Raw genomic sequence first — 56,438 nt, forward strand, 5'->3', positions numbered from 1 at the left:
TGCAACTGCTGCACCGCCGTGCGCGCGAACGCCACGTTGCGCTGAGTTCGCATATCGAGAATGGCTTGCCGATGCTGCGTGGCGACGCCGTGCAGCTTCAGCAGGTGCTCGTCAATCTGATTCTCAACGCGTTCGACGCCATGCAGGGCATGGCGCCCGCCGAGCGCGCGGTGTTCGTCAGTGTCGGCGCGGCGCCGGGCGGGCGTGGCGTTCGTATTGCGATACGCGACTGCGGCGACGGTGTCAGCGACGAGCAGATGGCCACGCTGTTCAAGCCCTTTTCGACCTCGAAACCGAACGGTCTGGGGCTGGGCCTGTCGATCAGCCGCATTATCGTCATGGGGCACGGCGGCCACATGTGGGCCGAGCGCAATCGTGAACGCGGCATGACCTTTCAATTCGAGCTACCTGCGGAGGGCGCGACCACGAATAGCGGCGCGCACGAGCCTCTATGAACACACCCCAATCTCTCGTGTTCGTCGTCGACGACGACGAGCCGATCCGCAAGGCCTTCAGTCGTCTGCTCGGTTCGGCGGGCTACGTCGTGCAGACCTTCGGCTGCGCCGGCGATTTCCTTGCATGCGCCGATCTGACGAGCCAGCCCGCGTGCCTGTTGCTCGACCTCGGCTTGCCCGATCTGAGCGGCATCGCGCTGCAGCGCCGGCTGCCGTGCAGGGTGCCGACCATCTTCGTCTCGGGCCATGTCGGCGCGCGCGCCGCCATCGCCGCGATGAAGGCCGGCGCCACGGATTTTCTGCTGAAGCCCGTGGACGAGGCGCCGTTGCTCGAGGCGGTCGAGCGCGCGCTCGCGCTTGCGCGGCAATTGTTCGAACAGCGCGCGCAGAACGCGGAAATCCAGCGCCGTGTCGCGCAGTTGACGCCGCGCGAGCGCGAAGTCATGGCGCTGGTGGTCGCGGGGCGGCCGAACAAACTCGTCGCCGATGAACTGGGTGCGGCGGAGAAGACCATCAAGATCCATCGCGCGCGCGTCATGGAAAAGATGCGGGCCGGCTCGCTCGCGGATCTGGTCCGGCTTGCCGAGCGCGCCGACCTCGACAGTCCGGCGGCGGAGCGTGGCGACGCACTCGCGGGCTCTGCGGAAGGGCGTCGGTTCGCCTGAACGCACGGATCGCGTACAGGTGGCGCACAAGCAGCGCATGGGCGCGCGATGCGGCCAGTCAACCACCGCGTTGCCCGCGAGCGGTGTCACGTCACGCGGCATTCGTGCATCGCGCATTCAATCTTCGCGCTTCGGCGGCATGACCTGCACGACGATGGTCCGGTTGTTCCAGAGGATGTTGTGAATGCGCGGCTGAAGCTTGCGCAGGGCTTCGGCGCTGAGTTTGTTGAAAGTCAGGATCACGGCGGGACGCTCTCCGGTGCCGGGCACGCGCTGGATCTCGTCGAACGGCGGACAGCCGTATCGGCCGAGAAACGCGTTGATCTCGTCCGACGAAATGTCCGCGTCGACATTTCCAATCCATAGTTCGCTCATCTTCGGTCTCCGGATTCGCCGCGCGCGGCGCGTCTAGAACGCGTCCGGCACGCGCTTGCAGGGGTGTTCGGGATCGACGTAGCCCGACGCCTTCTGCCTGCGCGGCAACACCACCTTCTCTCGCGGCACCTTGCGATAGGGAATCGTGGCGAGCAGATGCGTGATGATGTTGAGCCGCGCCCGCCGCTTGTCGTCGGAGCGAGCCACATACCAGGGTGAAAAGTCGAGATCGGTCTTCGCGAACATCTCGTCGCGCGCCCGCGAATAGTCGTACCAGCGGCTATACGAATCGAGGTCCATCTGCGACAGCTTCCAGGTCTTGCGCGCATCGTGAATGCGGCCTTCGAGGCGGCGCGTCTGTTCGTCGGAACTGACTTCGAGCCAGTACTTGATGAGTATGATGCCCGACGCAATGATGGCTTTCTCGACCAGCGGCACCGCTGCGAGGAATTCTTCGGCCTGCTTTTGCGAGCAGAAGCCCATGACGCGCTCGACACCCGCGCGGTTGTACCAGCTTCGATCGAAGATCACGACCTCGCCCGCCGCGGGCAGGTGAGGGAGATAGCGTTGCACATACATCTGGCTCTTTTCGCGCTCGGTGGGTGCGGGCAGCGCCACGATGCGGAACACGCGCGGACTCACGCGCTCGGTGATCGCCTTGATGGTGCCGCCTTTGCCCGCGCCATCGCGACCTTCGAAAACGATGCAGACTTTCGCGCCGCTCGCCACGACCCATTGCTGCAAGTGCGCCAATTCGACATGGAGCGGGAACAGCTCCTTCAAATAGGCCTTGTTGCTCATCTTTTCCGTTGCGCTCGCGTCCGGCTTTGCCGCGGATGTTGCCTCGCGCTTCGCCTCGGCCTGCCGTTGCGCTTTCGCTTCCGCCTTGGCAGTGCGCCGTTTTGCATGTCTCGACGATCCAGACATCGTGCGCTCCCAGAAAACCCTTCCTGTTCGACGGCGAGGCGTCGCGGCGACGGCTCGCGACGGTCATGGCTGAGAGCATGAACCGTGGTTCCGGGGCGGCACCATAGGACCTTGGTCCTATGGCCTGCCGCCGCGCGCTCGCGCGATGCCGTGCTGCCCGTTGCACGCTTGCGCGGGCTAGGACCAAAGTCCGATTGTTCGCGCCAGGGCGCGTCGCCATACTGAATCTGGTCGAATAGGCGACGCGTCCACGGCTTCGTTGGGCAGTGCCATTTTCCGGCGGCGGCCCATTGCCTGATCCGTCGTGCAGGCCATCACGGCGCGTCCTTTCCGATTCCAGCTCGAAAGCGGAACTTACGAGATCAACCTGAGGCAATCATGGCGCACGCTTGCAGGCATCAGAAGCCGCCGCTGCCATGGCGAACGGCGCCAGGCGGGGACGTGGCGAAAGGCGTCGGGTCGATGGTTGTCGTCGGTGCCGCGCTCGCGTTCGTCGTAGCCGGCGCCGGTTGCAGCAAGAAGCCGGCGGTGGCGGCCGCCGCGCCCGTTGAAGTCACGGTGACAACGGTGGCGCCCCACGATACGCCGGTCGATTTCGAATTTACCGCGCAGACCCAGAGTTCGCGCGAAGTGCAGATACGCTCGCGCGTCGACGGCTTTCTCGACCGCCGCATGTATGTGGAAGGATCGCTGGTCAAGGTGGGGCAGACCCTGTTCCAGATGGATCCCAAGCCGTTCGAAGCCGCGTTGCGCACGGCGCAGGGGCAACTGGCGCAGCAGCAGGCGCGACTGGAAGTGGCGAAGGCGAATCTGGCGCGCGTGAGACCGCTGGCGCAGGAAAATGCGTTGAGCAAGAAGGATCTCGACGACGCGATCGGCAACGAAAAGCAGTCGCGCGCCGCGGTGATTGCCGCGCAGGGCGAGGTCGATACCGCCGAACTGAATCTCAGCTACACGACGATCAAGTCGCCGCTGAACGGGCTATCGAGCTTCGCGCGGCAGCAAGACGGCAGCTATGTGACGTCCACGCAAAACGGCTTGCTGACTTACGTCTATCAACTGGACCCCATGTGGGTCAACTTCAGCATTTCGGAGAATCAGCAACTGCGCTACCGCGATCAGATCGCAGCGGGAACATTGCGCTTTCCGGCGAACCGTGCGTTTGCGGTGTCGCTGCAACTCGCGGACGGCTCGGTGTACAAGGGGCGCGGCGCGATCGATTTCGCCAATCCCGCGTTCAACACCGAAACGGGCTCCTTCCTCGTGCGCGCGGTCTTTGCCAATCCCGACGGCACGCTGCGCCCCGGCCAGTTCGTGCGCGCGCGGGTCTCGGGCGCGATTCGGCCCAACGCCATTCTCGTGCCGCAACGCGCGGTGCTTCAGGGCGCGAAGAGTCACTTCGTCTGGGTCGTGAATAAAGACGACAAGGCAAGCCAGCGCGTGGTCGAGGTCGGCGAATGGCACGGCAACGACTGGTTCGTGCTCGATGGCCTGAAAGACGGCGAGCGCGTCGTGGTCGACGGTGCAATCCGCGTGGTGGCGGACACGCCGCTGAAGATCGTGGCGAATCCCGCCGCGGCCACGGGGTCGGCGCCGGCTTCGGCTTCGGCTTCGGCGACCGCCTCGGCCAACTGAAAACTGAAGGGCGTTGACGATGAGCATCTCGCACTTCTGCATCGACCGGCCGATTTTCGCGTCGGTCATTTCGATCGTCATCACGCTCGGCGGCACGCTGACCATGCTGGCGCTGCCGGTCGCGCAATACCCGGACATCACGCCGCCGCAGATCACGATCACCGCGTCGTATCCCGGCGCGAGCGCGGACGTGGTCGCCAACAACGTCGCCGCACCGATCGAGCAGCAGGTGAACGGCGCGGACAACATGATCTACATGAACTCGTCGAGTTCGTCGACGGGGAATCTGACTGTCAACGCGTTCTTCGAGATCGGCACCAATCCGCAGCTCGCGCAGGTCGACGTGCAGAACCGCGTCAATCTCGCCTTGCCGCAGTTGCCGCAATCGGTGCAGGCGCAGGGCGTGCAGGTGCAGAAGAAGTCGTCGGCGTTCATGATGGTGATTGCGATCTATTCGCCCGACGAGCGCTACGACAGCACCTATATCGCGAACTACGCGAACATCTATGTGCTGGACGCGCTCAAGCGCATTCCCGGCGCGAACCAGTCGAGTATCTTCGGCACACCGGATTACGCGATGCGGGTCTGGCTCAAGCCTGACCGCATGGCGCAGCTCGGTATCACGGTGGCGGACGTGCAGCGGGCGGTGCAGAACCAGAACCAGCAGTTTGCGGTGGGACGTATCGGGCAGTCGCCGACGGGCGCGAAAGTCGAGCAGTCGTTCGCGGTGACCACGCCGGGCAGGCTGGCCCAGCCAGGCGATTTCGACAACATCATCCTGCGCGCGAGCAGCGAAGGCGCGGCAATTGTGCGGCTGCAGGACGTGGGCCGCGCGGAACTCGGGCAGAAGGATTATTCGATCCGCAGCCGCTACCAGGGCAAGCCGGCCACCATTATCGCGGTCTACCAGCAGCCGGGCGCGAACGCGCTCGACGTGTCGAAGCAGGTGCGTGCCGCGCTCGCCGAACTCAAGCAGTCGTTCCCCGAAGGGCTCGACTACAAGATCGCGATGGACACGACCGAGTTCACGCGCGCTTCGATCTCGGACGTCGTGCACACGTTCTTCGAGGCGCTCGTGCTGGTCGTGATCGTCGTGTACGTGTTCCTGCAAAGTCTGCGCGCGACGCTGATTCCGATTCTGGCCGTGCCGGTGTCGATCGTCGGCACGGCGATGGGCATGGCGCTGCTCGGCTTCTCGATCAACATGCTGACGCTGTTCGGCATGGTGCTGGCGATCGGTATCGTGGTCGACGACGCGATTGTCGTGATCGAGAACGTCGAGCGCAACATGACGGTGCACAAGCTCGGGCCGAAGGAAGCCGCCAAGCGCGCGATGGACGAAGTGGCCGGGCCGGTGATCGCGATCGTGCTCGTGCTCTGCGCGGTGTTCGTGCCGGTGGCGTTCGTGAGCGGCATTACCGGGCAGTTGTACAAGCAGTTCGCCATCACGATTGCGATCTCGGTGGTGATTTCGGGCATCGTGGCGCTGACCTTGTCCCCGGCGCTCGCGGCGATTCTGCTGAGTAGCTCGCACCATGAAAAGAAGGGTTTTTTCCGCTGGTTCGAGAACGCTTTCGGGCGCATGACGCGGGGCTATGTCGGGTTCGTGCATATCGCGATCCGGCGCTGGGTGCTCGCGCTGCTGCTGTTCGCGGGGATGATCGCGCTCGCGGTCGTGATGATGAAGACCATTCCCTCCGCTTTCTTGCCGCCCGAGGATCAGGGCTATCTGCTCGGTGCGGTGACCATGCCCGACGCCGCGAGCCTCGACCGCACGGGCGCGGTTTCGGATCAGGTGGCCGGGTATTTCATGAAGCAGGACGCGGTGAGCGGCATTGCCACCGTCGATGGCTACAGCCTGCTCGACGTGCAGAACAAGAACAACGCGAGCACGTTCTTTGTCGGGCTCAAGGGTTTCGACGAGCGCTATTCGTCGGGTCACGCGAGTACGCAGAATGCGCGCGCGGTGCTGGTCGACGCGTACAAGGCGCTGTCGTCGATCAAGGAGGGGATTGTCATTCCGGTCAATCCGCCTTCGATTCCGGGCCTGGGTACCACGGGCGGCACCGAGGTGTGGATCCAGAGCAAGGGCGACGCGACCATCACGCAACTCGCGGAAGTGGTGCGCGAGTTCGTCGCGAAGGCGCGGCAGCGGCCCGAGCTTGCGCGCGTGACGACCACCTTCAATCCGAATTCGCAGCAACTGCTCGTCGACGTGGACCGCGAGCGCGCCGAAACACTTGGGGTGCCGGTGGAAGACGTCTATAGCGCGATGCAGACCATGTTCGGTTCGCTCTACGTTTCGCAGTTCAACCGATCGAGCCGTCTGTGGCAGGTGATCTTGCAGGCCGATCCGACGACGCGCCTGCGCCCGGACGATCTCGACCGCATTTACGTGCGCAGCAAGACCGACACGATGGTGCCGCTGCGCGCCGTGGCGAATTACCGCTACGTGACCGGGCCGGACCTGCTCACGCGCTTCAACAATTTTCCGGCGGTGCTCGTCACGGCCAACGCGGCGCCGGGCTACAGCTCCGGGCAGGTGATCGGCGCTCTGGAAGAAATCGCGGCGGCGATGCCCAACGGCTTCGGCGTGGCGTGGAGCGGCGAAGCCTACGAGGCGCGCAAGTCGGGCGGCACCTCGGGCTCGGTGTTCGTGTTCGGGCTCATCATGGTGTTCCTGATTCTCGCCGCGCAATACGAGAAGTGGTCGCTGCCGATCGGCGTGCTGATGGCCGTGCCGTTCGCGCTGTTCGGCGCCTTGCTCGCGATCCTGCTGCGCGGCCTTGAGAACGACATCTACTTTCAGATCGGGCTCACGATGCTGGTCGCGCTCGCGGCGAAGAACGCGATCCTGATCTTCGAGTTCGCGGTAATGAACCGCGAGGGCGGCGCCTCGGTGCTCGACGCGACGATCGTCGCCTCCGAGGAGCGCTTGAGGCCGATCGTCATGACCTCGCTCGCGTTCATTCTCGGCTGCGTGCCGCTCGCGATCGCCACGGGGGCGTCGGCCAACAGCCGCCATTCGATCGGGACCGGCGTGATCGGCGGCATGCTGGGCGCGACCGTGATTGCCGTGTTCTTTATCCCGATGTTCTATTACCTGCTCGAAACGATGTCGTCGCGCCAAAGCAAGGGCACGGCGGCGCCGGGCTCGGGCGATGCGTCGGGCGGCGCTTCGGGCAATGCCTCGGGTAATTCCTCGGGCAACCCGGCGGGCAATGCCTCGGGCGGCGCGGCGGGCGCGCCGGAAGGCACGCCGTCCGCGCCGCGTGGAGACGATTGACATGCGCGCGTCCGCTCATGGGCCCGTTCATGCGCCCAAACATGCGCCCAAACATGCGCCCATCGTCGCGCGCCGGCTCGTGCCGCTGCTGGCGCTCGCGCTGAACGCCTGCCTGCTCGGCCCGGACTACGTGCGGCCCAACGTCGAGGTACCCGCGACATACCGGTTTGCGAGCGGCGAAATGCTCGAAGTCGCCGATACGGTCTGGTGGGAGCAGTTTCAGGAACCCGTGCTCGATCAACTGATCGCCACGGCGCTCGAACGCAATCGCGACGTGAAGATCGCGGCGGCGCGCATCGACGAATTCGCCGCGCAGGTGCAGATCACGCGCTCGGCGTTCTTCCCGCAGGTGGGCGCGGGCTTCACGGCTTCGCGTCAGCGCGTCTCGCAGATTGGCGGCTTGCCGTTGCAGCCGGGCATCGATCCGGTCTACAACGCGTTTTCGCCGACGCTCAGCGCGACGCTGAATCTCGATGTCTTTGGGCGCACGCGCCGGCTGACCGAGGCTGCGCGCGCCGATCTCGCCGCGACCGAGGAAGGGCGGCGCGAGACCATTCTCACGCTGGTGGCGGCGGTGGCGGGGTCCTATATCAATCTGCGCAGCCTCGACCGGCAACTGGAGATCGCGCAGGCGACGGCCGCGAGCCGCGCCGATTCCGTGCGGGTATTCACGCTGCGTTTCTCGCACGGCGTCGTCTCGCAGATGGAACTGGCACAGAGCCAGTCGGAATACGAGGCCGCGCAGGCGACCATTCCGGTGATCGAGATGCAGATCGGCCAGCAGGAGGACGCGCTGTCGGTGCTGCTCGCGCAGAACCCCGGTCCGATTCCGCGCGGACGCGAACTGCGCGCCATCGCGCTGCCCGCCGTGCCCGCGGGCGTGCCGTCCGATCTGCTGTCGCGGCGGCCCGATCTGCTCGCGGCGGAGCAGAACCTCATCGCCGAAAATGCGCGCATCGGCGCGGCGCGTGCGCTGTATTTTCCGGACCTTTCGGTGTCGGGGATGATCGGCTCGGCGAGCGCCGTGTTTTCGAGCCTGCTGACCGGGCCGGCCTATATCTGGTCGGTGGGCGGCGCGATCGCGCAGCCGCTGTTCACCGGCGGCAATATCGCCGGGCAGGTGCATCTGGCCGAAGCGCGCGAGCAGGAGGCGCTGTACACGTATCTCGATACGGTGCAGAAAGCGTTGCAGCAGGTCGAGGACGCACTGATCGCCTTGCAGAAAAGTCAGGGCGAACTGGTCGCACAGGGACGTCAGGTCGATGCGCTGGCGGTCTACGCGCGGCTCGCGCGCAAGCGTTATGACGCGGGTTACACCAGTTATATCGAGGTGCTCGATGCGGAGCGCAGTCTCTTCAACGCGCAACTGACGCACACGCAAACCGAGTCGGCGGTGCTGACGTATTACGTCAGTCTCTACAAGGCGATGGGCGGCGGCTGGGTGACGCACGCCGAGCGCATGACGATGCCCGCGCCCGCAAGTGGCGCGTCGGCGACCGAAGCCGCGCGGACGCAGGCGGGCGCCCCGGCGCTTGCCGGTGCCGCGAGCCGCTAATTGCGGATTGCCGATTGCTGATCGCTATTCACACACGCGTGCGTGCCGGTTGCGCTCATATCGGCGCTTATCCGCTCGATGCTGCCCATGCCGCTCGCTCGCGCGATGGGCGGCTTCCTGCACGGCACGCACGGAGGCCGTCAGGAACAGGCCCGTCAGCACCGGATCGGGGCAGGCCGGGCACGACGTCGCCGATGCAGCGAGGCAGCCGGAGGTCGAGGTGGGCACGACGCCGTCATCGCGGTGAACGCATGGAAGTTGAGGGTTTCCACGCCGGGCAACATCGCCAGCGTGAATGGGTGCGCATGACGCGTCACCCGCCGTGGTCAGCGCAGCGTCACGGCTGCTGATCCGGCGCCTGTGGCGGGCGCGTTTGCGAGGCGCAAGGCGTCGGAGTCTGCGCGGGAGTCTGCACGGTTATCGGCGAGAGGTCCGGCGCTTGGTCCTCCCCGGCGTCCTGCGTCCGGAACTGCGGCTGATCCCTCACCCAGCGCCAGAAAAGCTGGTAGCCGACCGCGAGCATCACCGGCCCGATGAACAGCCCGATGACGCCGCCCGACACCATGCCGCCGAGCGCGCCGATCAGCACGACGGGCATCGGCACCGCAACGCCGCGCCCGAGCAACAGGGGCTTGAGCACGTTGTCGACGAGACCGGCGACGAACACGTAGCCGGAAAACACGATGGCCGCCGTGCTGACGCCTTCGGTGACGAAGACGAAGATGATCACGGGCACGGTAATCAGCGTGGCCGGCAACTGCATGATGCCGATCATCAGCACGGCGAGCGCGAGCAGCCCCGCGCCGGGAATGCCCTTGACGATGAAGCCGACGCCGATCAGCAGCATCTGGATGAACGCGATCCCGACGACGCCCTGCGCCACCGCGCGAATCGTGGCGGTGCAGAGATCGGTGATCTGCACGCCGTTGTCCGGGCCGGAGATGCGCGAGGCGATTTGCACGGCGCTCTCGTGGCCTTTTTCGCCATAGGCCATGAGGATGCCGGACACGATCAGCGCCGCGAAGAACACCAGCATGCCCATGCCCAGGCCGGTCACGGTGCCGAGCAGCGCGCGGCCGGCGTCCCGGAACTGCGGTGCGTACTTCTGCGCGAGGCCCGCGATGTCCGTGGACGCCTGGAGCCAGATGTCGTAGACCCGCTTGCCGACGAACGGCCAGTTCAGCACCGACTCGTCCGGCGGCGGCACGTGGACGCGGCCGCTCTTGAACACGGCCATCGCGTTGTCGATCGATTCGGCGACGGCCACGCCCAGCAGATAGGTCGGCACGATCACGATGACAAACGCGCCGAAGACGATCAGCGTGGCGATCAGGCCGTCGCGGCCCGGCATCGAACGGCGCAGCCGGATCTGCAGCGGATAGAGCGTGATCGCAAGAATCAGCGCCCACACCATCAGATTGAGAAACGGGACGAAGATGCGGAAGCAAACGATGGCCAGCACAGCGATGAGCGAGGCGCGAATCAGCACGTCGAGCAGCGCTCTGGACAGAACCCGCTGGGTGGACGGTGTTAGAAGCATCGGTTCTTCTCCTGCCGGGTCGCCACGGAATCGGTGCCGACGCAAGACGGCCGCGCCCGTTTCCCCGGTGGCGCGTCCTCACTTTCGGATCGTGCCGCGCGCGGGACAGCGGGGCAATTGGACTTTGGTCCCATAGCATTCCCGGCAATTCTGTCGGAGCACGGCGGCCGATCAGAAGCTCGTCGTAAAACCGAACGAGGCTGCCGGAAGCCTGGCGAAAGCCTGGCGGCCGGTGCGAGGCAATCGGACCAAGGTCCTATTTCGCCGGCGCCTGGTTGCGCGTAATCTGGATCGACGAACTCTGACTCAAGCTTCGGACAAAACCGCGATGCATGCCGTACTGAGTGGATTCGCCGCGCTGGTCGCCGACATCGCCGCGTTGACGGCGGCGCCGTTCGCGCCCAGGCGGTCGCCGCGCGAGGCGCTGCGCTTCAGAATGCACGGTCATATCGCCAGGATGCCCGGCCGGGCGCGCCGGCGACGCGTTCGAGGAGACCATTGATAACGATCGATACGATCGATCAGACGCGCCTCGCGCTTACAGACGGGTCAATTTCACGGCTGGCGCGGAGTCGTCTTTGGACTGCGTCATCCTCGGCTGCCCATCGATCGACGACTGCGAAGCCGTGGCCGCACTCGCGGCAGGTCGCATATCGGCGGCTGGCGCGGTTTCCTGCTGGGCAGGTCGGTTTATCGCGCCGCCGACGAGTACGCCCGTCGAGGCGAGAAAGACCGCAAGCAAAAGGGCGAATGCCATAAGACGTACCTCATCGAGTGGATGGCGGTGCTGGCGGCTCGCATCGACGGATGCCGTCGCGCGTCAATCGATGCCCTGCTGGTGTATTCGAACGATTTCATCGGCATGCTCGGCGTGCAGAGGGGAGCTTGACGCAACACGACGCTCGACATGCACGCCGCAAACGCGCAGGAGGGCAACGGGAGCGATCGTGATGCGCGCCGTCGTGCTCGCCGTCGTACTCGCCGTCGTACTTTGACTCCCTTCAGCCTATACGCGCAGGCCGACCGCGTGTATCGGACTTTGGTCCGATAACCGGCGCGAGATCGCGCGTAAGTCGGCTTGACGCAGGCGACGCGGTCCCCGGCTTGGGTGCTGTGTATCGTGCGAAAAACCGGCAAAACGCCAATCGTGTCGCGCGACGGCGATGACGCGAGATCGAAAAAAGCCAACCTCGAAAGCGCCTGCGCCGCTCGCGAAGGCGCGTAACGAAATGCCCGCCTTATCGGACGAAAGTCCCATAGCGCACGCCCTGTTTCGCGCATAGCCTGATGGTTCAACCCTCGTTCCCGCGCGGCAACGCCATGCCGGAGGTTGCTCGCTCCCCCCATGCAAGCGAGGCGATATGAAAAAGTACGAGAGTGCGGATAAGCTTCAGCGTCGCGAGACGATCCGCAAGATGGCATTTCTGCTGTCGGACAGCGGCGCGCTCGACGACTGGGAGGCGGTCAGACGCGCACTTGCCGCGCGCTTCGACGCGCTGGATGTCGATCGTGTGCTCGCCAGTCCCTTTCTCCGCCTGATTCTGGATCAGCGTTGTCGTGCGTGCAGCAATCGGGGCACAGATCACGAAAGTGCGTTCCCGGCGGATCAGGACGACGAAGCCGCCCCTGGCGCCGCTCCAATGGATGACTTCGCGTCCGCCGGCATGAGCACGCCGGTGCGCCATCAGCCGCCGGATGATGCGTGTGCCGCGGCGCGCTGGACGGCTCAGCCGTGCCTCGCGGGCGACATTGCCGCGCTGCTGGCGGACGGCCGCAAGCTAACGGCCGCGCAACTGGCGCGGGAAATCGGCGCCGCCTTGCGCGACATTCAGAAAGCCCTTCAGTCGATGCTGGCCTGCGAAGAGGTACACGTTGCGCAACGCACGCCACGCGGTGCCGGCGGCCGCAGCGCGCGGATCTTTGCGATCGGCGGCGATACGGTCGCCGGCTCGACATCGAGCTGGGCCAAGGCTGACCCGGTCGTGCTTCGCGCCATGGATGCCCTGGTTCGTCACGGAGAGCCGTGAAGCCGGATGCGCACGATCATCTGCGTTTGAGCGCGAATCAATACCTGATATCGTGCGTTGTCGGGCGTCGTCGTGAAGAGGTGCCGCGCCCGTATGCCGATTGTCGTGCCGCTGATCTGAAAGAAGAAAAATGAAAGCGTCATTCGCGCACGACCGGCCGGCATGCACCGATCGAGCCACTTGAGCCGCGCTGATCTGCGTGGAGATACGCTATGAAAAGTTTGCCGAGATGCTGTTCGACGCTTGCTGCGTCGGCCATATTGCTCGCGGGCTGCGCAGCCGGCGGCGTGCAGCAGGGCGGGCCGCATCTGACGCCCACGGAGTGTCGCGACCTGGCCGCGCTCGGAAGCAGTGCGCCGCCGACGAAGGCACAACGCCAAAGCGAGCTTTCGGCGTTGAGGAAAGCGGGCTACGACCCCTCACCCTGGAATGACGACCCTTATTATCCGGACGACTTGCAGGAGGCACAACGTCTCGTCGCCCATTGGCGCGAAACGGACTGCCAGAATTTGCCGGCACAGTGAGAACCGCACCAACGGCACGCGTTGCCGCCCGGGCGCAAGGATGCCACGCGAGGTGGCTCGGCGTGACGGGGGAGACCATGAAAACTCAGGATTTCGAGGACGTGATTCGCGAAATCGCCGCGTTGACGGCAACGTCGGAGGAAGTCGTTGCGCAGATGTACACCGAAGCGTTAGAGCGTTTTCGCAAGGATGCACGGGTTTTCGACTATATACCGCTGCTCGCTGAGAAGCGCGTGCGCGAAGCTTTGAGGATCGCATCGAAGATCGCGGATCAATAGAGACCTTCGGGGCGATCTTCGTAGCGATCAGGCAAAAACCGGCGCGGCGATTTCGCTCAATAGAAAACGAGTCCGGATTTCCCGGTGCTCACGCGTGTGCCAGCCTTGCCCTCGGTAATCGCCACGATATCGGCCAGCGCGCCGATCACGGCGTCTTTGCCGGTGTTGCGCGCGAACTCCGCGGCCGCCATGATCTTCGGGCCCATCGAACCGGCCGCGAAGCCCAGTTTCTCCAGTTCGTCGGGATGCGCGCTCGCGATCGCCTTTTGTGACGGCGTGTTCCAGTCGACGTACGCGGCGTTCACATCGGTGGCGATGATCAGCATGTCCGCCTGCAACTCCTGCGCGAGCAGTGCGGAGCACAAATCCTTGTCGATCACGGCCTCCACGCCGCCCAGCTTGTGGCCTTCGCCGTAGAGCGTTGGAATGCCGCCGCCGCCCGCGCAAATCACGATCGTGCCGCGCTCCAGCAGCCATTTCACCGGACGGATTTCGAAGATGTGCTTCGGTCGCGGACTCGCCACGACGCGGCGGAACTTGTCGCCGTCGGGGGCGATGGCCCAGCCGCGCTCGACGGCGAGTTTCTCCGCTTCCTCCTTCGTGTAGACCGGGCCGATCGGCTTGCTCGGATGCTGAAACGCCGGGTCGTTCGCGTCCACTTCGACCTGGGTGAGCAGGGTCGCAAACGGCACCTCGTACGGCAGCAGGTTGCCGAGTTCCTGCTCGATCATGTAGCCGATCATGCCCTCGGTCTGCGCGCCGAGCACGTCGAGCGGGTAGCCGGGCACGTCCTTGCAGGCCTCGCCTTGCAGCGCGAGCAGGCCGACCTGCGGCCCGTTGCCGTGGGCAATCACCAGTTCGTTGCCCGGCGCGATCTGCGCGATCTGGGTGGCCGCGAGGCGCACGTTCTCGCGCTGGTTCTCCGCTGTCATCGGCTCGCCGCGACGCAGCAGCGCGTTGCCGCCAAGTGCAATCACGATTCGCATGTCTGACTCCCAAAGTTACCTGTCTCGGTGAAACCGGGCGCGCGTGCGCCGTCGAGCGGTGAGGCTCAAATGTCGGCGAGCGTCGACACGAGAATCGCCTTGATCGTATGCATGCGGTTTTCCGCTTGCTCGAACGCCAGATTCAGCGGCGATTCGAACACTTCCTCGGTGACCTCCACGCCCCCGCTGAGCGCGGGATACTTGTCGGCGATCTGTTTGCCGATCACCGTTTCGCTGTTGTGGAAGGCAGGCAGGCAATGCATGAAGCGCGTGTGCGGCGTGCCGCTCGCCTTCATGAGCGCCATGTTCACCTGATACGGCAGCAGCGCCTTGATGCGTTCTCCCCACGCTTCCATGGGCTCGCCCATCGAGACCCACACGTCGGTGTGCACGAAATCCACCGCTTTGACGGCGGTTTTCGGGTCCTCGGTCAGCAGGATGCGCGCGCCGCTTTCCTCGGCGAACTTCTTGCAGTCAGCCACGAGATCGTCATGCGGCCAGAGCGACTTCGGCGCCGCGATGCGAACGTCCATGCCGAGCTTCGCGCCGATGAGCAGCAGGGAGTTGCCCATGTTATTGCGGGCGTCGCCGAGATACGCGTAGCTGATCTGCGTGAGCGGCTTGTCCGAATGCTCGCGCATCGTGAGCACGTCGGCGAGCATTTGCGTGGGGTGGTATTCGTCGGTGAGGCCGTTGAACACCGGCACGCCCGCAAACTTCGCCAGTTCCTCGACGATCTCCTGGCTGAAACCGCGATACTCGATGGCGTCGTACATGCGGCCCAGCACGCGCGCGGTGTCTTTCATGCTTTCCTTGTGGCCGATCTGCGACGAAGTCGGATCGATATAAGTGACGTTTGCGCCCTGGTCGTAGGCCGCCACTTCGAACGCGCAGCGCGTACGCGTCGAAGTCTTTTCGAAGATCAGCGCGATGTTGACGCCCTTGAGGTGCTGTTGCTCGGTGCCCGTGTATTTGGCGCGTTTGAGGTCGCGCGAGAGGTCGAGCAGATAACGCAGCTCACGGGTGCTGTGGTGCATCAGACTAAGCAGACTGCGGTTGCGCAGGTTGAAAGCCATGTCATTTCTCCGTTTCGAATGCAGCGCAAATGCGGGTCATCAGGTCAAAGACAGTGGGTCGATATCGACCTGTGGGCCATCGGTTAATACTCCACGGCGTCGCGCATGATCGGGCAAGTCATGCAGTGGCCGCCGCCGCGCCCGCGGCCCAGTTCGCTCGCCGTGATCGTGATGACCTCCACGCCGGCTTTGCGCAGCAGCGTATTGGTATAGGTGTTGCGGTCGTAGCCGATTACCACGCCGGGTTCGACGCACACGACGTTGTTGCCGTCGTCCCATTGCTCGCGCTCGGCCGCGAACGCGTTGCCGCCGGTTTCGACGACGCGCAGCTTCTTCAAGCCCAGCGCTTCGGCCACGACGTCCACAAAGGGCTTTTCTTCGCGGCGCAGATCGAGTTTCGTGGGGCTCTTGTCGTCGGGGCGGATCGAGAACGGCACGATCTCGTTGACCACTTCCGGAAAGATCGTCACGAGATCGCGGTCGCAGAAACTGAACACGGTGTCGAGATGCATGGCCGCGCGCAACTTGGGCAGCCCTGCTACGACGAGGCGCTTCGCGCCGCCCTTGACAAACAGGTTCTGCGCGAGCGCGCCGATCGCCTGGCGACTCGAACGCTCACCCATCCCGACCAGCACGACGCCATTGCCGACAGGCATCACATCGCCGCCTTCGAGCGTGGCCGCGCCGTGGTCTTCGTCGGGATCGCCGTACCAGACCTGAAAGTCCTTGTTGGCGAATTCCGGGTGATAGCGGTAGATGGCCGTGGTCAGCAGCGTTTCCTGACGGCGCGCCGCCCAGTACATCGGGTTGAGCGAGACGCCGTTATAGATCCAGCAGGTCGTGTCGCGTGTGAAGATCGTATTGGGCAGCGGCGCAAACACGAAACTCGAATAGCCGAGGTAGTTGCGGAACTCCTTGAGGATCTTGCTTTGATCGGTGTCCGGCAGATCTTCGGCCACCACGCCGCCAATCAGGAATTCCGCGATCCGGCGCGGCTCCAGACTTTCGATCCAGCTACGCACCTCGCCGGCGAGCGAGACGCCCACCATCTCGGGACGAATCTTGCGATCGAGAATGTACTTGAGCGCTTCCGGGTGCTGCACCGTTTCGGTTAGCAGGTTATGCATCTCGAGGACATCCACGCCGCGTTCGCGCATCTTCGTCACGAAGTCGAAGTGGTCGCGCTTTGCCTGACTGACCCAGATGACGTCGTCGAATAGCAGCTCATCGCAATTGCTGGGTGTGAGACGTTGATGCGCGAGGCCAGGGGAGCACACCATGACCTTGCGCAGCTTGCCCGCCTCGGAGTTGACGCCAAAGGCGACGTTATCCGTACTCATTTGAGACTCCTCGAATCAGGATCACAGGGAGAGAAAGCCCTTGTACAGGCCGAAAGCCGCGATCAGCGCGCCGAGCAGTACCGCGGCGAAGACGAATTTTTCGACGGTCGTGAAGACGGGCAAGCCGACTTCACGCTTCGCCCGCGCGAAGAGAATCACGCCGGGCGCATAGAGCAGCGCGGAGAGCAGCACGTATTTGAGGCCGCCCGCGTAGATGAGCCAGACCGCGTAGACCACGGCAATGAGCGCGACGACGAGGTCCTTGCTGCGCTCGTTGTTGCGCTCGCCGCCAGCGGTGTCATAAGTCTCGCCGCGCGCTGCGATGAGGAATGCGTAGGCCGCCGACCAGAAGTAGGGCAACAGGATCATCGAGGTCGCGAGATAGATGAGCGAGAGATAGGTGCCCTTCGAGAACAGCGTGATGACGAGGAAGATCTGGACCATGCCGTTCGTGAGCCACAGCGCGTTGGCCGGCACGTGCTTCGCGTTTTCCTTGCGCAGGAAGTTCGGCATGGTGTGATCGCGCGCCGCCGAGAAAATAATCTCGGCGCACAGCAGCACCCACGAAAGCAGCGCGCCGGCGAGCGAGACGACGAGGCCAACGCTGATGAGAATCGCACCCCAGTGGCCCACCACGCGCTCCAGCACGCCGGCCATCGAGGGATTCTGGAGAGCCGCGAGTTGCGGCTGGGTCATCACGCCGAGCGAAAGAATATTCACGAGCACGAGCAGCAGGAGTACGCCGACGAAGCCGATGACGGTCGCCTTGCCGACGTCGCTGCGATGCTCGGCGCGCGCCGAAAAGATGCTCGCGCCCTCGATGCCGATGAAAACCCACACGGTCACGAGCATCATGTTGCGCACCTGATTTGTCACGCTGCCGAGCTTGGGATTCAGTTGACCCCAGAAGTCGGCTGAGAAGGTGCCGGAGCGGAACGCAAATGCACAGAGGATGATGAAGAGGCACAGCGGCACGATCTTGGCCACCGTGGTGATCAGATTGACGTAAGCCGCTTCCTTGATGCCGCGAAGCACCAGAAAATGCAGCGACCAGAGCAGTACCGAAGAACAGACGATGGAGATCGGCGTGTTGCCCTCGCCGAACACCGGGAAGAAGTAACCAAGCGTACTGAACAGCAGAACGAAGTAGCCGACGTTACCGAGCCAGGCACTGATCCAGTAGCCCCAAGCCGAGCCGAAACCCATATAGTCGCCGAAGCCGGCCTTCGCGTACGCGTACACGCCGCCATCGAGTTCGGGCTTGCGCAGCGCCAGTGACTGGAACACGAAGGCAAGCGTGAGCATGCCGACCGCGGTAATCGCCCAACCGATCAGCACCGCACCGGCATCCGCACTGACCGCCATATTCTGTGGCAGAGAGAAGATACCGCCGCCAATCATCGATCCCACGACGAGGGCGGTGAGTGCGCCTAAACGAAGTTTCGTGGCGGCGGCGGGCGCTGCAACGCGCTCGGGCGTCGCGGCGGGGCGAGGTGTAGACGTTGAGTCGGACATGGATGCCTCCTGCGCGCTTGGCTGTTGCCGATTTCAATTGAGCGTGCCCGGCGTGGCGAATCGAAATTTCATGAGAGCACGAATCGTTTATTCAGCATGATGATTTGAGGTTGCCTCGGGTAATTGATCTTCATCAATCGATCTCGTTGATGGAACAATCCGGCTATTTCAATCGGGCGCGGGAATATAGGCGGTAAAAGGCAAAGCAATTTCGTTGCGCTGAATTATTGATTTATATAATTGAATCGGATTTGAATAACATGAAGGTTGCTTCGTGCGCGTAGATAGCCCGCTTGCGGATGTTCACGTCGATCATCCACCCAACGCGATAATCGCAATCGTGAGCAGCACGCCAACCGCAACCATCAACAGGCCGGCTTTCATTCCGCCCCCAGCGGAGTAGCGTCCGAGTGCATATCCGGCAGCGAATAGCATCGCGAGTGTGAGCACGCGTGAAGTGATCAGCGCCGCAGTGATATCTTTGATAACGAGAAATGGCAGCGCAACCGGAAACGTACCCAGCACCACAAGCAGAAAGATACCCACCGCACCGACGAGATCGTCACGTCCGAGTGACGCTCGCGACGGCACAGTCGGCATGCTCGCAAGGCGCGCACGAACGCGCTCGAGTTCGGCATCGTCGACCAGTGGCTGGATAGCCTTCGGCAACGCGTCGCGCAGCGTGTGCACGGCAATGGCGTTATCCCGCGTTTGCCGGATGGTCAATATCAGTTTCAGGCGCTGCCCTCGATCAGCGAGGGTGCGGATGAGGTACATGACGGCATCGGCAAGTCCCCATGCCAGATTGCAACCGAGCGCCGAAAAGAACATCTTGTGCCCTGCGGCTTCGCCGGCACTGACCGCCTTGACGGCGCCGACGAAGGTCAGGGCCATGAACAGACCAAAACACAGCTCGCAGACACGGTCGACGGTATGGAGAACGGGTTCGCGCTGTGCGGGCCTGGTTCCACTGGCCGGTGTGAGGGTGCTCATATCAGCCTCGGCTGACGTTGGATAACGTGATTTGCGCCGACGGTCGGCGTGAATCGCCGCTACAAAAGGTATCGGAAGGAGACGTTTCTCCATTGACTTATATCAATCGCGAGACCTCGCACGGAAGATCGCGATACGCGAGTGACAATTTATTTTCAGAAACCGGATTCGCGTGACTGAATTGCTAACGTCAAATGCGAATTGGAGCATTCGAATCGCGCACAGATGCCGTCTTTCGGCGGGATCAATGATCAACTATTAACGATCAATGATCGAACCAGCGATACTGGACCGTGATCGAAACGATCTGATAAGACCCCGCCGCACGGGTTACGAAGCCGCGCGAATAGCCGAGCTTGGCAGACCAGCCGTGACCGATCGGCACTGCGAGCGTGACACCGCCACGCGCGTTCGCTTGGCTCGTGCCGCTCGATGCATCGTTGACGCTGGTGGCGCCTCCGAGGGCATAGCCGACATCGATGGCGAGCCAGAGCCCCGGCCGAAAACTGTAGCCGCCGTGCAGTTGCGTGACCGTGAGGGGAGACTGACGCCTGATCTGGCCATTGAAGAAGTTCGTGTTGCTCATGAAGAACCAGACGCCGACCGAGGCTTCAAAAAACCAGTCACCCCACGGTTGCGATAAGCCAATTTCGGGTTTGAACGCCCAACGATTGTTGCCTACGTTTACGAGGTGCGAAGGCACGTATTGGCCGGTCGGCATCTGCACGGTCAGGCTCACGCCAAGCGACGTGGCAGGCGGTGTGCGTGCGAACACGTCTGGCTCAAGCGGGGGATTGCCAAACAGGTTCAACGCAAAGCGCACTTGCATATCGCCCATGCCGGCGCGATGGATTTGCGTCGGCGCGCCAATGACGAGTCCGCTCAGATTCCCGCTGACAAAAGGCTGGACAAGGCCGATCGACGCCGTGTGATTTGCCAGCGCAAACGTGCGGACATAGCCGAGCAGCCAATTGTTGATGCGTGCGCTGACACCGGTTATGGGCAGCGATGGGTCGGTCAGCACGTCGCCGCTCACATGCGAATAACCCGCGAGAATAAAGTTCGTACCCACCGGCGAAGGGGAATAGGTGCGTGGCTCCAGCTCTTGCGCATGCACCAGGGTCGCCTGCCAGAGTACGGCGGCGCAGGACCAACCACAACTCCAGCGAGCTGAACGTCTGCTCATCGCGGTTCAATCGAAGATGCCGGCAGATGCACCGTAAGCACGGCCGCCTCTACCGCTAGCCCGCACTGTGCGGAGCCAGCATAGCAGTGCCAGGCTCGAGGCTGAATAGGACCTTGGTCGGACAGTCCGGAACCGCGATCGGATTCAAGCGAGCCGTGTGCGGGTTCTCGGCGTATGCGCTCGATTGATCAAGGTCAATTGCATGGCCGGGACCCACGCTAGAGTTGTTTGAGGAATCACAACATCGTTCCGATCTACCCACGCCGCGCGCCAGTCGGCGTTGCAGCGCGGGCAAGCCGACAAACGACACAAATGAACTCAACTACTCCGGTAGTGTTCGTCGTGGACGACGACGAACACGTACGCAATGCGCTGAGTCGCTTGCTGCGATCGGGGGCTACGCCGTGCAAGCTTATGGCACTGCCGGCGACTTCCTGAACGACGCGGATTTGACCAGCGCCCCCGCATGCGTGCTGCTCGACCTCCAGTTGCCCGACCTGAGCGGCATCGAACTGCAGCGGCGTTTGCACGGCATCGTGCCGATCGTGTTTGTTTCGGCGCACGGTGACATGCAGACCGCGGTAGACGCGATGAAGGCGGGCGCGGCGGACTTCCTGACGAAACCGATTGATGCGGGTGTGCTGTTTGAAGCCACGACACGCGCAATCGAGCACGCGCACCGCCTGTTCGAGCAGCGCGAGCAACGCACGGAGCTTCAGCACCGTCTGGAAACGCTGACGCCGCGTGAGCGCGAGGTCATGGCGCTCGTGGTTGCCGGGCGGCCGAACAAACTGGTGGCCGACGAACTCGGTGCGGCGGAGAAAACGATCAAGATCCACCGGGCGCGCGTCATGGAGAAGATGAAAGTCAGATCTCTGGCCGAACTGGTTCGGCTCACCACGTCGACCGGCATCGATGCGCCCGTCCTGTTGTCGACGCAGTCCAGCCGACCGCGTCCCTCGGTTCAGCCTGCCGGGCGTGAAGCGGCGCCCCACACAGGTTGATTGGGCGGCTGCAAGTGATCAGCGTGGCAATGCGTGGCAATGCGTGGAAGAAATCGGGAAGTTGCGCCAGCGGGAAGCCTAAACCGCATTGCGTCTTCGGTGCTCCCGGCAGCGCCGGAAAATGTCGGCACAGTCAATCAGATGAATAGCGGACTGATTAATTAGTTTCTCCCTTCCGTAAATGTGGCGTGGTTTAAGTCGCGTCGCGTGTGCCGCTACGCGGCCACTCATCCGCCAATGTGGCCGCCTTGGGCCGCGGAACGGCGATTGATCTGCATCAATCGCGCGGGCGGCCGCCTGCTTATCGTGAAGGGACGCAATCGTCGGCGAGTCGAGGTGAGCGTTCATCCGACCATCCAGATGATTGATACGGCGCCATTCCGGTTGAGCGGCGAGGGAAGGAGAACGCCATGGAAAATGAGCACGCGCCCGTCACGGGTATTGACTCAACCGCCCCTGCAAGCGGCTGGCGCGCGATATTCGTGCCGGCGCAATGGCTGCCGGCTTACAAAGTGCGATGGCTATCATCCGATCTGGTGGCGGGCGTGACGCTTGCGGCGTATGGCATACCTGTTTCGCTGGCTTACGCAACGCTCGCCGGATTGCCCGCCCAGTACGGGATCTACTGCTACCTCGTCGGCGGTCTCTTCTACGCGCTATTCGGCAGTTCGCGGCAACTTGCCATTGGCCCGACGTCGGCCATTTCGATGCTCGTTGGGGTGACCGTCGTGGAAATGGCGGACGGCGACCCAGCGCGGTGCGCCTCCATTGCCGCCTTGACCGCGATCCTTATCGCAATCATGTGCCTGATCGGCTGGATTTTGCGGCTTAGCTCGCTCGTCAACTTCATTAGCGAAACCATATTGTTAGGCTTCAAGGCGGGCGCCGCGCTGACCATTGCGCTCACCCAGTTGCCGAAGCTTTTCGGAGTAAAAGGCGGCGGTGAGCAGTTTTTCGAACGCATCTCGATCCTGATCGGGCAGCTACCCGACACCCAGCTCGTCGTGCTCGCCTTCGGGCTTGGCGCGCTAGCGCTACTGATTCTCGGCGAAAAATATCTGCCGGGTCGCCCGGTCGCCTTGTTTGTGGTGGCGCTTTCGATTGTTCTGCTTTCGCTGACACCCTTGGGTGCGATGGGCTTCAAGGTCGTCGGTGCCTTGCCGCGTGGTCTGCCCGCGTTTCACCTGCCATCGCTGCGCGTCCGGGACGTGGACGGTATTGTCTCGCTGGCGTTTGCCTGCCTGCTGTTGTCGTATGTGGAGAGCGTCTCGGCTGCCCGGGCCATCGCCCGGAAAAACGGCTACGAAATCGATCCGCGCCAGGAACTGCTGGGACTCGGCGCGGCAAACCTCGCGGCGGGTGTGTTCCAGGGCTATCCGGTCGCGGGCGGTTTGTCCCAATCGTCGGTCAACGACAAGGCTGGTGCGAAGACCCCGCTCGCGCTGGTTTTCGCTTCGATTGCGATCGGTCTATGCCTGCTGTTCCTCACCGGCCTGCTGGCCAATCTGCCGAACGTCGTACTGGCGGCCATCGTGCTGGTGGCGGTCAAGGGCCTCGTTGACATTCGCGAGTTGCGGCACGTCTGGCGAGTCAGCCGCTATGAATTCATGGTGGCGATGGTCGCATTCGCTGCCGTCCTGCTGCTGGGCATTCTCAAAGGCGTGATCTTCGCCGTGCTGGCGTCGATGCTGCTGCTGATCAGGCGTGCAGCGCATCCGCACGTCGCGGTACTTGGGCGCATTCCCGGCATGCAGCACTATTCGGATAGCGAGCGCCATGCCGACAACGAACAGGTTCCCGGCGTGCTGATGTTCCGTATCGAAGCGTCGCTGCTGTATTTCAACGTGGATCACGTGCGCGCGGCGATTATGGAGAAAATCCGGTCGACGAATCGTCCGGTCAAACTGGTGATACTGGATCTCTCGAACTCGCCCGTCGTGGATATCGCGGGCGCCAGAATGCTGGCGACGTTGCATACGGACCTCGATCGGCTGGGAAAGCGACTGCGCGTTGTGGCGGCTCACGGCAGCGCACGCGACATGTTGCGCGCGGAAGGGCTGACGGAACTCGTCGGCGATATCAGCCGCCGGGTTTTGGTCGACGACGCGATCGAGGCTTACCTGCACGAGATGGATGCGAGCGCCGAAGCCGCCGGGCAAGTCGCGAGAGAGCCGCCGGGCACGGGCGCGAAGCTTCAAGGCTGAAGCGTTCCAGCCTGACGGCGGTATCCGGAAACCGGCTGCGAGTCTGACGTCGAGACCATCGGGCGGCATCGCAACGCACCAAAAGGAGGTTCATGTGTCGATCCCCTACAGGAAGCCATTTCTCCTGGCGCATTGCGCACGTTTGGCGTTGTCGACTCTGCTTTTGGTCGGCAATGCTGAAGCAGACGCCAGCAATCTGAATTTTCTCAACGACACGCCGATCTCCTACATGAAGCCGCGTGACATGGAATCCATCAAAGGCGCACTGGTTCAGGTGCTCAATACAAGCAAGGACGCTGAAACGACCGGGTGGACAAACGCGCAGACCGGAAATAGCGTACGGATCGACGCGACGATGACACCGGAAACCACGGTCCACGACGGTCCGAAGACGTGTCGGAGCGTCACGATCAATCTGCTGGCGAAGGGGCAGTCAATGACGCTTCATCCGGTCTTTTGCGGAACCGGAGGCAGGGACTGGAGTTTGCAAAAGCGGTGAGTGTCCCCAAAGGGCGCGCCGCTATGAACCGTTTCGCGAGATGCCTGCTCTCGTCCGATACGTTGTTTGACGGGTTGCCGCGCTAGATGGCGCGCATGGCCGCATCGATGTGCAATCCGGCAGGCAGCAGTTCGGCACGAGGGAAACGCACGAGCGCGAATGCGCGCAGGCGAGGCGGAGCGCCTGGAATGCGAGCGAGACGAAACTCGATTTCGCGGCTGGCCGGTGTTTCGTTGCTTCTCACGACGTTCATCAGATCGAGGCGCAAGAGACGCTTTTCCACATAGAGATATTCGGCCGGATGGGCGAAGACGTCGCAGACCCGTTTCATTTCCAGTTCGACCACGCCGGTCGGGACGCGAAGAGCGGCAAGGCTGTGCGCGTTCTCTTCAATCTCGCTCTGCAGCCGCAGCAGTTCTTCCGAACCGGCGTCCGGACTGTCTCCCACCACCGAGCGCATACCGACTCCCCGCCGCTCGAGCAATGCCACGCGCGCCTCCAGCAGTTCGCGTCCTTTTGCCACGAGTTCGCGGCGGTCCGCGGCAAGTCTTGCCAATCCTTCCAGTGCCAGTTGATCGATCAGCCGGCGCGCAATTTCCTGGCGCAGATCGAGGTCCGTTTGACCGCAGACACTGACGCGATGATCGGTGAAACAGATCGTCGTCTGGGGAACGTCATGGCGTACCGAATCGCCGTCGAGCGCAACGCCAAGCACGTGTCGTTCGAACATCGCCATCCCGAGTGTCGCGTAGGCTTCGGTTGCCTCGGCATGCTGCGAGAAATAGGCGCGCAGTTCCTCCGAGCGGCTGAACGCCTTCGGCAGATCATCGGACGTCGCGAAGAATGCGCGAATCAAGGGATCGGTCGCCCAGGCGGCCCTATCGGCCTCGTGCGGAGGCGGCAACGAGCCGGTGAGGTCGTCGATATAGTCGAGTGAAACGGAAATGGCTTCCCCGAGGCGCTCCCGATAGCGCCGGGCCAACCGCAGACGAGGATTCAACGCGAGCGCGCGATCGATCATTTCGGCGAGGCGCACATTTTCCTCGCGATCGCTGCTGCCGTTCCGATGAAACAGCCAGGTAAGCAAGCCCATGTTCGAATCCTCACTAGCCAATCCGCGCCACGCAGCTTGTTCACTCCGGCAGCGCAGCCCGGCGAAAGAACGCGGTCGCATCCGCATCGAGTTTCCCGAATGACTGCTCGTACACAGCCACGAACGCAGGCGACCCGTAAAGCCGGCTGAGCGTGCGATCGACCAGCAGACGCAGATCGTCATCCCCGCGTGCCATGCCGATTGCGACGGACACGCTTGTGAACCGCCGGTCGAGAACGACCAGATCACTCGCAGCGGGACTGTCGTGCGCCACGGCAACGAGAAGGGCGCGGTCCGCGAAGAAGACGTTCGACTGACGATCGATGAGCCTCTGCAAACCCGCCTGCATCGAGGTGACCGGAGCAACCGTTGCCGAAATCCGAAGCTCGCCAAGCTTTGCGGCAAGCCAGCGTTGGGCGGGCGAGTCGGCGATCACCGAAACCGTCTGCCGTGACAGCAACTGCGCGGGCGACGCCCGCCAGACGGCGTGAGACGGGTGCTCTCCGGACAGGATCTCGCGCAGTCCCGCAGGCGCATCGGTGCGCAGAACGGCGCCGATACCGCCCGGATAGACCGGAATGGAGACCGACATGCTCTGCCTGTTCGTCAGCGTGTCGAGCACGCCGCACACGAGATCGACACGGTTCTCGCGCAATGCGTGCGTGTCGTCGCCTGGCGCGAGCGGAACCCATTGGGTCTTGAGTGTCGTCAGACCGGTTTCGCTTCGGATCTGATCTGCAATCTTCTGGCACAGCGCCACGGTGTAGCCCGTCACGTGTCCGCCGGCGTCCTTGTAGGCGTACGGAGGCGCGTCGCTGAGATAGCCCATGCGGATCGTGCCGGACTGCTCGATGCGCGCGAACGTCGCGCCTTGGGGCCGCTGGTCGGCGTGCACGGGATGCGGCATGAAAGCGGCAAGCGCCAGTAAGCCGATGGCGATTGCCGCGGCAGCCGAACTCGCTGCCGTGCGCGGCGCGGAGGGCGACGGGCCGGTCCGGTTGGCGGCGAAGCCATATATCGCGTACCCGATCGCCAAAACCAGCATGCCGCCCATCACGGCATCCTTGCCGGACGCGTAGATCGCAAATACGGAGTAAGCCAGCGCCACGACCGCGATCGTCGCATTGAGGCGGTATTTCGTGATCGCGGTGCCGACGTTGCGCATCATCACGAACAGCGCCGACAGCGAAATGACATACGGAATGACATTGGTGACGACGGCCAGGTTGACGAGCGCGGCGAATTGTTCGCTCAGATTGGGGGAAATTGTCGACAAGGCCATCACCGACTGTACGAGCGCCATGATCACCATGCCCGCAACAGGTGCGCCGGAGCGATTCACCTTGCCGAAGACGGCGGGGAACATCTGGCTTTCGGATGCGTCCCTGGCGGTTTGGGCCAGCGTGAACTGCCAGCCCAGCAGGGAACCGACGCATGCCATCGCGGCGAGACCCATGACGACGGAGCCCACAACGGGATTGAACATTCGCGCAAAGGCGAGGCCGAAGGGGCCCGTCGATCTGGCGAGTTCCGCGTTCGGCACGATGCCCTGGATCACGGCCGTGGAGAGAATGTAGATCACCGCCGCGCCGAGGGTGCCGAACATGCAGGCCAGCGGAACATCGCGCTTGGGATTCTCGACCGCCGACGAGTTCTGTACCGCCGACTCCATACCGAGGAACGCCCAAAGCGTGAGAGAGATGCTCGAACCCATCCCTTCCATGATACGCAGCCCCTTCGGATTCCACGCCGCCGCGAAGGTATCGCTGTGAAACCAGAACCACCCCGCAATCGAAATGAAGCCTACGGGCAGGATGACGCCCCAGACGGTAATCGCGCCAATGCGTCCGGTAATTTTTGGGCCGCCGAAATTGGCCAGCGTGGTCAGCCACAGAAGTCCGATTACGCCAAGGCAGGTCGTCAGCGGGGACGCGGTCAGCGCAGGGACGAACGCGGCGAGATAGCCGAGCGCGGAGCTCGCGACCGCTACGTTGGCAATGGCGATGGAGAGGAAGTAAAGAAAAAAGACCTGAAAATAGCCGTCCTTTCCGTAAGCTTCTTCCGCGTACGCGGCCATGCCGCCGGCGCGCTGATTCAGCAGGCCCGCTTCGGCAAAGCCCCAGGCAATGGCGAGCGATCCGATTGCCGTAACGAGCCACGACAGCAACGAAATCGCACCGACCTGCGCCATATTGGCGGGCAGCATGATGATGCCCGATCCCATCATGTTCACGCTGACGATGAACGTGAGCTGTACTACGTTCATCTTTCTGGGCTGATCAGTCATGGCGATTCTCCTGCCCGTATCACCGTGCGAACGCCCAGCGAATCATCGAGAGCGATCCGCACGTACGGAGCCTGCGTCAAGGCTAGAGCGCGGGACGAGGATCAGATTGATTCAGGTCAAGTGGATTACCCGCCTGGCTATTCATGACCGATCGTCGATTGATTCTGAAATTCAACGATTTTCCGTAAAGATGCGGACTTCTGGTTGCAAAGCCTGGGGGATTGCCGGAGATGCCGTGTTTTTATCGCGCTTCTTCAAAGCGGGCCCGGCTGCCCCGCTCGCAGCTTCGAGGTATTAAACGGGGCAAGAGATTAAAGGACGCCCGCATATTGCCGTTAACGGATAGCTGTGACCAAGCAATGAGAGGGCAGGGAGTGGATTGCAACAGGAAGAGAACGGGGATTAACGCAGCGGTGTTGATCATGGGGTGCTCGATGATGGCTCAGGTCGCCTGTGCGATCACCGAGACCAGGACCCATCCCGGCGTTAAAACCCATAGCGTTGAGGCGCACCACGTCCAGCAATCCCGTCATTCGATGGACACGGCTCGTTCACACGAGCACCGGAGGCCTGCGCATTTGCGGCACTTGGGGCGCGCGAAACACGAGGAGCACGCCGAATACGAGGAACGTGCGAAACACACGCGAGTGGTGACAGCCAACCTGGGCGGCCGCAGATATTTTCATCGTGTGCGGTTTCACAAACACTCGGGGCACCACGTCGAGGGCCACCATGTTCAACGGGTGTCGACCGTGCAAGAGCAGTGGGCTACCCAGACCCAACACGCTCCGACCTGGGTCTTGCCGCAAGTCTGCGAACAGGTGCTGAACTACACGGGCGCGTGCCAACCGGCCGTGCTGGAGAGTTTGCGGGTTCTCGGTCTCCAGGTGCCGAATGTGGAGGACCGCGGGCAGATGGCCCAGCATCTCCAATCGATGCTGGATCGCGAGGGCTTGGAACAGGTGCAGGCTCAATGCCAGTCTGTGTTGCTTGAAGATCAGCGAAAGATCAATGGGCTTCAAACGTTATTGGCACGAGCCCATGTCGTTGCTTCGGATGACTGCTCTCAGCAGATCCAGAATCTGGCCGCCCAGGCTGCTGCCGGTCAAGGCGCGTCAGCGTCCGTTGCCACTGGTGCGTCTGATGTCGCTCAGGCACATGCGGGCGTTTCTGGAGAGTAGCGCCACGGTGGCGGGAACAGTTTTGTCGGGTTGACAGGGAAGCGACGGTGCAGGCAGGCGAAGCAATGAGCACTTGACGACCGCTTTCCGCCGTATTGCGGTCAATCGGGCGCGCGCGGCAGTGTCGATATGCGCAACGTTGCGTGCGCTCCCGGCAGATCGCGCACTCTGCCGGGAGCACGCTTTGTCAAACGACCGTAGCAGACGTATCGGCGACGACAAGCATCCGCTTGAGAGACGACGCCGATGCATCAGGCGCATCGACCAAAAAAAGCGACGCTTCAAGGGCATGTGAAATGTCGAAGCTTCCGATTAGCCAGGCACGCAATGCCGTTTCCGATGTGACGATCACGCTGCTGCGCTTCGCATCATCCGTCGCTGTGACATCCGGCATATCGGGCACGATATCAGGATCGAAGCCATCGGTGGTCGCGTGGAAAAAGCCCCACGTGTCATTCTCGATCAGCAGGACGTAGAAGTCCGGCAAGGCGAGAAGATCGTCCGCCGCGTGGCCTGATTCAATTCGGGCCTGCAGCCGGTTGAGTGCGTCGACCGCGGACATTCGCTTACGCGCTGCTGCAAGCGCACCCTCGTCCGCTTCGACTTCGTCGACGAGGCCTGCTTCGATCGCCTTGCGTGTGGCGACCGCGACACTCAGCGCGAGCGGATGGCCGATGCTGAAATCAATCTTGAATTCGCAGATTGCGCACATGGCAACACCTCAGGGCGTAACGATGTTGAACCAGAAATCGAACGTATCTAGCCACGACACGAACTCACCGAGTTTCTGGCTGTTGCCGTCAATCTTCGCATTTCCGGCCATCACGAGCTTTTGCATGTTGGTCTTGCCCATCATGATGTCGTTGAGATCGGCCCGCGCCATCGTGACTGTTGCATCGGCCGATTTTGAACGGGTGTCGGGTGAATAGTGCAGCGCGCTATTCTCGACGCCCAGTACATAGTTCTCTTTCGTGTCCGTCAGCACAAGGTTGAACGATGCCGTTTGGCCCGCCGCGCGGTCGCTGTTGAGGCGTATACCCAGATAATCCAGGAACATCGGGAGCGGCATGGCCTGGATGGTGTCAGGGCTTTGCGGGTTCGAAGCAGGCAGCTTTTTCACGCCTTCTCGCAGTTCCTTTGCACCGGTCAGGTAAAAGTTTCTCCACGAAGCCGATTCGGACTGGTAGCCCAACTGCTCATAGGTGTCTGCGAGAAGTTGCCTCGCCGCAGTGTTCTGAGGCTCGGCGAACACGACATGATTGACGACCTCTGCAACCCAGCGATAGTCGCCCTTGTTGAAATCGGCATGCGCTTTGTTGAGTACCGCTGCCGAGCCGCCCATGAACTCCACATAGTGCTTGCCGGCTTCTGTGGGCTGCAGACGGTGGAGGTTTGCCGGCACGCCGTCGAAAAAGCCGAGCCGCAAGTTGTATTGCGCGACGGCGTCGTGATAGACCGTGCCGTAATAGCTACGGCAATACCAGTGCTTGGCGAGACTGTCGGGTAGACGCATTGCATCGCCGATCTCCAGGGGCGTCAGGCCTTGATTGGCCATTCGCAACGTTTGATCATGCAAATAGCGGAACATATCCCGTTGCGCACGCAGGAAGGGGACGATTCTGTCGTTTCCCCACGTCGGCCAGTAATGCGAAGCAAACAGCACCTGGGCATCGTCGCCAAACATATCGAGCGCTGCCTGGAGATATTTCGACCAGAGCAGGCCATCCCGCATCTTGGCACCACGAAGCGTGTACAGATTGTGCAGCGTATGCGTAGCGTCCTCGGCTGCGCAAAATGCCTTGTATTTCGGCAAGTAAAACATGAACTCTGATGGCGCCTCCGACTCCGGCGCCATCAGTACGACCAGCTCGACCCCATCGAGTGTCATCTTCTGGCCGGTCTTTTCGGCGAACATCGTGGGCACGGCGAGTGTGATCGTTCCGACGGACGTGGTCTTGCCGAGGCCCCCATCAACGATGCCGGTGGGGCTACGCGGAAGCAGCGAGCCATACATAAAGGTCGCACGGCGGCCCATTGCGTTGCCGGCGATGACATTTTCCCCCACTGCGGCTTCGGTAAAACCCGTTGGCGCCACGATCTGTACCTTGCCGGACTTCAGGTCGTCGTCGCTTGCGAGACCGCGTACCCCACCGTAGTGGTCAACGTGGCTATGCGTATAGATCACGTGGGTGATCGGCTTGTCTCCAAGATGCGGAATAACAAGCTGCTTCCAGACCGTCGAGGCCACTTCCGTCGTGATGAACGGGTCAACGACGATATAACCGTGATCGCCGCGAATGATGCTCATGACCGACAGGTCATAGCCACGCACTTGCCAGATGCCATCGACCACCTGGTAGAGGCCGTGGTTCATGTTGAGCTTGGCGTTTCGCCACAGGCTTGGGTTGACGGTGGACGGGGCATTATTCTCCGCACCGCCGTTCACGAAAGCGAACTGCTGAAGATCCCATGCGTTGACACCGCCCGGACCGGGAATGACAACGGGTTCAGGAAGTGTAGCGATCAGTCCACGTTTTGCATCCTCGAAATCCTGCGCGTCGGCAAAATTCAGGAAGTCGGCATACTGCTTGTTGATCGAGATTGTGGCGGCCGTCGCAGGTTTTGGCGCTGCTGTGGTCGGCCTCGGGGTGGAGCTGGATTGAGCGAGCGCTTCACTGACGACGCCTGGAAAGCCGGTTGCGGCGCCGGCAACCGCTACGTTCTTGAAAAATGCCCTTCTCCCGCCCACCTTTCCCGCGTCATTCGCGTCAGACATGACCGGCCTCCGATGTTTGTCAACTACAGGGTCACGAAACTGCAGAGAATCACCGCGACACGAGCATATAGAGAATTTAGACGCGGTGATTTGGCTGTGCGCAGTGTTCGCAACGCAGGTAGGAAAGGGCAGTGGATTGGCACAATCCAAATTCCGGCGAGGGAACGCTCATGACAAGCATGCTTCGGTTTGCTCGTCCACTTCAAGAGCATCGTCTACCTTGATGCCGCTGCATGACCCTCGCGCGCGATCCGACGTGGCTGCCTTGCCAGACATCCTGAACGAGCAGTCGAGTGAGGTCGCATGCGCGTAGTTTGCTATCAATTGCAGGATTGAACCCGTGGGCCGTTGTCCGGGCGCGTAGTGTTCACGTCTTCCCGATTGGCCATATCGTCCTCGCGAATGGTTTGCAGTCCAATGAAAGATTGCATACGTCGTCAATGTTCATGCAACCCCTGCGCAAGCTATCAGAAATGGCGCTCGCTCCGTTCGGGCGTGCACGTTTTCTCACGCTCGTTTCAATCAGGCGTGACGTCACGTCAAATAGGAAAGTAGAACGAACGACTCGATGCTAGACTGATTTTTAACGTCCGACAGTGTGTGAAGACGTGGGCGTACGCGCGGGGCAATTGCTTCTCGTGCGATTGGGTGACGTATTCGAGCGAGGTGTGCAAATGGTGGCCACGCAGATCCTTGCAGAGAGACAGGCGGCGGGTCGAAAGGCGCGCGAGCGCGCGAAGCGATCCCGTCACGCGGAGATCGGAAATACAAAACGCGACCCGATCGAGCTTCTCGAGGCCAGTAGCGCGGGCCGGGTAGAGGCGCTCGTTCCTTTACGCTATGGTCGCATGTCACTTTCGCCATTCACGTTCTTTAGGGGCACTGCAATAATTCAGGCCCACGACCTTGCGGGCACGGTCAATTCGGGTATCGCTTTCCCCATTTGCGGCGACGCACACCTCATGAACTTTGGCGGCTTCGCCACGCCCGAGCGACAACTGGTGTTCGACCTGAACGACTTTGATGAGGTCGCGCCCGGACCGTGGGAATGGGACCTGAAGCGGCTCGTTGGAAGTTTTGCGGTTGCGGGCGAGCATATGGGCTTCGGGCGTGGCGCGATTGGCGAATTCGTGTGGAGTGCGGTTCACGAGTACACCGAGCGCATGCGCGAATACTCGCAATACAGCTCTCTGGATTTATGGCACGAAATCATCAGCTTTGAACGCATGATGGAGCTGGCAAAGACCGAAGAGGGCCGCAGCCTGCTCGCCAGGACGTCAAAAAAAGCGGCAACGCGTACGCACGAAAGCGTGCTGGCCAAGATGGCGACGCAGCAAAACGGCAAATGGACGATTCAGGATGCGCCGCCCGCGCTGTTCCATCCCACCGGGCCTAATTCACTGCTCGGCAAGGAAAGCAACTGGACCGACACCGAGGCATGGCAAGGCAAACTCGCCAGGGCGTTCGACGCCTACCTCGACACGCTGCCGGCCGACCGCCGCCTGCTGATCGACCAGTACGAACTTCACGATATCGCGTTCAAGGTCGTGGGCGTAGGAAGTGTCGGCACGTTCTGCCTCGTGATGTTGTTCGTCGATAGCCACGGTACGCCGTTGTTTCTGCAAGTCAAGGAAGCCCGTCCTTCCGTGATCGCCCGATATTTCGATGCGAAAGCCCACGACCATCAGGGGCAGCGCGTCGTGGTCGGGCAGCGCTTGTTGCAAGCGGCGAGCGACTCGTTTCTTGGCTGGACGTCGGGACCTGCCGGACGGAATTTTTATTTCCGCCAACTGCGCGACATGAAGGTATCGGCGGAAGTGGAGCGAATGAGCGCGACCATCATGCAAGGCTACGCCCGCATTTGCGGTTGGGCGCTTGCGCGCGCTCACGCAAAGGCGAGCGGGAAGGCGATTGAAATCGCAGCGTATCTCGGCAGCGGCGAGCGCATGGCCGAGGCGCTCACCGGTTACGCAATGGCCTGCGCCGCGCAGAACGAAGCCGACTACAAGGCATTTATGAGCGCATGTCGGTCTGGAAGGCTTCAGGCGCGAAGCGACGAAGACATGGCTGCGGATTTCCGTATTTGACAATCACAATCGTGTGCGCGTTCGTTCAATGTTTCCAGTACGTCCGCTATTCGGCGAGTTGAGGGATTGGGCCGAAGAAGATTGACGAGAGCTTTCTGCGTCCGACAACCCGTGCGAGTTCGGCAATGACGCAATAGTTGAAAATCAGCGTCACGAGCATGATCTGCACGCCCCAGAAGCGCGGCCAGTTCATCTCGGCAAGCAGGTGCACGTTAGCCTGGAGGATGCTGTGCGTGTCTCTCCAGGATTCGAACAGCCTTTCCAGATAGTGGATGACGGTTGCGACCGCGGCGTACATCAGCGTTTTCCACGCAACATTCCAGATTAACGGCTTGTCCGGAAACCGGTTGATGAACGGCAACATGTCCGCGATCAGTACCGCTTTGCCCAGGATCAGCGAGGCGACGAGTACCGACGCTGAAGTGGGTATCGAAACGCCAGTCCCGAGGATCATTAGCGAGCGTACGACGACCACGATGTGCAGGATGACGAAAAAGAAAATCGTGGGCGGAAGCACTTTCATGAATTCGTGCTTTAGCGTGGCTGTCAGCGTCTTCATGACCTTAACCTCCGTCGTGTATGGACTGAATCGGTCAATGCGGGCATCGTGTGTTTCAAACGATTTTTCACGAAAGGATGCGCAATCGGAAACAATGGGCCTCGTCATTTAAAGACCGGATTTCAACCTGTTATAAGCGCGAGGGAGATGTGCAGATAGCGTAGCAAAGTTCGGAAATCATGAGATATTCGCGGCCGACGCGACGCGACGCGACGCGACGCGACGCGACGCGATGCGCTGTAAATTGCCGCTCGCACCTCGTCGTCGCGAAGGTGATAAATGGCTGCAACTGGCCGACTACCGACTCACGCTTCGCGCATGAGATTACGCCACGCGGTGACGACGCCCAAGGCGTTTCGAACGTCCCTCGTGCCGACCCTTGCGCGCCCGCTACGAACCGACTGCCTTCTTGCCGATGGACGCCAGCTTCAACGACAGCCCCGCCGCATGAATGCCGGACGCCGCAGCCTCGGGCAGCGCCGAGTCGCTGACGATGTGGTCGAAGCGCTCCAGCCCGGCAATCTTGTACGTGCTGAAGGTGCCGTATTTCGCACTGGTGGCGAGCAGCACGGTTTGCTCGGCCACTTCCATCGCCGCGCGCTTCACATCGATCTTGGGCGGCGAGGGCGTGGTCACGCCACGGCGCAAGTCCCACGAACTGGCCGAGATAAACGCGACATCCACGGCAAGCTGGCGCAGCGTGGCCGCCGCGAGTTCGCCGACGCTCGACTGGTTCGCATGGTCCAGCAGGCCGCCGGTGTGAATCGCGGCAACATGCCCGGCGTTCATCAACTCCTGCATGATCGGAAAGTCGTTGGTGATGACCGTGATGTCGGGCAGCGCGAGAATGTGCGGCACCAGCGCGAGCGTGGTGGTGCCCGCGTCCAGATACGCCGTCATGCCGGGCCGCAGAAACGACGCCGCGATTTGCGCGATGGCGCGCTTTTCCGTGGGATCGATCAGCGCCTTCGAAACATGGCTGGGCTCGGTCGCCAACTGGCTCGCCACGCGCACGCCGCCCGGCACCGAATGCACGAGGCCTTCGCGCTCCAGCAGCGCGATATCGCGCCGCACCGTCATGTGCGAGCAGCCCAGCGACTCCATCAACTGATGCAGCGACAGCACCTTGTCGCGCCGCAGCAGGCGCAGCATGGCTTCGCGCCGCTGATCGGGAATCAGCGGCGCCGTTGGGGTTTCGTCGGGTTGGGTCTTGCTCGGCATGCGGAATCTCTGGGGGGCCGTTCGGTACGCCGCTATGTTAACCGATGTTAACGGCCGATCAATGTGCTCAGCAGCATCACGCCCGCGAGCCCGACCAGCGATTGGAGCGAGAGCATGAGCGTCCACGTGCGCAGCGTCTGCGCGACGGAGAGCTGGAAGTATTCCTTGAACAGCCAGAAACCGGAATCGTTGACATGCGAGAGCATCACCGCGCCCGAGGCCGTCGCGAGCGCCATCAGTTCCGGCGAGACGCCCGGATGCGCCACGAGCAGCGGCGCGACGATACCGCTCGCCGCCACGGTCGCCACCGTCGCCGAGCCTACGCAGATGCGAAGCAGTGCCGCGAGCGCCCAGGCGAGCAGCAGCGGACTGACCGCCCAGTGCATCGAATGGTCGACGATGATCGTGTCGAGGTGAATCGACTTGAGCATCTGGCTGAAGCCACCGCCCGCGCCCAGAATCAGCAGGATCGTGCTGAGCGGCGCCACGCCCTTGTTGACCATTTTCTGCATCGCCGCCAGCGCGTAGCCGCCGCGCACGCCCAGCGCGAACCACGCGAACACCACCGCGGCGAGCAGCGAAAGAATCGGGTCGTTGAGCGCCTGGAAGAACACGAAGGCGCTACTGCCTCTCGCGGCGTGTCCCATGCCCACCGTGCCCGCCAACATCAAGCCTGGCGGAATCAGCAGCGAGATCACGGACAGCGGCAGCGAGGCCGTCGATTCACGCACGTCCTCGCCGCGCGTGCCGCCGGGGCCCGCCGCGAGATCGGGAGCCGGCCCGAAGAAACGCCGCGCCGCGAGCGTAAATAGCGGGCCGCAGAGAATCGCGCTCGGGATCGCAATCGTCAACCCATAGAGCAACGTGAGCCCGGTATTCGCGTGATAGGCAGACACCGCCTGCGTGGGCGCCGGATGCGGCGGCAGCAAGCCGTGCGACACGTACAGGCCGGCCGCGACCGGCAAGCCGATATAGAGCAGGTGGCTTTTCGTGCGCCGCGCGATCGTGTAGACGAGCGGCGCGAGCATGATGAAGCTCACATCGAACAGATGCGGCATGCCGACCAGCAGCGCCGCCGCGCAGATCGTCCACGGCGTGAGCCAGAGCGGCCGCTTGCCGACGAACGCATTGGCGATGCGATCCGCACCGCCCGTACCGATCAGGATGCCGCCGAGCACGGCGCCCAGGCCGACGACCGGCCCGGTTCGCGCGAGCGCGCCGCCAAAGCCTTGAGTGAAACTTTCGATGCTGTGCTCCGGCGTGACGCCGGCCAGCAGGCCGAGCCCGAGCGCCGACAACGTCAGCGCCACGAACGGGCTCAGCCGTACGCGCACGATCAGCAAGATCAGCACGACGATGGCGCTCACTGCCATCGCGATGGTTGCGACCTCTCCCCGCATGGTGTCTCCCTGTATTTATCGCGCGTCGCTGTCCGGGCTCGGACGGGCGTCGGCGCAAGCGCGGAGGCGCCCGCGCTTGCCATGCCGCGCCGCGTCCACCGATCTCACTTCGCGCCGGCTTGCCACGCTGCCAGCAGCGCTTCGTCCGCGTTTTGCAGGTGATCGAGCGTCAGCAGTTCGCCGGCCGCCACGTCGCGCGCGAGCGTCGCGTGCGCCGCCAGATAGAGCGGCGCGACATTCGCGCCCGCCGCTTCGCGCGGCAGCAGCACGGCTTGCACGCCCGTCACGTCGTGATGATGACCGCCCATGTGGAGCACCGTGCCCGCCTTGATGTCGTCCGTCGCGCGGCCTGCGAGCACCGCGCATTGGGTCGGTTGCGCGGCGCCCGTCGGCCGTCCGTGCAGCACGGCTTCGAGCAGCGTGATCGGGGTCTCGACGCCCATGAAGTGATACGGCAGATAGAGGCACGCATAGCGGCCGTTGCGGCTCACCACATGGCCCTTCTGCGCGAGCAGCGCCCAGGTGGGCGCGTCGGTCGTGCGCACGACCACGAATACGCCGCCTGCGAAACTCGCCTCGTCCGGGCGGCGCAGCATGTTGAACACGTCGATGACGCCCGTGCGCGAGAGCACGCCGCCGTCTTCGCGCAGCGCGTAGATATCGGCGAGTTCGGTGGTGCGCGCGACCGGGTAGTGCAGCAGTTCGACGTCGGGCACGAGACCCGTGTTGGTTGCCACCACCGTCATCTCGCAGTAGTCGGCGGTGGCCGAGGTCTTGCGGCCGCGCAACGCCGCGCGGCGCGCGGCGAGCGTGGCGGCAACGTCGTCGCCGAGCGTCATCAGGTTCGCGAGTTCCGGCGCGGCAAAGCGCTGATCGAGCTGCGTCACTTCGCCGGTGGCGTCGTCGAACACGAGGTCGTACTCGCTCGACTTGCCCGCCGCGACGATGTCGAGTCCCAGCGTGCGCGCCCACGAGACCCAGCCGATCAGGTTCGACGGCTGGTCGCCGTCCGCCGTGGTGTAGACCACGCCTTGCTGCGCCGCGAATTGCGCGAGCGACACGCCCGCCACGGCGTCGACTTCCTTGCTGACCATCGCGACATGGCGCTTCGCTTCGAGCGCGGCGCGCGCGGCGCGGTAACCGACCGACGGATTGCCCGTGCCTTCGACAAGAATGTCGAACGCGGCCGGATCGAGCAGCGCCACGTCGCGCACCAGTGCGATCTGGCCCGGCGCGAGCGAGCGCACGCTGGCGGCATCACTGCATTCGACGAGCGACGCCGCGTCGTAGCCGAGTTCGAGGCACAGCGCGCGCAGGCCCCCGAGATCGAGATCGCAGAGCACCGTGGGCGCGAGGCGGTCGATCAGGCGCGTTTGCGCGAGCAGCGTGCGCGCGAAACCGCCGCCCGCGCCGGTCAGCGCGTAGCGGATGACCGGGCTGGCGGGCGAGCGGGACGCGGAAGCCGCGCGGAAAAGCAGTTCGAAGTTCATAAAGGGTGTCCCCAGTGGTTGGGTGGCCGCTCGGCTGCGCACTTCGCCAGCGAACGGATGCGCGAGCTACGGATCGCACGTTGTCTGAACGCGAATTTAACTTTCATTACCATCGCAGTCAACTTTTCTATCAGGCTTTAACATATTAGAACATCGAGGCTATAATCGGTTGACATTGAGGAGAAGAAGGCAATGACCCCTAATCTGCAAACAGCCCCGAACGCGCCGCTGCTCGGCTGCATCGCGGACGACTTCACCGGCGCGACCGACCTCGCCAGCATGTTGGTCCGCGGCGGCATGCGCACGGTGCAGCTCATTGACGTGCCGCGCGGCGCTGAGCCCGTCGCGGCCGACGCCCTCGTGGTCGCGCTCAAGTCGCGCACGATTCCCGCCGGCGAGGCCGTCGCGCAGTCGCTCGCCGCGCTCGCGTGGCTTCAGGCGCAGGGCTGCCGCCAGTTCTATTTCAAATACTGCTCGACCTTCGACTCGACGCCCGCCGGGAATATCGGCCCGGTTGCCGAGGCGCTGATGAAGGCACTCGGGACGGATTTCGCCATCGCCTGTCCCGCGTTCCCCGAGAACGGCCGCACGGTGTATCGCGGCTATCTGTTCGTGGCCGACGCGCTGCTCAGCGAATCGGGAATGGAAAAGCATCCGCTCACGCCGATGACCGACCCGAATCTCGTGCGCGTGCTGGCTGCGCAAAGCACGCTGCCGGTCGGCCTGCTGCGCTACGACGCGATCGCCGCGGGCGAGCAGCCCACGCGCGAGGCGACGGCGAAACTGCGCGCGCAAGGCGTGGGCCTCGCGATTGCCGACGCCGTGTCGAACGACGATCTGCGCTCGCTGGGCCAGGCGTTCGCCGACGCGCCGCTGCTCACGGGCGGCTCGGGCCTCGCCATCGGTCTGCCGGACAACTTCCGCCGCGCCGGTTTGCTCGGTGCGGGCGAAGCGGCCGCGCAACTGCCCGCCGTGGGCGGCCGCGCGGTGGTGCTCGCCGGCAGCAGCTCGCGCGCGAGCCAGGCGCAGGTCGCGCACTGGCGCGCGAGCCGTCCCGCGCTGCGCATCGATCCGCTCGCGCTCGCCGCCGGCGAGCCGGTGGTGGACGCCGCGCTCGCGTTCTTCGATCAACACCCCGACGAAACCGTGCTGATCTACGCGACGGCCGCGTCCGGGGAACTGGGCGCGATCCAGTCGCAACTGGGCGTCGAACGGGCAGGGCAGCTCGTGGAAGGCGCGCTGGCCGCCATCGCGCGCGAACTCGCGCAGCGCGGCGTGCATCGCTTCGCGGTGGCGGGCGGCGAAACCTCGGGAGCGGTAGTGCAGGCGCTGGGCGTCTCGCGGCTGCGTATCGGCGCGCCGATCGATCCGGGCGTGCCCTGGACGATCGGTGACGGCCCGCACGGCCCCATCGCGCTCGCGCTCAAATCCGGCAATTTCGGCGGCACGGACTTCTTCACGCGCGCCCTCGCGCTTCAGTCATGACCAGGATCTCCATGAATCAGGAAAGCACGCTGCGCGAAGCGATCGCGCGCATCGGCAAAAGTCTCTTCGATCGCGGTTACGCGGCGGGCACGGCGGGCAACATCAGCGCGCGGCTCGACGACGGCTGGCTCATCACGCCCACCGACGCGTGTCTCGGCGATCTCGATCCCGCGCGCATCGCCAAGGTGAGCGCGGCGGGCGAATGGGTGGCCGGCGACAAGCCGTCCAAGACGCTCGCGCTGCACCGCGCCGTCTACGACCATCAGCCCGACATGCACGCGGTCGTGCACACGCATTCGACGCACCTCGTCGCGCTCACGCTCGCGGGCGTCTGGCGCGCGGACGATGTGCTGCCGCCGATCACGCCGTACTACGTGATGAAGGTCGGCCACGTTCCGCTGATTCCCTATTGCCGCCCGGGCGACCCGCAGGTGGCCGAGCGCGTGCGCGAGCTCGCGGGCAGCGTGCGCGGCGTGCTGCTCGAACGGCTCGGGCCGGTGGTATGGCATCGCAGCCTGCGCGAAGCGTCCGCGATGCTCGAAGAACTCGAGGAAACGGCACGCCTCGTTCTGATGATGCAGGCGCAGGGCAGGAGCGTCGAGCCGCTCGGCGAGGACCAGATCGACGAGTTGCGCACGACGTTCGGCGCACGCTGGTAAGCGGATTCGGCGGCGCCGCCCGCCATGCGATAGACGAGACGATACCCGGAGGAGACCATGCAAACCGATACCGACGCTCATTCGCCCCACGCGCCCCACGCGCTCCCTGCGCTCCCGCCGGCGGAGGACAAGCCGCGCTCGCTGCGCGCGCTGCTCGCCACGACGCGCTGGCGCATGATCCTGATGCTGTTCGCGCTCTATACGGTGAACTGCATCGACCGGATGTCGCTCTCGGTCGGCATGCCGTCGATCGTGCATGAGTTCGCGTTGAGCCCGGCGATGCAAGGTCTCGTGCTCTCCGCGTTCTTCTGGACCTACAGCACGTTCCAGATTCCCGCGGGCTGGGCCGCCGACCGCTTCGGCGCGCGCCGCATGATCGGCATCGCCGCGGTGCTGTGGGGCGGTTTTCAGTGCGTCGCCGGATTCGCGATCAACGGCGTGATGCTGCTGCTCACGCGTATCGGCCTCGGCGTGTTCGAAGCGCCCTACATGCCTTCCGCGACCAAGCTCGCCGCCGCGTGGCTGCCGCCCGGCGAACGCGCGCGCGGTCTCACATTGATCGACAGCGGCGCGCCGCTCGGATCGGCGGTGGGCGGGCTCGTCATCAGCGCGCTGATCGGCGCGTCGGGCTCGTGGCGTACCGCATTCATCGTGGTCGGCATTTCGACCGTGGTGCTCGGCGTCGCCGTCTATCTGATGCTGCGCGAAACGCCGGAACAGCACGCGCGCCTCGACGCCGCGGAAGCGCACGAGATTCGCGAGGCCAAACGCGTGGCCGGCGAAATGCCTGGCGGCGCCGCGCGCGCGCCGCTCACGCGCGGCACGCTCGCCGCCATGGTGATCGGGCGGATCGGCTGGGCCACGGTGTTCTTCGGTCTGGTCACCTGGGGGCCTAACTATCTTTCGGCGGGACGCGGACTCGATATCCGCAGTATGGGCATCGCCACGTTCGCGATCTTTCTCGCGGGCGCGCTGGGCGAAATTCTCTCGGGCGCGATCGCCGACTGGCTGCAACGCGTGATGCCGCGCGCGCGGGCGATGAAACTGCTGTTCGGCGTGTCGGGCGGCATGTCGCTGCTGTGCCTCGTGGCGCTGCCGTTCGTCGAAGACGTGCGCCTCGCCGTGGCCGTGCTCGCCATCGGCGTGTTCTTCCACCTGTGGGGCGGTCTCTACTGGCTGATTCCCGCGATGCTCGCGCCGCGCGAGCAAGTCGGGCTGGTGGGCGGCGTGATGAACTTCGCGGGCACGGGCGGAGCGATCGCGGTGCCGATCGTGGTCGGCGTAATCGTGCAGATCACGGGCGGCTATCACATGGCGCTGCTGTTTCTCGCGGCGAGCGCGCTGACCTATCTGATCGGCTCGCTGCTGATCGACTTCGGCGCGAAGCCGCTTGTGAGCCATGCAGGCAGTGCGAGCACGGCAAGCGCCGCCACGCATACGGCGGAACGCACATGAACACGAAGTACGACGGCCCCATCGTCGACGCGCACCAGCACTTCTGGGCGCTCGCGGGGCGACATCATCCGTGGCTCGCGCCGGGCGTGCGCGTGCCGCATCGCTACGGCGACTACGAGGCCATCAAGCGCGACTATCTGCCTGCCGACTATCGCCGCGACGCGGCCGCTCACGACGTGGTCGCTACCGTCTACGTGGAAGCGGAATGGGACCCGGCCACGCCGCTCGACGAAACGCGCTTCGTCACGGCGCTCGCGCGCGAGCACGGTTTGCCGAACGCGATGGCGGCGCAGGCCTGGCTCGACGCCGCCGATGTCGCCGAGGTGCTGGCCGCGCAAAGCCGCTTCGAACTCGTGCGCAGCGTGCGCCACAAACCCGCGCACGCGCACGCCTCGTCGGGCAACACGCTGATGTCGAACGGCCGCTGGCGCGACGGCTACGCGCAACTCGCGCAATACGGCCTGCATTTCGAGCTGCAAACGCCTTGGCGTCATCTGCGCGAAGCGGCGGCGCTCGCGCGCGATTTTCCCGACACGATGCTGATCGTCAATCACGCGGGTGTGCCCGGCAACCGCACGGCCAGCACGCTGCATGGATGGCGCGAAGCGCTCGCGCCGCTCGCGGCGCGGCCGAATACCGTCGTGAAGGTGTCCGGTCTGTGCGAAGCGGGCCAGCCGTGGAGCGTGGAAGCGAACCGCGACGTGCTCGGCACGCTGCGCGAACTATTCGGGGCGCAACGGCTCATGTTCGGCAGCAATTTTCCCGTCGACGGCCTGTTTCTTTCTCTCGACGCGCTCATCGACGGCTTTAAAACGCTGGTGTCGGCGTGGAGCGCCGCGGAGCAGCGCGCCTTTTTTCACGACACGGCGACGCGGGTGTATCGGCCCGTCGACCTGTCGAATCCTTCTGCAAGGACTCCACGATGACTTCCACGGCAAGCAGCAACGCATCGGCCAATGCGCTCGGTTTCGATCTGCCGATCTTCGATGCGCACCATCACTTCTGGGATCTCGGCGACGGCCATTTCCCGTGGCTCACCGACGACTACGACGAGCACTTCTTCCTCGGCGACTACCGCCGCATGTGCCAGAACTTCCTGCCGCCGCAATATCGCGCGGCGACGGCGGGCTTCGACGTGATCGGCACCGTGCATGTGGAAGCGGAACGCTCGCGCCGCGAGCAGGTGCAGGAAACCGAATTTCTCACGCGGCTGAACGCGGCAACGGGATTGCCGAGCGCCATCGTCGGCCATGTGTTCTTCGTGCAGCCCGACTGCGAAGCGGTCCTCGCGGGTCACGCGAAAAGCCCGCTCGCGCGCGGCGTGCGCTCGAAGCCGGAAATCTCGTCGGGCCCCGGCGAATCGGTGCGCGGCCAGCCCGGCACGATGCAGGACGAGGCATGGCTGCGCGGTCTCGCCATGCTCGAACGCTTCGGCTTTTCGTGGGATTTGCGCGTGCCGTACTGGCATCTGGAAGAAGCGGCCGACGTCGCGCGCGCGTTCCCGAATACGCCCATCGTGACGAACCATCTGGGTCTGCCGCTCGACCGCTCGGAAGCGGGGGTGGCGATCTGGCGGCGCGGCATGCAGGCACTGGCGGATTGCCCCAATGTATTTCTTAAGGTATCCGAACTGGGTCTGCCGAACGGGACGTGGGACAGCGCGAGCAACCGCCGCGTGATTCGCGAAGCCGTGGATCTGTTCGGCTTCGAGCGGTCGATGTTCGCGAGCAATCTGCCGGTGGGCAATCTCTCGGCGACTTTCACCGAAATCGTCGCCGATGTGATTGGCGCTTTGCCCCACGCCACCGAAAGCGAGTTGCGCGCGCTGTTCGCGGGCACGGCACAGCGCTTTTATCGCGTCGGCTGAGAAGGCAACAACCGGGCGACGCGCGAGCGACGCCCGACAAAGTCGCGCACGTGCTGCGCGCACAAAAAACATATCAGGAGACAAGCATGTCCATCGACGAAAACGCCCTGTTTCGCAAAGTGTCGTTACGCATCTTGCCGGTGCTGATGCTCGGCTTTTTCTTTTCCTATTTGAACCGCGTGAATGTCGGCTTCGCGAAATTGCAGATGGCAAACGAGCTGCAATTCAGCGACGCCGTTTATGGTTTCGGGGCGGGCATTTTCTTCGTCGGCTACTTCCTGCTGGAAATACCGAGCAATGTCATTCTGCATCGCGTAGGTGCGCGACGCTGGATCTCGCGCATCATGATTACGTGGGGCTTGCTGTCGTGCGCGACCATTTTCGTGCGCACGCCGATGCAGTTTTACGTCATGCGTTTCCTGCTCGGTCTCGCCGAAGCGGGTTTCATTCCGGGCGCGATTTACTACATGTCGCAGTGGTTTCCCGCCGCACGGCGCGGACGCGCCTGGGGCACGTTCTATATCGCGCTGGCTTCCTCAGGTGTGATCGGCGGACTGATTTCCGGCTCGATTCTCGAATTCTTCTCCGGGCTCGGCGGCCTGAGCGGCTGGCAATGGCTGATTCTCTGTGAAGGCGTGCCCACGATTGTGCTCGGTGTGTACATCTTCATGCGCATGAGCGAGCAGATTCGCACCGTCAACTGGCTGAGCGACGACGAGAAGAACTGGCTCAGCGACGCGATGGCCGCCGAAGACCGCGCGAAGGTGGCGCACGGTTTCGGCGGCCTGCTCGCCAACGGCTATGTGTGGGCGCTCGTCGCGATCTACTTTCTCTACAACGTCGGGCTGTATGCGATCAGCTTCTGGATGCCCACGCTCATTCAGCGCATGGGCGCGAAGGACGCGCTCGCGATCGGCCTGCTGAACGCCGTGCCGGGTCTTTGCGCGATCGTCTGCATGCTGGCGTTCGGGTATAGCGCCGACCGTTTCCGCGAGCGCAAATGGCACTTGATCGCGGCGTTTTCGATGGCGGCGGTTGGCTTTGTGCTGAGCGTCGTGTGGCAGAGCGAGCCGGTGCTCGGCATTGTTGCGCTGTGCGTGGCGAACATGGGCGTGCTCTCGATTCCCTCGCTGTTCTGGGCCGTGCCGACTTCGTTCCTCAGCGGCGTGACGGCCGCCGCCGGCATCGCGATGATCAATTCGATCGGCAATCTCGCGGGATTTGTCTCGCCATACATGATCGGCTCGCTCAAGCAGATGACGGGGCGCACCGATGTCGCGCTGTACGTGGTGGCCGGCGGCCTCGTGCTGGGCGCGCTGCTCGTGGCAGCGGTGATGCAGACGCGCAAGGGGCAGCGGGGGCTCGCGGCCAACGCATCCCGTTGAATTCTTGCCCTGTTTCGGGACGGTGACGGACCGACAGCGGGGAATGCGATGAGATGCTGGCGAGTTTTTTTAGAGCGCGCGCATGGTTTTGAGGTTGCCTGGAGAGGAACCCGGTATCTCGGGAGAGGCGGCCCTCAGGTTGCGCGCAAGCTACGCTTGCCGCTGGATATCGCCACGTTTTCCGCGTCGCGCTTCCGGGACGTCGACGCAATTCGGGAACAGGATCGTGACGTCGCGGGCCGGCATCGGCTTGCCAAACAGAGACCCCTGAGCAAAATCGCAGGGGAGCGTACCAAGCCACCGAAACACGTCTTCGTCCTCGACACCTTCAGCCGTTGTCTTGATGTGCAGGCCATTGGCAAGTCCCAGGACTGCGGGGACAATTTTTTCGTGTCCCGCTATCTTCCGGTCAATGAACGAGCGGTCGATCTTGATCTTGTCGATCGGAAGATGCGTCCGGTGATAGATGTAGGCGCCGTTGAGACGCAAGCGCCGGAAGGTTCGCCCCGCTGGTTCACGACCGCGTGATCTCCGGGGCAGCCTGCAAATCGTCAAATCAATATATGACGAATGCACTATGACGGATTATGCCTCGCCATACGGATCTTTCTCCAAAGGCCATTGCTGGACATCCTTGCTGGCTCACCGGGCAGGGCGGCTTCGCAAGTGGAGGGTCATCCGGCGACCAGCGTCCCCATTGCGTTGCTGCCGTCATGACGGGCGTCCACTTCGTGGCGAAACGCTCGATCGCTGAATGCGATAACCCGGAATCCGCCGGCTGGACTGCGCGGCACCGTAATGCCCCAATGCCAGCCACCGTCCTGCTCGAACACGTGCAGTACATGTGGTTTTGACGTGAAGTCGTTGTCAAATGCAGTGATCATTGCCTGCTCCCGGAAAGATCGCCCACAACGGTTCGAGCTGCGAAACCTGTGCCGTAGCAATCGCCGAACCCGATTTTCCCGCGCGAAACCCGGAACCGGGTCGCCCGCAGCCGGCGTGGCGCGCAATTTGCTCATGTGCTCCGGCGCTGGGAGCAGCCCGCTCCCACTACCCGGTTGAGGTGTGCTTTGCTGAACGTAATGATGGTCGCCGCCGAAGCGGCCCCGTTGGCCAAGAGCGGCGGGCTCGGAGATATGGTGAGCGCTTTCTCTTCGGCGCTCAGTCTTTTCGACATCGACGTGTCCATCCTGATCCCCGGCTACGATTGCGCGTTCGACCGGGTCGTGGCGCCATCTCCCATCGGCTATCTGCGCGGACTGCCCGGCGGCGACGCGCGGCTCTGGCGCGCTGCGATGCCGGATGCGGATGTGACCGTGCTCCTGCTCGAAATGGATCACCTCTATGCGGGCCGTGGCCACCGGCTGTATCAGGATGAGCACGGGCGCGACTATCTGGACAACTTCGCGCGTTTCGCCTCACTGTCGGCGGCCGCCGCGCGCATCGCGACCGGCGTGCGCGGCGTCAAGCGGCCGCGCATCGTGCACGCACACGATTGGCACGCCGGCCTTACGCCGCTTCTTATGAAGCTCGCGGGCGCATCGGCGCGCAGTCTGTTCACGATCCACAATCTGGCGTTTCAGGGCAACTATCCGCCGGGCCTCGCGCCCTATGCGGGCATTCCGTCCGACCTGCTGTTGCCCGCACCGCGCGACCCGCGCAGCATCGAGTTCTACGACACGCTGAGCTTCATGAAAGCGGCCATCGTCCACGCCGACGGTCTGAGCACCGTGAGCGAGCGCTATGCGCGTGAAATCCTCACGCCGCGCTTCGGCAACCGCATGGAAGGCGTGCTGGGCGCGCACGCCCACAAGCTGACCGGCATCGTGAACGGCATCGACGACGCGCTCTGGAATCCGCAAACCGACTCGATGATCGCGCAGCCCTACGGTGCGGACGATCTCACGGGCAAGCATGCCTGCAAGAAAGCGCTCCAGCAGAGCTACGGCCTGCCTGTCGACCCGTTCGCTCCACTCGTGGCGATCGGCAGCCGTCTGAGTACGCAAAAACTCGCCGACGTGGTCTGCGAAGCGTTGCCTGCCGCTTTGGCGCGCTGGCCGCGCGTGCAGTTCGCCGTGCTGGGGCAGGGCGACGCCGCGATCGAACAGCAGTTGAGCGCGCTGGCCGCCGCATGGCCGGGACGCCTGGGCGTGCATATCGGCTATGACGAAACACGCGCGCATCGCCTGCATGCGGGCGCTGACATCCTGTTGCACGCGAGCCGTTTCGAACCGTGTGGTCTCACACAGCTCTACGCGATGCGCTACGGCACGATTCCTGTCGCCTCCCGCGTGGGCGGTCTCGCCGATACGATTGTCGACTGCCCGACGCTCCCGAGCGATGTGGAGCGCCAGAACAAAGGGGATCTCGACGCGGCCGGATTCCTGTTCGACGGCGAAAGTCCCGCCGACATCTTCCACGCGCTCGGCCGCGCTCTGGACGTATACGGGATTCCGCCGCTGTGGCGCGTCATTCAGCGCAACGCCATGCGCCGCGACTCCAGCTGGTCGGTGCCCGCGCAACGTTATCTGAGCCTGTATCAGACGCTGGCCGGCCACGTGCGACGGCGTGAGTCCACGCCCGTCTGCCGCTCGGTTTCGCAGATCGGCCGGACGCACGCGCCTGTGCAGCGGGGTCGCCGGTCAGCCTGACAGGCCATCTTCGTCAGATTTTGCGGGCAGCCTGCTGCGTGTTTTGCCCGAATGATATGCCGGACGTTATGCCGGACGTTATGCCCGAAGAACGCCGTGGCCCCTTCGCGGACGCGGCGATTCGACGGTGCTCGACTCCATGTGCCGGCCGGGCGTGACCTCGTACGCAACCGCCGGGTACGCGACATGCGCTAGCGCGCCCTCCATACTCTGGCCTACCTTTACCGCTTCATGAAACGGATTCTCCTCGTCGACGACGACCTTGCCGCCCTGGAGTCGCTCGCCGCGGCACTCTCGGGAGAATTCCTTGTCGCCACCGCGTCGGATGGCGGATCTGCGTGGCGCTATCTGAAACACACTGACGTGAATATCGTCATCACGGACCTTCGCATGCCGGGCATGTCAGGCGGGGTGCTATGCGAGAAAATTCGGGATGACGTGACGCTCGCTTCGATGCCGGTCATCCTGGTTTCGGGTGAATACAGCCCACCGGCCTTTGTTCGATACGACTGTTATCTGCGCAAGCCATTGAACATCGGTCAGCTGGTGGCCGTGCTCCGTCGACTGCTCGTTCCTGATCCTCATCGTGCAACGGGCGCGATGCAAAGCCGCGCCCCGAAATCGAATGACGGCGCGGACGAATGAAAAGCGCAATGGGCAGCGGGACGACGGCGTTCAGTCTTCGCGACGATGGCGCGCTTCAGGGACGGCTGCGTTCAAGCGCGGGTGCGCCGTGATTCCGAATCCGCAAAGGGACGAACCGGTGGCGCGCCGCGTCGTCCCGGTGGATGTGGGGCAGGGTGCGAGGACACCGCGTGCCTCGACGACGGTCTTTCGCCCGACCGTCCCGAACGACCGAAAGGTATCCCGTTCATTTTTCTATCGACCATGACGCCTCGTCGTGCAGACGCACGACGAGCACGACGAGCACGACGAGCGCGGAGAGCGCGCGATCGACGCTGTCGTCGCCTGGAGGCGACTGCCAGCGCACTTCGAGTTCGATCGAGCAAGCCACGCTGAAAACAGTCGATTCGCGCATCGGTTCGCGGCGCTCGTGTAGCCAGCGTGCCCATGGAAAGGCTGTCGCGTGTCCTGTGCCCGGCATGCCTATTTTGCCCCGGTATCGTCCGAAGGATGCGCTCGCGGCGCCGATGCTTCAACCGCCGACGCGCTCCGGCGACTGGCATGCCCGTTTGATTTCGCCGTGTTTTTCTGCAGTTTCGCGCGGCGCTCCTGATCGCCCTTCGATCCGGGTGCGGTCGTGTGTTGCCCGAGTTCCGAACCGTACGGCGAGGTGCCCGTACCTTGGGCCAGCACGCCGGCGCTATGGCATAAGCCGGCGAGCAGGACGGCAGAAGTCGCGTATTGAAAAGAATTCATCGCATTCCCCTCGAAATTCGTCATGCGTTGTTAAGCGCCGAGCAAGCGCAATGTCGCACCGAACGCGCAACGCCTTCCCACCGCGTAGAGCGACGTCTGTCCGGGGGCGGCGTGCGAGCTGCTGGCGCTCGGCAACGCGCGGGTCCGTGAGGCATCTCCATCGTCCCGCTCAGGATCCGGGCAAATCAATGTCCGATGACAGCGCGCACGGTGCGTGTGAGCCACGCTGAAACGCCGACTCGCATGACGACAGGCACGACGCGCTTTGGACCGACGATTAACGAGCCGAGCACGATCGACGCTAACAGCGACACCATGGGCGCATCCAGCAAGGCGCGGCCGACATTGGACAGGGTCAGTGCCCGCTCCGACCGCTGCGCTTTTCGGCTCTGCATGTCGCGTAGTTCCAGATTCGCAGCCAGCAGTTGCGCGCGCGCGAGCGCCAGTCGATCGAGGACAAGGGCTTCCCGCTCGCTGATATCGTTCATTTCAGTGCCTCCTTGAGCGTTTCCAGATCGGCGCGAAGCTCACGCTTCAGCACATTGAACGATTGCACCGGTCGCTGTGCCCGGTGCGCGAACCAGGCGATGAGCGATACGGCAAACCAGCCGATCGCGACTCCCCAGACCACCGCGAGAAAATACGGCGTGTTCCACGCGGAGGCAATCAGCGCGATGCAAAAGAACGAGAGGGTGAAAAGGCCGCTCACAGCGAGGGCCATCAACGCGATGAGTTCGCGGGTCAAACGCGCGCGGGTTTCGGCGAGCTCGACCGAAATCAGCTCGCCATAGTCACCGACACAGAGCAGCGCGAAGCGCGAGACATTACGCCAGCTTTCCAGTCTTGATTGAATCGACATGTTCGCCTCCTGCGTCTGCTCCGGTCGAGCATCAGTCGCGCGCCGACGCCCAGAGCGCACCGGCGACAAAGCCGATGGCGGCCGTCGCGGCGAGGGCCAGTAGCGGGTTTTCGGAAACGGCGTCGCGCGCGACCTCCGCGGCGTCGGCCATCAATTGCTTCGATTCGCCGCACAGTGCCCTGGCGCTGCCCGAAATGCGCATCGCGGGATCGCCCAGCACGGCCCCCGCGGCGTCCTTCAACTTTCCTGCTGCCTCGTCAACAACCCCTTCTGCTTTCGTCGTCATGGTGTTCTCCTTTTCGCGCGGATTTGCGCCGTGTAGTGAGTCTCTGATCCGCTAGCAGCAATAGGTGTGCCGCCCTCGGCTGAACCGCTCTCAGGCAGGGAAAACATGTAGAAAATGCTGATGCGATTGCTGGGATGTCGGGGCTCGATGGCGCTCGATCCCTGCTTTGCCGGCTGACAGCCAAGCGAGGCCCGGCAGGAACCACGGCGTACGTGGCGAGCGCCAACGACCCGGCGACGCCCCGTATCGCTTCGCGGCGATGGATTAGCGTCGGATGACTCCGACGGTCGCGGCGAACGCAACACTCAAGGGGAATCGCACCGGATTCACGTTGTCAGCGGCGTATCGTTCGTGTTGTCACCGTGACTGCCGCACGCGTTTTTCAGCGTCGAGCCGCAGAGAAGCCACAGCGCGAGCGAGCCGGTCGACACGGCGCCGAGTGCCAGAAAGGCGCTCGCGTAACCAAAATGCTGGGCAAGCACGCCGCCGAGTGCAGGGCTCAGCGCGGCCCCCATTCCTTGCAGGGTCATGACGACACCCTGCCCGACATTGACGCGCCCCGTTCCCCGCAGCAATCGCACGACCAATGCCGGAACCGCGACGCTCTGCAGGCCGGCGCCAATCCCGTCAAGCGCCTGGACCGGCCAGACGCCCCATGCAGCGATAAACATCGCCGCGACGACGCCGCGCAAGGGCAGGGCGAAGAATGTGATCAGGATGACGCGCCAGTAGCCTATGCGCCGGATAAGGCGGTTCGCGAAGCCGGCCGCGACCAGCATGACAAGTTGCGCGATGACGATCGTCGCGGCGGTAAAGGCGTTGGGATCGCCCTGATGGGTGGAGACGACGGCAAGCCCGTAGAGCGGGAGCATTGCCGCATTGCCCAGATGGAACATCGCAAGCGCCAGGGCAAGCAGGAGCAACGGGCGACAGGTCAGCAGCACGCGAAACCCGCTCGCAGGTTCATGCGTCGTCCGCGAGGACGGCCCCAGACCTCGCGCGCTGTCATGATCGATCGCATTGCGCCGGATCAGCAGCGCCGAGATGACGGTCATCACGCCAAATACGCCTGTCAGCACGAACACCGCACTGAAGCCGTACTTCCATCCCAGGCCGCCCGAAAGCGCCGCGCCGACGACGTTGCCCGCATGGTTGGCCACCTGATTGCGTCCGAACTGCCGGTCGAAGCCTGTTTCACGAACGATACCGAGCGTCAGGCCGGCGACCGCCGGGCCCAGCGCAGCGCCTGTCACGGCGCTAACGATTTGTGAAGCGCCGACCATCCAGTCGTTCTGCGATATTGAGAGCGCGAGCGCTGCGAGCGTCGTCATCGCTCCGGCGACGACGATGACGCCGCGTTTGTGATGCGTTGCATCGATCAGCGCGCCGGCCGGCGAGGTCGCGAGCATGCCGGCAATGCCGCCCACCGTCATGACCGTGCCGATCGCCTGCGGATGCCAGCCCTGCGCCTGCAGAAACACGCCGAGAAATGGGCCGATGCCCGCCTGGACATCGGCCATGAAGAAGCTCAGCGCCTCCAGCGCATAGTGGGGGTTCATGGGGCACGCACGACGTCAGGCGGGCGACGGCGCATCGATCAGTTCAGCGATCTCGTCGACTTCGATCGTTCGCCCATGTCGATTCCTGACGCCGTGCCCCCATGCCTGGATATGCGCGCCAGGAGCGAGGTAGGCTGCCAACTCGGCGGCGGCGTGCGGCGGCATACGCAACGACGTGCCGTCGTCGAGCAACGCGCCCCGCAGTTCGCCTTTCGGGCCGAACAGCGAAAGAACCACCTCACCGGCGGCCTCCATGGGTTTGCGTTCGAGATGCGCCTTCGCAGGTTTCTCGCCGCCACGGTGCGGCCCTTCGTCGAGTATCACTACGCCGTTTCTGGTGGTGAGACAGACTGCGGCAAGCATGTTCGCGCCGCGAGGTTTCACGCCGCGAATCCTCACCACCTCGCCCGGTGTCACGTGTCGGGCCAACTTCTTCGCGAGATGGGGCGGAAAGTGAACCTGCTGCGAATCGAGCACGAAACCGTCGATTTCGCCGTGCGGGTTCAACAGAAAACGCACGATTTTTCCGCGGGTTTCAGGAAGGCTCTCGGGGTCGATCCAATGCATGATTTTTCTCCTTTATGAACGAACGCCAGCGCGACGGAAGACAAGGACGGCCGACAGCATCGTCGCGGCCCGCTCGCCACACGGCCCGAGCGGCGGCCGCGGGCGTCAATGTCCAGGCGAACAGGCCCGTATGGTGCGGCACGGGGCAGGCGATCGCGGCCACGGTATCGGCGCTGCTCGACACGTCGTCAGCCTTTGAATCGCAACCAGAATCCACAGCGCGAAAAGCTGCGTGGAGAACGAAGGTCTTGGCATGACGGTCCACTTACCGTGTCGGGATCCGTCATGAAGCAAATTTCTCGCCACGGCAACCCGGTGGGGGATTGTGTGCAGATCTTCCGTGACCTGGCGCGCCAGTGCTGCGTTCGGGGCGATACAAGGAGGCGTCGCAGGCGCGCTTGTTAGCAAACACCTGAATGACAATATTTCCTGTAAAAACGGCAACACACCACTGAGAAGGCTTTTCTGGCAACACTATTAGCGTTTTTTCGCCCGGCATTACGGCGCGGGTGATTGCCGTCGTCGTCGCCGTCGTCATCGCCGTCGCCGTCGCAACCGGAGTCCAACCTGGCGACAAGCGGCGTGCGCGCCAGCTTCGCCATTGCTGTCTGCTGGCGGCCGAAGGTGGAATTCACCGGATGCGCGCTGCCCGGCGCGAGATGGTTGCATTGAGCCTCGACAACTTGAGCGCCGGCCTTGGCGCAGCGCGGCGTATCGCTCAATGCGGGTGATGGCAGCTCAAAACGGCTCACGCCATGGCTGCAGATCCAGTTCCTGAGTCCACGCGCTGCGACTCTGGCTGTGCAAATGCCAGTCACTGTCGGCGATGGCGTCGACGCGCTCAGCCGTGCGTCCGGTCAGGACCACCGTGAATGCTTCGCGCGCGAAGCGCCGGGGCAGCGCAGCACCGTGTCCGGCACTCGCGCCAACACCGGCGATCCACGCTAGCGGTGAGGAAGAGGAGGATAGTTCGCTCATGATGATTCACGCCAGTTGTCGCGCGCGATTGTTCAAAAGAGCGGACGTCATAGGGCGATTCGCGCGTACAACCCACGCCATCGCATTCGGGCGATGGTGTCGACGCTCACCGGGGAAGGTCGCGCGCCCTTAGATCTTGCCGACCAGATCGAGCGACGGCGTCAGGGTTTGCGCGCCGGGCGTCCACTTTGCCGGGCACACTTCGCCCGGATGCGACGCCACGTATTGCGCGGCCTGCACCTTGCGCAGCAGTTCTTTCGCATCGCGGCCGATGCCGTTGTCGTGCACTTCGTAGAGCTTGATCTTGCCTTCCGGATCGATCAGGAAGGTGCCGCGCAGCGCCAGACCTTCTTCCTCGATCAGCACGTCGAAATGGCGGGCGAGGGTGGCAGTCGGATCGCCGACCAGCGGGTATTGCACCTTCGCAATGGTGTCCGAGGTATCGTGCCAGGCTTTGTGCGTGAAATGCGTATCGGTGGAGACGCCGTAGATTTCGACGCCGAGTTTCTGGAACTCCGCGTAGTGATCGGCGAGATCGCCCAGTTCGGTGGGGCAGACGAAGGTGAAGTCGGCCGGATAAAACACCACTACCGACCATTTGCCCTTGAAGTTTTCTTCGCTGACGGGCACGAACTTGCCGCCGTGATAGGCCGTGGATTTGAAAGGCTTGACCTGCGTGTTGATGAGCGACATAGGCGTTCCTTGAAGTGATCCTGCAGCGGGTATCGGCCGCATGAATTTGCGCCCGATGCGTGATCGGGCGCTAGCCGATATAGAGACTAGACGAGCGTGGCGCGCGCAGGAAGCGATCTTTTTTTGTATGGAATCCGCGAATGCAGAAAAGCGATTCGTTGCGGAATCGCTCGATTCAGGCGGGTTTTCGAGTCGGGTCGACGTGGGGCGTGCCGGTCAGCTTCTACAGCGTGCCGGGCCGCGGATCGGGCACAAAGCCGTCGCGATTGGGCATGCGCACGGCGGCGAGCGAGTGCGCATCCAGACGGGCGTCATCGGGCACAATGCCGTTGCGGTTGAGGATCCAGGCGCTCACGGCATACACCTCGTCCGCACTCAGCGATTGCGGCGCGTTATAGGGCATCGCGCGGCGAATATAGTCGAACAGCGTAGTTGCATAAGGCCAGTAGCTGCCGACCGTACGCTTGGGGCGGTGCTCCTGAGCGTGCCGCTGCCGCCCACCAGCGGATCGCCGATCAAGCCCTCGCCCTGCGCGCCGTGACAGCCCGCGCATTTTTGTGCGAAGACCCGTGCGCCGGTCTGGACATCGCCGCTGCCTGGCGGCAGCCCCCGCCCGTCTGGCGCTATGTCGATGTCCCAGGCCGCGATGGCCGATGCGTCCAGCGGTGTGCCGATTCCGGCGATGGTGGACGGCATAGCGACGGTTTGCGTCGTCACGGCCGGCGTGCAGGCGCCCGTGACCAGCGCGCTCGCGACGACGAGTGGCGTGAGCAGCTTACGCATTGGCGACGCTCCCGTCAGCGCCGACTCGCCAGGATTGAATGCCGTTGTAGTGGTAGTACGAATTCAGGCCGCGTGCAGCGACGAGCGCTTCGCGCGTGGGCTGGACGTAGCCGGTGGAGTCGGTGGCCCGCGAGAGCAGCGTGGCCGGGCCGCCTTGCCATGTCCAGTCGAAGGTGAAGCGCGTGAGCGCGCGATCCCGCACGGGTGCCTCCAGGCGCGCGCTCTGCCAGTTGATGCCGCCATCGGTCGAGACTTCGACGCCACGGATCGTGCCGCGTCCCGACCATGCGAGGCCGACGACGGGATAGTAGCCGTGCCGCGTCAGACGTTGTCCCGGCGACGGCCGCGTGATGACTGACTTCGCATCCATTTCGAACGCGAACTGGCGCGCACGGCCATCGGGTAACAGCCCGGTGTATTTCGAGGTTTCCTCGCGGGTTTCGAGCGGGCCGTCCACCACCTTGAGGCGGCGCAGCCATTTCACGTGCGTGTTGCCTTCATAGCCGGGAACGATGAGCCGCAGCGGATAACCGTTTTCCGGACGCAGCCGCTCACCGTTTTGTGCATAGACCACCAGCGCCCGATCGAGGATGGCATCGAGTGGCAGCGAGCGAGTCATCGCGGCGGCATCGGCGCCTTCCGCGAGAATCCAGCGCGGGGATGCACCCGGCGCGGCCGGTGTGCTGCCGCCGACCGCTTCGAGCAACGTCGAAAGCCGCACGCCGGTCCATTCGCAGCACGACAGCAAGCCGTGAGTCAGTTGCAGCGGCAGTCCACTCGGGCCTTTCCATTCGCTGGCCGTGTTGCCCGAGCACTCCATGAAATGGATGCGCGATTCCGAGGGCAGGCGCAGTAGATCGTCCATCGTGAACAGCTTCGGTTCCGTCACCAGGCCATGAACGGCGAGGCGGTGCGCGTCCGGATCGATATCGGGCACGCCGCCGTGATGGCGCTCGTACACGAGGCCGTTCGGTGTCAGCGTTCCGTGCAGATCGGCCAGCGGCGTGAGCGAAGAAGCTGCGCCTGGCATCGGCCACTGGCGCGCCGCGCGACGCACCACATGCGACTCGAACGAAGACGGCAGCCCGTAAGGGTGAGTCAGGATCGGCGCGCCCGGCGTGCGTGTCCAGGGTGGCACGTCGAGCGGTTCGAGCAACTGTGCCGAAGGAGCGCCGGCCATCGCGACCCGGGCCTGCGAGACGGCCAGAGCCGAAATTGCAGCACTGCCCAGCAGGCGGCGTCTGCGAGCCGATGTGGGCGAGCCGTCAGTCGAGGACGCAGGTTTGCGATCGGAAATAAAGCGCATGAGTCGTGTCCCGGCGAGGCCGCGCCGCCCGTTGAGGACGCTATCGGCAAAGGGGGCAGTATATGAGCTGCGTGCGCGCCGACTAATAGTGTTTAAACCTACGTTTATATCTGAACGCGATTACGCGGATGCGACGTAGCAGCTAAAGCGACGCGTTCTCAGATAAGGTTTGTTCGGGTGTGGGGGAAAGCGGCTCGCGCGGCGCGGCAACTCCTGATGTTCGCGTGAAGTCGCGCCCGCACGGGGCGGAACGCGAACGCCGACGCTTATGGACCGGGGATCGACGCCTGTCGCGACGCGGGGACATGAGGCGCATCGTCATGACGAAGTGATGTCAGCGCTGATTTGCTAACGCAAAAGC

The 56,438-nt window shown here is 63.5% G+C and carries 52 protein-coding genes and 3 pseudogenes (1 of these 55 only partly in view); 21 read left to right on the top strand and 34 right to left on the bottom strand.

Features of this window, described 5'->3' with window-relative positions; all coding sequences use genetic code 11:
- Positions 1–455 carry the 3' end of an ATP-binding protein gene (locus G5S35_RS29940; RefSeq protein WP_183039694.1) on the top strand. 697 nt of this gene lie to the left of the window's left edge, so only the last 455 of its 1,152 coding nucleotides appear in the window; its start codon lies beyond the left edge, outside the window; its stop codon occupies positions 453–455.
- Positions 452–1,120, top strand: coding sequence for a response regulator transcription factor (locus G5S35_RS29945; RefSeq protein ID WP_074983547.1), 669 nt, complete (start codon positions 452–454; stop codon positions 1,118–1,120). The genes G5S35_RS29940 and G5S35_RS29945 overlap by 4 nt, the downstream gene beginning before the upstream one ends.
- 117 nt (positions 1,121–1,237) lie before the next feature.
- On the opposite strand, the gene G5S35_RS29950 is transcribed toward G5S35_RS29945, so the two are convergent.
- Both G5S35_RS29950 and ppk2 read right to left on the bottom strand, forming a co-directional pair.
- Positions 1,238–1,495, bottom strand: a complete 258-nt coding sequence (locus tag G5S35_RS29950; RefSeq protein WP_065062408.1) for an RNA-binding protein — start codon at positions 1,493–1,495, stop codon at positions 1,238–1,240.
- A 33-nt stretch (positions 1,496–1,528) separates the two neighbouring features.
- Positions 1,529–2,296 carry a polyphosphate kinase 2 gene (ppk2, locus tag G5S35_RS29955; protein ID WP_234774639.1) on the bottom strand — a complete coding sequence of 256 codons (768 nt, stop codon included), beginning with the start codon at positions 2,294–2,296 and terminating at the stop codon, positions 1,529–1,531.
- A gap of 588 nt (positions 2,297–2,884) precedes the next feature.
- Here ppk2 and G5S35_RS29960 point away from each other — a divergent pair.
- Genes G5S35_RS29960 through G5S35_RS29970 form a run of 3 tightly spaced genes read left to right on the top strand, consistent with a single transcriptional unit; the run spans position 2,885 to position 8,898 of the window.
- Positions 2,885–4,057 carry an efflux RND transporter periplasmic adaptor subunit gene (locus G5S35_RS29960; protein WP_074983551.1) on the top strand — a complete coding sequence of 391 codons (1,173 nt, stop codon included), beginning with the start codon at positions 2,885–2,887 and terminating at the stop codon, positions 4,055–4,057.
- A 19-nt stretch (positions 4,058–4,076) separates the two neighbouring features.
- Positions 4,077–7,343 carry an efflux RND transporter permease subunit gene (locus G5S35_RS29965; protein ID WP_183039695.1) on the top strand — a complete coding sequence of 1,089 codons (3,267 nt, stop codon included), beginning with the start codon at positions 4,077–4,079 and terminating at the stop codon, positions 7,341–7,343.
- Between the two features lies 1 nt (position 7,344).
- Entirely contained in the window at positions 7,345–8,898 is a 1,554-nt protein-coding gene (locus G5S35_RS29970; protein WP_183039696.1) for an efflux transporter outer membrane subunit, read from the top strand.
- A gap of 337 nt (positions 8,899–9,235) precedes the next feature.
- On the opposite strand, the gene G5S35_RS29975 is transcribed toward G5S35_RS29970, so the two are convergent.
- Both G5S35_RS29975 and G5S35_RS29980 read right to left on the bottom strand, forming a co-directional pair.
- On the bottom strand, positions 9,236–10,438 hold the full coding sequence (locus tag G5S35_RS29975; RefSeq protein ID WP_080180514.1) for an AI-2E family transporter: 1,203 nt from the start codon (positions 10,436–10,438) through the stop codon (positions 9,236–9,238).
- 538 nt (positions 10,439–10,976) lie between these two features.
- Complete coding sequence (locus tag G5S35_RS29980; RefSeq protein WP_074983555.1) at positions 10,977–11,195, bottom strand: hypothetical protein; 219 nt, start codon at positions 11,193–11,195, stop codon at positions 10,977–10,979.
- 604 nt (positions 11,196–11,799) lie between these two features.
- Here G5S35_RS29980 and G5S35_RS29985 point away from each other — a divergent pair.
- Positions 11,800–12,465 carry a hypothetical protein gene (locus G5S35_RS29985; protein WP_183039697.1) on the top strand — a complete coding sequence of 222 codons (666 nt, stop codon included), beginning with the start codon at positions 11,800–11,802 and terminating at the stop codon, positions 12,463–12,465.
- Here the strand turns inward: G5S35_RS29985 and G5S35_RS29990 are convergent.
- Positions 12,450–12,629 (bottom strand): hypothetical protein, encoded by a 180-nt coding sequence (locus G5S35_RS29990; RefSeq protein WP_156773647.1) that lies wholly within the window; start codon positions 12,627–12,629, stop codon positions 12,450–12,452. The genes G5S35_RS29985 and G5S35_RS29990 overlap by 16 nt on opposite strands.
- A 48-nt stretch (positions 12,630–12,677) precedes the next feature.
- On the opposite strand from G5S35_RS29990, the gene G5S35_RS29995 reads away from it, so the two are divergent.
- Positions 12,678–12,989 carry a DUF4148 domain-containing protein gene (locus G5S35_RS29995; protein ID WP_065058390.1) on the top strand — a complete coding sequence of 104 codons (312 nt, stop codon included), beginning with the start codon at positions 12,678–12,680 and terminating at the stop codon, positions 12,987–12,989.
- A gap of 77 nt (positions 12,990–13,066) precedes the next feature.
- Positions 13,067–13,267 (top strand): DUF3562 domain-containing protein, encoded by a 201-nt coding sequence (locus G5S35_RS30000; RefSeq protein WP_065058391.1) that lies wholly within the window; start codon positions 13,067–13,069, stop codon positions 13,265–13,267.
- A 56-nt stretch (positions 13,268–13,323) separates the two neighbouring features.
- Here G5S35_RS30000 and arcC read toward each other — a convergent pair whose 3' ends face one another.
- The 6 genes from arcC to G5S35_RS30030 form a co-directional block, all read right to left on the bottom strand.
- Positions 13,324–14,253 (bottom strand): carbamate kinase, encoded by a 930-nt coding sequence (arcC, locus tag G5S35_RS30005; RefSeq protein WP_110327432.1) that lies wholly within the window; start codon positions 14,251–14,253, stop codon positions 13,324–13,326.
- A gap of 65 nt (positions 14,254–14,318) precedes the next feature.
- Entirely contained in the window at positions 14,319–15,329 is a 1,011-nt protein-coding gene (locus tag G5S35_RS30010; protein WP_065058393.1) for an ornithine carbamoyltransferase, read from the bottom strand.
- An 83-nt stretch (positions 15,330–15,412) separates the two neighbouring features.
- Positions 15,413–16,669, bottom strand: coding sequence for an arginine deiminase (arcA, locus tag G5S35_RS30015; protein ID WP_074983563.1), 1,257 nt, complete (start codon positions 16,667–16,669; stop codon positions 15,413–15,415).
- Between the two features lie 21 nt (positions 16,670–16,690).
- Positions 16,691–18,184, bottom strand: coding sequence for an arginine-ornithine antiporter (arcD, locus tag G5S35_RS30020; RefSeq protein ID WP_074983564.1), 1,494 nt, complete (start codon positions 18,182–18,184; stop codon positions 16,691–16,693).
- Between the two features lie 312 nt (positions 18,185–18,496).
- Positions 18,497–19,177 carry a VIT1/CCC1 transporter family protein gene (locus G5S35_RS30025; protein ID WP_183039698.1) on the bottom strand — a complete coding sequence of 227 codons (681 nt, stop codon included), beginning with the start codon at positions 19,175–19,177 and terminating at the stop codon, positions 18,497–18,499.
- A 265-nt stretch (positions 19,178–19,442) separates the two neighbouring features.
- A complete protein-coding gene (locus tag G5S35_RS30030; protein ID WP_220033075.1) occupies positions 19,443–20,363 on the bottom strand; it encodes a transporter in 921 nt (306 codons plus the stop codon).
- A 404-nt stretch (positions 20,364–20,767) separates the two neighbouring features.
- Between G5S35_RS30030 and G5S35_RS30035 the strand changes: the two genes are divergently transcribed.
- The 3 genes from G5S35_RS30035 (at position 20,768) to G5S35_RS30045 (ending at position 24,070) form a co-directional block, all read left to right on the top strand.
- A complete protein-coding gene (locus G5S35_RS30035) occupies positions 20,768–21,367 on the top strand; it encodes a response regulator transcription factor (RefSeq protein ID WP_338048727.1) in 600 nt (199 codons plus the stop codon).
- 410 nt (positions 21,368–21,777) lie between these two features.
- Positions 21,778–23,571 carry a SulP family inorganic anion transporter gene (locus G5S35_RS30040; protein ID WP_183039699.1) on the top strand — a complete coding sequence of 598 codons (1,794 nt, stop codon included), beginning with the start codon at positions 21,778–21,780 and terminating at the stop codon, positions 23,569–23,571.
- Between the two features lie 94 nt (positions 23,572–23,665).
- Positions 23,666–24,070, top strand: a complete 405-nt coding sequence (locus tag G5S35_RS30045) for a hypothetical protein (RefSeq protein WP_237181603.1) — start codon at positions 23,666–23,668, stop codon at positions 24,068–24,070.
- A gap of 82 nt (positions 24,071–24,152) precedes the next feature.
- On the opposite strand, the gene G5S35_RS30050 is transcribed toward G5S35_RS30045, so the two are convergent.
- Both G5S35_RS30050 and potE read right to left on the bottom strand, forming a co-directional pair.
- A complete protein-coding gene (locus G5S35_RS30050; protein ID WP_110327429.1) occupies positions 24,153–25,163 on the bottom strand; it encodes a hypothetical protein in 1,011 nt (336 codons plus the stop codon).
- Between the two features lie 40 nt (positions 25,164–25,203).
- Positions 25,204–27,450 (bottom strand): putrescine-ornithine antiporter, encoded by a 2,247-nt coding sequence (gene potE / locus G5S35_RS30055; RefSeq protein WP_074983573.1) that lies wholly within the window; start codon positions 27,448–27,450, stop codon positions 25,204–25,206.
- 434 nt (positions 27,451–27,884) lie between these two features.
- On the opposite strand from potE, the gene G5S35_RS30060 reads away from it, so the two are divergent.
- Complete coding sequence (locus tag G5S35_RS30060) at positions 27,885–28,631, top strand: hypothetical protein (protein ID WP_124263135.1); 747 nt, start codon at positions 27,885–27,887, stop codon at positions 28,629–28,631.
- A gap of 187 nt (positions 28,632–28,818) precedes the next feature.
- On the opposite strand, the gene G5S35_RS30065 is transcribed toward G5S35_RS30060, so the two are convergent.
- The 3 genes and pseudogenes from G5S35_RS30065 to G5S35_RS39635 all read right to left on the bottom strand — a co-directional run.
- Positions 28,819–29,343, bottom strand: coding sequence for a hypothetical protein (locus G5S35_RS30065; protein WP_183039700.1), 525 nt, complete (start codon positions 29,341–29,343; stop codon positions 28,819–28,821).
- Between the two features lie 9 nt (positions 29,344–29,352).
- A complete protein-coding gene (locus tag G5S35_RS30070; protein ID WP_183039701.1) occupies positions 29,353–31,407 on the bottom strand; it encodes an alkyl/aryl-sulfatase in 2,055 nt (684 codons plus the stop codon).
- Positions 31,408–31,621: 214 nt separating this feature from the next.
- Positions 31,622–31,744 (bottom strand): annotated as a pseudogene (locus G5S35_RS39635) (integrase); the annotation flags it as partial.
- A gap of 337 nt (positions 31,745–32,081) precedes the next feature.
- Between G5S35_RS39635 and G5S35_RS30075 the strand changes: the two are divergent.
- Entirely contained in the window at positions 32,082–33,494 is a 1,413-nt protein-coding gene (locus tag G5S35_RS30075; RefSeq protein ID WP_183039702.1) for a DUF2252 domain-containing protein, read from the top strand.
- A 46-nt stretch (positions 33,495–33,540) separates the two neighbouring features.
- On the opposite strand, the gene G5S35_RS30080 is transcribed toward G5S35_RS30075, so the two are convergent.
- From G5S35_RS30080 to G5S35_RS30095, 4 genes are all read right to left on the bottom strand, one after another.
- Complete coding sequence (locus G5S35_RS30080; protein ID WP_183039703.1) at positions 33,541–34,053, bottom strand: hypothetical protein; 513 nt, start codon at positions 34,051–34,053, stop codon at positions 33,541–33,543.
- A gap of 390 nt (positions 34,054–34,443) precedes the next feature.
- Positions 34,444–35,274, bottom strand: coding sequence for a DeoR/GlpR family DNA-binding transcription regulator (locus tag G5S35_RS30085; RefSeq protein ID WP_065058407.1), 831 nt, complete (start codon positions 35,272–35,274; stop codon positions 34,444–34,446).
- A 47-nt stretch (positions 35,275–35,321) separates the two neighbouring features.
- Positions 35,322–36,674, bottom strand: a complete 1,353-nt coding sequence (locus G5S35_RS30090; protein ID WP_110327423.1) for a GntT/GntP/DsdX family permease — start codon at positions 36,672–36,674, stop codon at positions 35,322–35,324.
- A gap of 104 nt (positions 36,675–36,778) precedes the next feature.
- The gene (locus tag G5S35_RS30095; protein WP_183039704.1) at positions 36,779–38,164 is read right to left on the bottom strand and encodes a homoserine dehydrogenase; all 1,386 of its coding nucleotides are present in this window, start codon (positions 38,162–38,164) and stop codon (positions 36,779–36,781) included.
- Positions 38,165–38,356: 192 nt separating this feature from the next.
- Between G5S35_RS30095 and otnK the strand changes: the two genes are divergently transcribed.
- From otnK to G5S35_RS30125, 6 genes are all read left to right on the top strand, one after another.
- Positions 38,357–39,649, top strand: coding sequence for a 3-oxo-tetronate kinase (gene otnK / locus G5S35_RS30100; RefSeq protein WP_074983584.1), 1,293 nt, complete (start codon positions 38,357–38,359; stop codon positions 39,647–39,649).
- Between the two features lie 11 nt (positions 39,650–39,660).
- Entirely contained in the window at positions 39,661–40,308 is a 648-nt protein-coding gene (gene otnC, locus G5S35_RS30105; RefSeq protein ID WP_173816855.1) for a 3-oxo-tetronate 4-phosphate decarboxylase, read from the top strand.
- Between the two features lie 57 nt (positions 40,309–40,365).
- Entirely contained in the window at positions 40,366–41,763 is a 1,398-nt protein-coding gene (locus G5S35_RS30110; protein WP_183039705.1) for an MFS transporter, read from the top strand.
- Complete coding sequence (locus G5S35_RS30115; protein ID WP_183039706.1) at positions 41,760–42,689, top strand: amidohydrolase family protein; 930 nt, start codon at positions 41,760–41,762, stop codon at positions 42,687–42,689. Before G5S35_RS30110 ends, G5S35_RS30115 begins: the two co-directional genes overlap by 4 nt.
- Positions 42,686–43,630 (top strand): amidohydrolase family protein, encoded by a 945-nt coding sequence (locus G5S35_RS30120; protein WP_065058413.1) that lies wholly within the window; start codon positions 42,686–42,688, stop codon positions 43,628–43,630. The genes G5S35_RS30115 and G5S35_RS30120 overlap by 4 nt, the downstream gene beginning before the upstream one ends.
- A gap of 86 nt (positions 43,631–43,716) precedes the next feature.
- On the top strand, positions 43,717–45,015 hold the full coding sequence (locus G5S35_RS30125) for an MFS transporter (protein ID WP_074983588.1): 1,299 nt from the start codon (positions 43,717–43,719) through the stop codon (positions 45,013–45,015).
- Between the two features lie 150 nt (positions 45,016–45,165).
- On the opposite strand, the gene G5S35_RS30130 is transcribed toward G5S35_RS30125, so the two are convergent.
- Together G5S35_RS30130 and G5S35_RS30135 are read right to left on the bottom strand one after the other, a co-directional pair.
- A complete protein-coding gene (locus tag G5S35_RS30130) occupies positions 45,166–45,504 on the bottom strand; it encodes an EAL domain-containing protein (protein ID WP_065058415.1) in 339 nt (112 codons plus the stop codon).
- A 185-nt stretch (positions 45,505–45,689) separates the two neighbouring features.
- Positions 45,690–45,899, bottom strand: a complete 210-nt coding sequence (locus G5S35_RS30135) for a hypothetical protein (protein WP_183039707.1) — start codon at positions 45,897–45,899, stop codon at positions 45,690–45,692.
- 198 nt (positions 45,900–46,097) lie between these two features.
- On the opposite strand from G5S35_RS30135, the gene glgA reads away from it, so the two are divergent.
- Both glgA and G5S35_RS30145 read left to right on the top strand, forming a co-directional pair.
- Positions 46,098–47,666, top strand: a complete 1,569-nt coding sequence (gene glgA, locus G5S35_RS30140; RefSeq protein WP_183040048.1) for a glycogen synthase GlgA — start codon at positions 46,098–46,100, stop codon at positions 47,664–47,666.
- Between the two features lie 231 nt (positions 47,667–47,897).
- A complete protein-coding gene (locus G5S35_RS30145) occupies positions 47,898–48,311 on the top strand; it encodes a response regulator (RefSeq protein ID WP_183039708.1) in 414 nt (137 codons plus the stop codon).
- Positions 48,312–48,537: 226 nt separating this feature from the next.
- Here the strand turns inward: G5S35_RS30145 and G5S35_RS30150 are convergent, their stop codons facing one another.
- From G5S35_RS30150 to soxC, 12 genes and pseudogenes are all read right to left on the bottom strand, one after another.
- Entirely contained in the window at positions 48,538–48,705 is a 168-nt protein-coding gene (locus G5S35_RS30150; RefSeq protein ID WP_183039709.1) for a hypothetical protein, read from the bottom strand.
- Between the two features lie 68 nt (positions 48,706–48,773).
- Positions 48,774–49,070: a hypothetical protein gene (locus tag G5S35_RS30155; protein WP_110327414.1), complete on the bottom strand. Its 297-nt coding sequence runs from the start codon at positions 49,068–49,070 to the stop codon at positions 48,774–48,776.
- 161 nt (positions 49,071–49,231) lie between these two features.
- Positions 49,232–49,534, bottom strand: a complete 303-nt coding sequence (locus G5S35_RS30160; RefSeq protein ID WP_183039710.1) for a hypothetical protein — start codon at positions 49,532–49,534, stop codon at positions 49,232–49,234.
- Positions 49,531–49,905: a phage holin family protein gene (locus G5S35_RS30165; RefSeq protein ID WP_065058418.1), complete on the bottom strand. Its 375-nt coding sequence runs from the start codon at positions 49,903–49,905 to the stop codon at positions 49,531–49,533. The genes G5S35_RS30160 and G5S35_RS30165 overlap by 4 nt, the downstream gene beginning before the upstream one ends.
- Positions 49,906–49,936: 31 nt before the next feature.
- Positions 49,937–50,191, bottom strand: a complete 255-nt coding sequence (locus tag G5S35_RS30170; protein ID WP_065058419.1) for a CsbD family protein — start codon at positions 50,189–50,191, stop codon at positions 49,937–49,939.
- A 326-nt stretch (positions 50,192–50,517) separates the two neighbouring features.
- A complete protein-coding gene (locus G5S35_RS30175; protein WP_183039711.1) occupies positions 50,518–51,750 on the bottom strand; it encodes an MFS transporter in 1,233 nt (410 codons plus the stop codon).
- A gap of 15 nt (positions 51,751–51,765) precedes the next feature.
- Positions 51,766–52,317, bottom strand: coding sequence for a hypothetical protein (locus G5S35_RS30180; protein ID WP_065058421.1), 552 nt, complete (start codon positions 52,315–52,317; stop codon positions 51,766–51,768).
- A 401-nt stretch (positions 52,318–52,718) separates the two neighbouring features.
- Entirely contained in the window at positions 52,719–53,069 is a 351-nt protein-coding gene (locus G5S35_RS30185) for a hypothetical protein (protein WP_183039712.1), read from the bottom strand.
- Between the two features lie 67 nt (positions 53,070–53,136).
- Positions 53,137–53,295, bottom strand: a pseudogene (locus tag G5S35_RS30190) (glucose 1-dehydrogenase); the annotation flags it as partial.
- Positions 53,296–53,424: 129 nt separating this feature from the next.
- Positions 53,425–53,988 (bottom strand): alkyl hydroperoxide reductase subunit C, encoded by a 564-nt coding sequence (gene ahpC / locus G5S35_RS30195; RefSeq protein ID WP_074983601.1) that lies wholly within the window; start codon positions 53,986–53,988, stop codon positions 53,425–53,427.
- A gap of 223 nt (positions 53,989–54,211) precedes the next feature.
- Positions 54,212–54,771: pseudogene (locus G5S35_RS30200) on the bottom strand (c-type cytochrome).
- A complete protein-coding gene (gene soxC / locus G5S35_RS30205) occupies positions 54,764–56,077 on the bottom strand; it encodes a sulfite dehydrogenase (protein WP_065058426.1) in 1,314 nt (437 codons plus the stop codon). Before soxC ends, G5S35_RS30200 begins: the two are co-directional and overlap by 8 nt.
- Positions 56,078–56,438: the final 361 nt, after the last annotated feature.

This window comes from Paraburkholderia tropica (genome assembly GCF_014171495.1).
Taxonomy (GTDB): domain Bacteria; phylum Pseudomonadota; class Gammaproteobacteria; order Burkholderiales; family Burkholderiaceae; genus Paraburkholderia; species Paraburkholderia tropica.

Coding starts and splice junctions, on each gene's coding strand:
- G5S35_RS29995 (WP_065058390.1), top strand. CDS start 12,678: ATGAAAAGTTTGCCGAGATGCTGTTCGACGCTTGCTGCGTCGGCCATA.
- G5S35_RS30065 (WP_183039700.1), bottom strand. CDS start 29,343: ATGTGCGCAATCTGCGAATTCAAGATTGATTTCAGCATCGGCCATCCG.
- G5S35_RS30010 (WP_065058393.1), bottom strand. CDS start 15,329: ATGGCTTTCAACCTGCGCAACCGCAGTCTGCTTAGTCTGATGCACCAC.
- G5S35_RS29945 (WP_074983547.1), top strand. CDS start 452: ATGAACACACCCCAATCTCTCGTGTTCGTCGTCGACGACGACGAGCCG.
- G5S35_RS29990 (WP_156773647.1), bottom strand. CDS start 12,629: ATGCCGGCCGGTCGTGCGCGAATGACGCTTTCATTTTTCTTCTTTCAG.
- G5S35_RS30030 (WP_220033075.1), bottom strand. CDS start 20,363: ATGAGCAGACGTTCAGCTCGCTGGAGTTGTGGTTGGTCCTGCGCCGCC.
- G5S35_RS30040 (WP_183039699.1), top strand. CDS start 21,778: ATGGAAAATGAGCACGCGCCCGTCACGGGTATTGACTCAACCGCCCCT.
- otnC (WP_173816855.1), top strand. CDS start 39,661: ATGAATCAGGAAAGCACGCTGCGCGAAGCGATCGCGCGCATCGGCAAA.
- G5S35_RS30125 (WP_074983588.1), top strand. CDS start 43,717: ATGTCCATCGACGAAAACGCCCTGTTTCGCAAAGTGTCGTTACGCATC.
- G5S35_RS30025 (WP_183039698.1), bottom strand. CDS start 19,177: ATGAGCACCCTCACACCGGCCAGTGGAACCAGGCCCGCACAGCGCGAA.
- G5S35_RS30080 (WP_183039703.1), bottom strand. CDS start 34,053: ATGAAGACGCTGACAGCCACGCTAAAGCACGAATTCATGAAAGTGCTT.
- arcC (WP_110327432.1), bottom strand. CDS start 14,253: ATGCGAATCGTGATTGCACTTGGCGGCAACGCGCTGCTGCGTCGCGGC.
- arcD (WP_074983564.1), bottom strand. CDS start 18,184: ATGTCCGACTCAACGTCTACACCTCGCCCCGCCGCGACGCCCGAGCGC.
- G5S35_RS29975 (WP_080180514.1), bottom strand. CDS start 10,438: ATGCTTCTAACACCGTCCACCCAGCGGGTTCTGTCCAGAGCGCTGCTC.
- G5S35_RS30175 (WP_183039711.1), bottom strand. CDS start 51,750: ATGAACCCCCACTATGCGCTGGAGGCGCTGAGCTTCTTCATGGCCGAT.
- G5S35_RS30120 (WP_065058413.1), top strand. CDS start 42,686: ATGACTTCCACGGCAAGCAGCAACGCATCGGCCAATGCGCTCGGTTTC.
- G5S35_RS29950 (WP_065062408.1), bottom strand. CDS start 1,495: ATGAGCGAACTATGGATTGGAAATGTCGACGCGGACATTTCGTCGGAC.
- G5S35_RS30150 (WP_183039709.1), bottom strand. CDS start 48,705: ATGCGCGAATCGACTGTTTTCAGCGTGGCTTGCTCGATCGAACTCGAA.
- G5S35_RS30145 (WP_183039708.1), top strand. CDS start 47,898: ATGAAACGGATTCTCCTCGTCGACGACGACCTTGCCGCCCTGGAGTCG.
- G5S35_RS29985 (WP_183039697.1), top strand. CDS start 11,800: ATGAAAAAGTACGAGAGTGCGGATAAGCTTCAGCGTCGCGAGACGATC.
- G5S35_RS30050 (WP_110327429.1), bottom strand. CDS start 25,163: ATGGGCTTGCTTACCTGGCTGTTTCATCGGAACGGCAGCAGCGATCGC.
- G5S35_RS30165 (WP_065058418.1), bottom strand. CDS start 49,905: ATGTCGATTCAATCAAGACTGGAAAGCTGGCGTAATGTCTCGCGCTTC.
- G5S35_RS30135 (WP_183039707.1), bottom strand. CDS start 45,899: ATGATCACTGCATTTGACAACGACTTCACGTCAAAACCACATGTACTG.
- G5S35_RS30075 (WP_183039702.1), top strand. CDS start 32,082: ATGGTGGCCACGCAGATCCTTGCAGAGAGACAGGCGGCGGGTCGAAAG.
- G5S35_RS29980 (WP_074983555.1), bottom strand. CDS start 11,195: ATGGCATTCGCCCTTTTGCTTGCGGTCTTTCTCGCCTCGACGGGCGTA.
- G5S35_RS30155 (WP_110327414.1), bottom strand. CDS start 49,070: ATGACGAATTTCGAGGGGAATGCGATGAATTCTTTTCAATACGCGACT.
- arcA (WP_074983563.1), bottom strand. CDS start 16,669: ATGAGTACGGATAACGTCGCCTTTGGCGTCAACTCCGAGGCGGGCAAG.
- G5S35_RS30060 (WP_124263135.1), top strand. CDS start 27,885: ATGATGGCTCAGGTCGCCTGTGCGATCACCGAGACCAGGACCCATCCC.
- G5S35_RS30070 (WP_183039701.1), bottom strand. CDS start 31,407: ATGTCTGACGCGAATGACGCGGGAAAGGTGGGCGGGAGAAGGGCATTT.
- G5S35_RS30115 (WP_183039706.1), top strand. CDS start 41,760: ATGAACACGAAGTACGACGGCCCCATCGTCGACGCGCACCAGCACTTC.
- G5S35_RS30180 (WP_065058421.1), bottom strand. CDS start 52,317: ATGCATTGGATCGACCCCGAGAGCCTTCCTGAAACCCGCGGAAAAATC.
- G5S35_RS29960 (WP_074983551.1), top strand. CDS start 2,885: ATGGTTGTCGTCGGTGCCGCGCTCGCGTTCGTCGTAGCCGGCGCCGGT.
- potE (WP_074983573.1), bottom strand. CDS start 27,450: ATGACTGATCAGCCCAGAAAGATGAACGTAGTACAGCTCACGTTCATC.
- G5S35_RS30000 (WP_065058391.1), top strand. CDS start 13,067: ATGAAAACTCAGGATTTCGAGGACGTGATTCGCGAAATCGCCGCGTTG.
- ahpC (WP_074983601.1), bottom strand. CDS start 53,988: ATGTCGCTCATCAACACGCAGGTCAAGCCTTTCAAATCCACGGCCTAT.
- otnK (WP_074983584.1), top strand. CDS start 38,357: ATGACCCCTAATCTGCAAACAGCCCCGAACGCGCCGCTGCTCGGCTGC.
- glgA (WP_183040048.1), top strand. CDS start 46,098: ATGATGGTCGCCGCCGAAGCGGCCCCGTTGGCCAAGAGCGGCGGGCTC.
- G5S35_RS30085 (WP_065058407.1), bottom strand. CDS start 35,274: ATGCCGAGCAAGACCCAACCCGACGAAACCCCAACGGCGCCGCTGATT.
- G5S35_RS30160 (WP_183039710.1), bottom strand. CDS start 49,534: ATGAACGATATCAGCGAGCGGGAAGCCCTTGTCCTCGATCGACTGGCG.
- G5S35_RS30110 (WP_183039705.1), top strand. CDS start 40,366: ATGCAAACCGATACCGACGCTCATTCGCCCCACGCGCCCCACGCGCTC.
- G5S35_RS30095 (WP_183039704.1), bottom strand. CDS start 38,164: ATGAACTTCGAACTGCTTTTCCGCGCGGCTTCCGCGTCCCGCTCGCCC.
- G5S35_RS30170 (WP_065058419.1), bottom strand. CDS start 50,191: ATGACGACGAAAGCAGAAGGGGTTGTTGACGAGGCAGCAGGAAAGTTG.
- soxC (WP_065058426.1), bottom strand. CDS start 56,077: ATGCGCTTTATTTCCGATCGCAAACCTGCGTCCTCGACTGACGGCTCG.
- G5S35_RS29970 (WP_183039696.1), top strand. CDS start 7,345: ATGCGCGCGTCCGCTCATGGGCCCGTTCATGCGCCCAAACATGCGCCC.
- G5S35_RS30090 (WP_110327423.1), bottom strand. CDS start 36,674: ATGCGGGGAGAGGTCGCAACCATCGCGATGGCAGTGAGCGCCATCGTC.
- ppk2 (WP_234774639.1), bottom strand. CDS start 2,296: ATGAGCAACAAGGCCTATTTGAAGGAGCTGTTCCCGCTCCATGTCGAA.
- G5S35_RS29965 (WP_183039695.1), top strand. CDS start 4,077: ATGAGCATCTCGCACTTCTGCATCGACCGGCCGATTTTCGCGTCGGTC.